Annotated in this window: 46 protein-coding genes, 4 tRNA genes and 1 pseudogene (2 of these 51 cut by a window edge); 13 read left to right on the top strand and 38 right to left on the bottom strand. The window is 46.1% G+C overall.

All coding sequences use genetic code 11. The annotated features are described in order from the left end of the window. The 4 genes from trkH to metE all read right to left on the bottom strand — a co-directional run. Nucleotides 1-898, bottom strand: the 5' portion of a protein-coding gene (gene trkH, locus EKN56_RS01165; RefSeq protein WP_130590138.1) for a Trk system potassium transporter TrkH. It extends 554 nt beyond the left edge of the window; 898 of the gene's 1452 nt are visible here — the first part of the coding sequence; the start codon lies at nucleotides 896-898; its stop codon lies beyond the left edge, outside the window. Between the two features lie 38 nt (nucleotides 899-936). Then, nucleotides 937-1548 (bottom strand): IMPACT family protein, encoded by a 612-nt coding sequence (locus EKN56_RS01160; protein ID WP_130590137.1) that lies wholly within the window; start codon nucleotides 1546-1548, stop codon nucleotides 937-939. Continuing rightward, complete coding sequence (gene pepQ / locus EKN56_RS01155; protein ID WP_130590136.1) at nucleotides 1548-2879, bottom strand: Xaa-Pro dipeptidase; 1332 nt, start codon at nucleotides 2877-2879, stop codon at nucleotides 1548-1550. Before pepQ ends, EKN56_RS01160 begins: the two co-directional genes overlap by 1 nt. A 108-nt stretch (nucleotides 2880-2987) precedes the next feature. Next, the gene (gene metE / locus EKN56_RS01150; RefSeq protein WP_130590135.1) at nucleotides 2988-5264 is read right to left on the bottom strand and encodes a 5-methyltetrahydropteroyltriglutamate--homocysteine S-methyltransferase; all 2277 of its coding nucleotides are present in this window, start codon (nucleotides 5262-5264) and stop codon (nucleotides 2988-2990) included. A 101-nt stretch (nucleotides 5265-5365) separates the two neighbouring features. Here metE and metR point away from each other — a divergent pair, with 101 nt between their 5' ends. Further along, entirely contained in the window at nucleotides 5366-6262 is an 897-nt protein-coding gene (gene metR / locus EKN56_RS01145) for an HTH-type transcriptional regulator MetR (protein WP_130590134.1), read from the top strand. 1 nt (nucleotide 6263) lies between these two features. On the opposite strand, the gene EKN56_RS01140 is transcribed toward metR, so the two are convergent. Next, nucleotides 6264-7139 (bottom strand): carboxylate/amino acid/amine transporter, encoded by an 876-nt coding sequence (locus EKN56_RS01140; protein ID WP_130590133.1) that lies wholly within the window; start codon nucleotides 7137-7139, stop codon nucleotides 6264-6266. Nucleotides 7140-7541: 402 nt separating this feature from the next. On the opposite strand from EKN56_RS01140, the gene EKN56_RS01135 reads away from it, so the two are divergent. Both EKN56_RS01135 and EKN56_RS01130 read left to right on the top strand, forming a co-directional pair. Next, nucleotides 7542-8288, top strand: coding sequence for an SAM-dependent methyltransferase (locus EKN56_RS01135; protein WP_130593549.1), 747 nt, complete (start codon nucleotides 7542-7544; stop codon nucleotides 8286-8288). Between the two features lie 132 nt (nucleotides 8289-8420). Continuing rightward, nucleotides 8421-10703 carry a zinc/cadmium/mercury/lead-transporting ATPase gene (locus tag EKN56_RS01130; RefSeq protein ID WP_130590132.1) on the top strand — a complete coding sequence of 761 codons (2283 nt, stop codon included), beginning with the start codon at nucleotides 8421-8423 and terminating at the stop codon, nucleotides 10701-10703. A 252-nt stretch (nucleotides 10704-10955) separates the two neighbouring features. Here the strand turns inward: EKN56_RS01130 and edd are convergent, their stop codons facing one another. Beyond that, entirely contained in the window at nucleotides 10956-12767 is a 1812-nt protein-coding gene (gene edd, locus EKN56_RS01125; RefSeq protein WP_130590131.1) for a phosphogluconate dehydratase, read from the bottom strand. A gap of 785 nt (nucleotides 12768-13552) precedes the next feature. Here edd and gntR point away from each other — a divergent pair. Then, nucleotides 13553-14548 (top strand): gluconate operon transcriptional repressor GntR, encoded by a 996-nt coding sequence (gene gntR, locus EKN56_RS01120; protein ID WP_130590130.1) that lies wholly within the window; start codon nucleotides 13553-13555, stop codon nucleotides 14546-14548. 6 nt (nucleotides 14549-14554) lie between these two features. On the opposite strand, the gene EKN56_RS01115 is transcribed toward gntR, so the two are convergent. After that, nucleotides 14555-15079 carry a gluconokinase gene (locus EKN56_RS01115; RefSeq protein ID WP_130590129.1) on the bottom strand — a complete coding sequence of 175 codons (525 nt, stop codon included), beginning with the start codon at nucleotides 15077-15079 and terminating at the stop codon, nucleotides 14555-14557. A gap of 255 nt (nucleotides 15080-15334) precedes the next feature. On the opposite strand from EKN56_RS01115, the gene gntT reads away from it, so the two are divergent. Continuing rightward, nucleotides 15335-16669 carry a gluconate transporter gene (gene gntT / locus EKN56_RS01110; RefSeq protein ID WP_130590128.1) on the top strand — a complete coding sequence of 445 codons (1335 nt, stop codon included), beginning with the start codon at nucleotides 15335-15337 and terminating at the stop codon, nucleotides 16667-16669. A gap of 424 nt (nucleotides 16670-17093) precedes the next feature. On the opposite strand, the gene EKN56_RS01105 is transcribed toward gntT, so the two are convergent. From EKN56_RS01105 to recQ, 4 genes and pseudogenes are all read right to left on the bottom strand, one after another. After that, nucleotides 17094-18197 (bottom strand): hypothetical protein, encoded by a 1104-nt coding sequence (locus tag EKN56_RS01105; RefSeq protein WP_130590127.1) that lies wholly within the window; start codon nucleotides 18195-18197, stop codon nucleotides 17094-17096. Nucleotides 18198-18218: 21 nt separating this feature from the next. Further along, a pseudogene (gene rhtC / locus EKN56_RS01100) lies at nucleotides 18219-18851 on the bottom strand (threonine export protein RhtC). A gap of 126 nt (nucleotides 18852-18977) precedes the next feature. Continuing rightward, nucleotides 18978-20099 carry a polysaccharide deacetylase family protein gene (locus EKN56_RS01095; protein WP_130590126.1) on the bottom strand — a complete coding sequence of 374 codons (1122 nt, stop codon included), beginning with the start codon at nucleotides 20097-20099 and terminating at the stop codon, nucleotides 18978-18980. Nucleotides 20100-20109: 10 nt separating this feature from the next. Further along, a complete protein-coding gene (gene recQ, locus EKN56_RS01090) occupies nucleotides 20110-21939 on the bottom strand; it encodes an ATP-dependent DNA helicase RecQ (RefSeq protein WP_130590125.1) in 1830 nt (609 codons plus the stop codon). Nucleotides 21940-22279: 340 nt separating this feature from the next. Here recQ and rarD point away from each other — a divergent pair, with 340 nt between their 5' ends. After that, on the top strand, nucleotides 22280-23167 hold the full coding sequence (rarD, locus tag EKN56_RS01085) for an EamA family transporter RarD (RefSeq protein ID WP_130590124.1): 888 nt from the start codon (nucleotides 22280-22282) through the stop codon (nucleotides 23165-23167). Here rarD and EKN56_RS01080 read toward each other — a convergent pair. The 9 genes from EKN56_RS01080 to lptM all read right to left on the bottom strand — a co-directional run bounded on the left by EKN56_RS01080 (nucleotide 23164) and on the right by lptM (nucleotide 32931). After that, complete coding sequence (locus tag EKN56_RS01080; protein ID WP_130590123.1) at nucleotides 23164-24225, bottom strand: AbrB family transcriptional regulator; 1062 nt, start codon at nucleotides 24223-24225, stop codon at nucleotides 23164-23166. The genes rarD and EKN56_RS01080 overlap by 4 nt on opposite strands. Before the next feature lie 117 nt (nucleotides 24226-24342). Further along, complete coding sequence (gene corA / locus EKN56_RS01075; protein WP_130590122.1) at nucleotides 24343-25293, bottom strand: magnesium/cobalt transporter CorA; 951 nt, start codon at nucleotides 25291-25293, stop codon at nucleotides 24343-24345. Nucleotides 25294-25869: 576 nt separating this feature from the next. Continuing rightward, entirely contained in the window at nucleotides 25870-28032 is a 2163-nt protein-coding gene (uvrD, locus tag EKN56_RS01070; RefSeq protein WP_130590121.1) for a DNA helicase II, read from the bottom strand. A gap of 43 nt (nucleotides 28033-28075) precedes the next feature. Continuing rightward, entirely contained in the window at nucleotides 28076-28792 is a 717-nt protein-coding gene (gene yigB, locus EKN56_RS01065) for a 5-amino-6-(5-phospho-D-ribitylamino)uracil phosphatase YigB (protein WP_130590120.1), read from the bottom strand. Continuing rightward, entirely contained in the window at nucleotides 28792-29718 is a 927-nt protein-coding gene (gene xerC, locus EKN56_RS01060) for a tyrosine recombinase XerC (protein WP_130593548.1), read from the bottom strand. Before xerC ends, yigB begins: the two co-directional genes overlap by 1 nt. Next, the gene (locus EKN56_RS01055) at nucleotides 29715-30431 is read right to left on the bottom strand and encodes a DUF484 domain-containing protein (RefSeq protein ID WP_130590119.1); all 717 of its coding nucleotides are present in this window, start codon (nucleotides 30429-30431) and stop codon (nucleotides 29715-29717) included. The genes xerC and EKN56_RS01055 overlap by 4 nt, the downstream gene beginning before the upstream one ends. Next, entirely contained in the window at nucleotides 30428-31252 is an 825-nt protein-coding gene (gene dapF, locus EKN56_RS01050; protein WP_130590118.1) for a diaminopimelate epimerase, read from the bottom strand. The genes EKN56_RS01055 and dapF overlap by 4 nt, the downstream gene beginning before the upstream one ends. A gap of 116 nt (nucleotides 31253-31368) precedes the next feature. Then, nucleotides 31369-32619: a diaminopimelate decarboxylase gene (gene lysA, locus EKN56_RS01045; RefSeq protein WP_130590117.1), complete on the bottom strand. Its 1251-nt coding sequence runs from the start codon at nucleotides 32617-32619 to the stop codon at nucleotides 31369-31371. Between the two features lie 123 nt (nucleotides 32620-32742). Beyond that, entirely contained in the window at nucleotides 32743-32931 is a 189-nt protein-coding gene (gene lptM, locus EKN56_RS01040) for an LPS translocon maturation chaperone LptM (RefSeq protein WP_130590116.1), read from the bottom strand. Nucleotides 32932-33009: 78 nt separating this feature from the next. Here lptM and cyaY point away from each other — a divergent pair, with 78 nt between their 5' ends. Further along, a complete protein-coding gene (gene cyaY / locus EKN56_RS01035) occupies nucleotides 33010-33333 on the top strand; it encodes an iron donor protein CyaY (RefSeq protein WP_130590115.1) in 324 nt (107 codons plus the stop codon). 116 nt (nucleotides 33334-33449) lie between these two features. On the opposite strand, the gene EKN56_RS01030 is transcribed toward cyaY, so the two are convergent. Then, a complete protein-coding gene (locus EKN56_RS01030) occupies nucleotides 33450-35996 on the bottom strand; it encodes a class I adenylate cyclase (RefSeq protein WP_407656513.1) in 2547 nt (848 codons plus the stop codon). A 365-nt stretch (nucleotides 35997-36361) separates the two neighbouring features. On the opposite strand from EKN56_RS01030, the gene hemC reads away from it, so the two are divergent. From hemC to EKN56_RS01005, 5 genes are all read left to right on the top strand, one after another. Continuing rightward, nucleotides 36362-37294: a hydroxymethylbilane synthase gene (gene hemC / locus EKN56_RS01025; RefSeq protein ID WP_130590113.1), complete on the top strand. Its 933-nt coding sequence runs from the start codon at nucleotides 36362-36364 to the stop codon at nucleotides 37292-37294. Nucleotides 37295-37299: 5 nt separating this feature from the next. Then, nucleotides 37300-38043, top strand: a complete 744-nt coding sequence (gene hemD, locus EKN56_RS01020; protein ID WP_130590112.1) for a uroporphyrinogen-III synthase — start codon at nucleotides 37300-37302, stop codon at nucleotides 38041-38043. A 17-nt stretch (nucleotides 38044-38060) separates the two neighbouring features. Further along, the gene (hemX, locus tag EKN56_RS01015) at nucleotides 38061-39266 is read left to right on the top strand and encodes a uroporphyrinogen-III C-methyltransferase (protein ID WP_130590111.1); all 1206 of its coding nucleotides are present in this window, start codon (nucleotides 38061-38063) and stop codon (nucleotides 39264-39266) included. A 2-nt stretch (nucleotides 39267-39268) separates the two neighbouring features. Continuing rightward, complete coding sequence (gene hemY / locus EKN56_RS01010; RefSeq protein WP_130590110.1) at nucleotides 39269-40450, top strand: protoheme IX biogenesis protein HemY; 1182 nt, start codon at nucleotides 39269-39271, stop codon at nucleotides 40448-40450. Nucleotides 40451-41031: 581 nt separating this feature from the next. Next, entirely contained in the window at nucleotides 41032-41412 is a 381-nt protein-coding gene (locus EKN56_RS01005; RefSeq protein WP_130590109.1) for a DUF1294 domain-containing protein, read from the top strand. 92 nt (nucleotides 41413-41504) lie between these two features. Here the strand turns inward: EKN56_RS01005 and EKN56_RS01000 are convergent. From EKN56_RS01000 to EKN56_RS00985, 4 genes are all read right to left on the bottom strand, one after another. Continuing rightward, a tRNA-Pro gene (locus EKN56_RS01000) sits at nucleotides 41505-41581 on the bottom strand. Between the two features lie 39 nt (nucleotides 41582-41620). Beyond that, nucleotides 41621-41706 (bottom strand) — tRNA-Leu (locus EKN56_RS00995). A 41-nt stretch (nucleotides 41707-41747) separates the two neighbouring features. Next, nucleotides 41748-41823 (bottom strand) — tRNA-His (locus EKN56_RS00990). A gap of 65 nt (nucleotides 41824-41888) precedes the next feature. Further along, nucleotides 41889-41965, bottom strand: a tRNA-Arg gene (locus tag EKN56_RS00985). 364 nt (nucleotides 41966-42329) lie between these two features. Here EKN56_RS00985 and sstT point away from each other — a divergent pair. Next, complete coding sequence (gene sstT / locus EKN56_RS00980) at nucleotides 42330-43583, top strand: serine/threonine transporter SstT (RefSeq protein WP_407656511.1); 1254 nt, start codon at nucleotides 42330-42332, stop codon at nucleotides 43581-43583. 66 nt (nucleotides 43584-43649) lie between these two features. Here sstT and wecG read toward each other — a convergent pair whose 3' ends face one another. The 13 genes from wecG to rho form a co-directional block, all read right to left on the bottom strand. Next, complete coding sequence (gene wecG, locus EKN56_RS00975) at nucleotides 43650-44378, bottom strand: lipopolysaccharide N-acetylmannosaminouronosyltransferase (protein WP_130590108.1); 729 nt, start codon at nucleotides 44376-44378, stop codon at nucleotides 43650-43652. Nucleotides 44379-44387: 9 nt separating this feature from the next. After that, nucleotides 44388-45758, bottom strand: a complete 1371-nt coding sequence (gene wzyE, locus EKN56_RS00970; protein ID WP_130590107.1) for an ECA oligosaccharide polymerase — start codon at nucleotides 45756-45758, stop codon at nucleotides 44388-44390. Further along, nucleotides 45758-46846 (bottom strand): TDP-N-acetylfucosamine:lipid II N-acetylfucosaminyltransferase, encoded by a 1089-nt coding sequence (locus EKN56_RS00965; protein WP_130590106.1) that lies wholly within the window; start codon nucleotides 46844-46846, stop codon nucleotides 45758-45760. Before EKN56_RS00965 ends, wzyE begins: the two co-directional genes overlap by 1 nt. Beyond that, entirely contained in the window at nucleotides 46843-48093 is a 1251-nt protein-coding gene (wzxE, locus tag EKN56_RS00960; RefSeq protein ID WP_130590105.1) for a lipid III flippase WzxE, read from the bottom strand. Before wzxE ends, EKN56_RS00965 begins: the two co-directional genes overlap by 4 nt. A gap of 1 nt (nucleotide 48094) precedes the next feature. Further along, nucleotides 48095-49225 (bottom strand): dTDP-4-amino-4,6-dideoxygalactose transaminase, encoded by a 1131-nt coding sequence (gene rffA / locus EKN56_RS00955; RefSeq protein WP_130590104.1) that lies wholly within the window; start codon nucleotides 49223-49225, stop codon nucleotides 48095-48097. Nucleotides 49226-49267: 42 nt separating this feature from the next. Next, entirely contained in the window at nucleotides 49268-49981 is a 714-nt protein-coding gene (gene rffC / locus EKN56_RS00950) for a dTDP-4-amino-4,6-dideoxy-D-galactose acyltransferase (RefSeq protein WP_130590103.1), read from the bottom strand. After that, on the bottom strand, nucleotides 49959-50840 hold the full coding sequence (gene rfbA, locus EKN56_RS00945) for a glucose-1-phosphate thymidylyltransferase RfbA (RefSeq protein WP_130590102.1): 882 nt from the start codon (nucleotides 50838-50840) through the stop codon (nucleotides 49959-49961). Before rfbA ends, rffC begins: the two co-directional genes overlap by 23 nt. Before the next feature lie 113 nt (nucleotides 50841-50953). Beyond that, nucleotides 50954-52027 (bottom strand): dTDP-glucose 4,6-dehydratase, encoded by a 1074-nt coding sequence (rffG, locus tag EKN56_RS00940; RefSeq protein WP_185955894.1) that lies wholly within the window; start codon nucleotides 52025-52027, stop codon nucleotides 50954-50956. Beyond that, nucleotides 52018-53280, bottom strand: coding sequence for a UDP-N-acetyl-D-mannosamine dehydrogenase (wecC, locus tag EKN56_RS00935; RefSeq protein ID WP_130590100.1), 1263 nt, complete (start codon nucleotides 53278-53280; stop codon nucleotides 52018-52020). The genes rffG and wecC overlap by 10 nt, the downstream gene beginning before the upstream one ends. Further along, on the bottom strand, nucleotides 53277-54407 hold the full coding sequence (wecB, locus tag EKN56_RS00930; protein WP_130590099.1) for a non-hydrolyzing UDP-N-acetylglucosamine 2-epimerase: 1131 nt from the start codon (nucleotides 54405-54407) through the stop codon (nucleotides 53277-53279). Before wecB ends, wecC begins: the two co-directional genes overlap by 4 nt. A gap of 69 nt (nucleotides 54408-54476) precedes the next feature. Then, nucleotides 54477-55517 (bottom strand): ECA polysaccharide chain length modulation protein, encoded by a 1041-nt coding sequence (wzzE, locus tag EKN56_RS00925; protein ID WP_130590098.1) that lies wholly within the window; start codon nucleotides 55515-55517, stop codon nucleotides 54477-54479. Between the two features lie 21 nt (nucleotides 55518-55538). After that, on the bottom strand, nucleotides 55539-56636 hold the full coding sequence (wecA, locus tag EKN56_RS00920) for a UDP-N-acetylglucosamine--undecaprenyl-phosphate N-acetylglucosaminephosphotransferase (protein WP_130590097.1): 1098 nt from the start codon (nucleotides 56634-56636) through the stop codon (nucleotides 55539-55541). Nucleotides 56637-56708: 72 nt separating this feature from the next. Next, a protein-coding gene (gene rho, locus EKN56_RS00915) for a transcription termination factor Rho (protein WP_047782390.1) crosses the window boundary here: on the bottom strand, nucleotides 56709-57671 show its 3' portion. The gene runs 297 nt beyond the window's last position; only the last 963 of its 1260 coding nucleotides appear in the window; its start codon lies off the right edge, out of view; it ends in the stop codon at nucleotides 56709-56711.

Here is a 57671-nt window from a genome sequence, read left to right as displayed (position 1 = left end):
TGCCATACACGTCTTTTCGCCAGAGCATTAAAGTACAGATGACTATCAGAGCGACCTGAAAGAAGAAGTACATTTTAAATTCCGGATCGCGCCAGTACACCTTAACGCTGCGTCCGCTTAATACCGCAAAGTGCAGACCAAAGTTACACCCGGAAATAAACAAGAATACCGCGGTAATATTATTAATTAATGAGCTGTTATAGAACGCCAGGCCGCTTTCATGAGTAGAAAACCCACCGATAGCCACGGTGGAAAAACTGTGCCCAATGGCATCAAAAGGACTCATACCTGCCGCCCAGAGCGACAACGCGCAGGCAATAGTAATTAGCACATAGATAAACCACAGGGTTTTTGCCGTTTCCGCAATTCGCGGTCGCATCTTGCTGTCTTTTAACGGACCGGGAATTTCTGCCCGATAGAGTTGCATACCACCCACGCCCAACAGGGGTAAAATGGCTACGGCTAATACGATGATCCCCATGCCCCCTAACCATTGGAGCATCTGGCGATAGAACAGAATGGCTTTGGGCAAACTATCCAGCCCAACCAGCGTGGTGGCACCCGTGGTGGTTAATCCGGAAAATGATTCAAAGAACGCATTGGTGATACTCATCCCCAGCGATTCGGCAAAAATAAATGGCAATGCCCCAACGCTGCCCAGTACCGTCCAGAACAGTACTACGATCAGAAAGCCCTCCCGGGATTTCAACTCTTTCTTCTGATTACGATTAGGGAACCACAAAAACAGGCCGATAATAATCGCCACGACAAAGGTTTGAGTGAATGCACTACCGGCACCATCGCGATAAATCAGTGCGACGATCCCCGGGACTACCATTAATCCGGAAAAGAGGATAACCAAGAGCCCGACAATACGGGTTATTGTGCGAAAGTGCATTCCGGTTCGACCTTTTTCAATAAAAAACCTGAGAATTATTACGTAACCGGAGACAAAAGCAATGCTCCACGGCTGACATCGCGCAATTTACCTGCAATTTGCTCAATATGTAATGATGGTAATGACAATATTAAACGGATATCGGCACCATAATCGGCACGTACAATCTCCCCACCAGACTGCTGAACTAAAGTTTCTACCATTGCTAATTGCTGATAATCACACACCAGCAAAAATTCTGACTGAGGTATGCGTAGTTGGGTGGGCAGTATCTTCAACGCCTGTTGAACACCGTTACCATAGGCCTTAACCAGACCGCCAGTACCCAACAAAATACCACCATAATAGCGAACCACGACCGCGACCACCTCACCTACGCCGCTTCCCATTAACTGGGCCAACATTGGTTTACCGGCGGTTCCCGATGGTTCTCCATCGTCAGAAAAACCCAGCTGCTGAGAATCATTTGGCGCACCGGCCACAAACGCCCAACAGTGGTGGCGTGCATCCGGATGCTCATCCCTGATTTGCTGTATAAACAGTTTAGCCTTATCGGCACCGTTTACCGGTGCAAGATAAGTAATAAAGCGGCTCTTTTTAATTTCTTCATTAAACGTCACCGCTTCAGCGGGTATTAAATAGGATTCCATCAGGACAGTTTCAAATCTCGCGTCATATTTTCTACCCGATCTTTACGGATCACAACGTTATCCTCAATACGAATACCGCCATACGGCCTGAATTTATCAATACGTAACCAGTTAAAGTTAGGATTGAACTGACTATCTCGCCATGGTGCCAGCAGGGTATCTATAAAATAGAGGCCCGGCTCAATGGTCATCACCATGCCCGGCTCAAGATTGCGCGTGCAGCGTAACGGAGGATGCCTTTCCGGTGCCGAACGATGAGTACCGGTATCATCCTGCATAAATCCGGCAACATCATGAACCTGTAACCCTAACGGATGACCAAGCCCATGAGGGAAGAAAGTGAAACTGATTCCGGTTTCAACGATGTCTTCTTCGCTCATATTCACAATCAGATCGTATTTTTTCAGCAGTTTGGCAACACGTTGATGCATTTGCAGATGATAGTCGACAAAGTTAACACCTACTTTTAACGTAGCGATCAACGCCTGCTGTTCTGCATTCATATCTTTTATCAGTAAATCAAAATCGCTGTCTTTATGTCTGGCATAGGTACGGGTCAGATCGGCGGCATAACCGTTATATTCGGCACCGGCATCAATCAGAAAACTGAAAGATTCCGCTGGGGTAGATTGTTCCAGCTTGGTGTAATGCAACACCGCTGCATGATCGTTCAACGCAATGATATTGTCATAAGGTACGTTAGTATCCCGATGGCCGGTGGCTGTCAGATAAGCCAGATTGATATCGAATTCACTCATATCGGAGTAAAACGCATCCCGGGCGGCTTTATGACCGTTAATTGCTACTTTTTGCGCCTCACGCATACAAAACAGTTCATAGTCAGTTTTGTATGAACGATAGTAATGCAGATAGTCGAGCACCGGTTTAGGGTTAATGTTTTCCCCTGAGATACCCAACCACTCAGCTCTGGCCGGATTTGGGCCGATATAACCGACTTTGTCCCGTTTTGTTGGCAGGAAATGATTAATATCATCCGCTTTTTTCAGCGGCTGAATATCAATATAAGGGGTCCAAAAACTGTTTGGTAAGGGTTCAACGCTGTACCAGTAATCAACCGGAGAGTAGAACCAAAGCTTTGGCGTATTAACGCCATCAACCCAAATCCAGCAATTTTGCACTTCGGTAACCGGAACCCAGGCCTTGAAATGAGGGTTAACTTTAAACGGGTAATCCCTGTCGTCGAGAAATAGTCGAATCAACTCGCCAGAGTGAATAAGCAGAGCGTCGAGCTGATTTCGTTCTAAAACGGCCTGAGTACGTTGCTGTAATACAGAGAGATGCGCCTGGTATAACGATGCCAACTTTTCCATCAGATCACCCTATTAAAGTTATTAATCCGTTTAATTTTATCACAGCTATAAAAAAGGGGCGCTGAATGCGCCCACTGATTTTCCGATTAAGTGATGCAGAATCAACTATTAAAAAGATTCCCGCAGTGAACGGGCTGCCTGCACCATGTTTTCCAGTGACTGTCGGGTCTCTGGCCAGGCGCGGGTTTTTAAGCCGCAATCCGGGTTTACCCACAGGCGTTCCGCAGGAATGCGTTGGGCTGCCCGACGTAATAACGCTTCAATCCATGCCACGCTCGGTACGTTAGGCGAGTGGATATCATATACTCCTGGTCCAATTTCATTTGGATACTCAAATGATTCAAACGCCTCTAACAACTCCATATCAGAACGCGATGTTTCGATGGTAATAACATCCGCATCCAGCGCAGTGATGGAGTCCATAATGTCGTTAAATTCGCAGTAACACATATGAGTATGAATTTGGGTTTCATCCTTCACCGAAGAGGCGTTCAGACGAAATGCTTCCGTAGCCCAGTTCAGATAATCATTCCACTCTGCTTTTTTCAGCGGTAATCCTTCTCTTAGCGCTGGCTCATCAATTTGGATAATACCAATACCTGCCGCTTCCAAATCACTCACTTCATCACGCAGGGCCAAAGCAATTTGTTTAGCAATCACTTCACGGCTGACGTCTTCACGCGGGAATGACCAGCAGAGAATAGTTACCGGACCGGTTAACATCCCCTTTACCGGTTTCTCAGTCAGAGACTGAGCATAGCGAGCCCATTCGACAGTAATAGGTTGCGGACGACTGATATCGCCGATAATAACCGGTGGCTTCACGCAGCGAGAGCCATAACTCTGCACCCAGCCATTTTGTGTAAAGACAAAACCATCCAGATGCTCACCAAAATACTCAACCATGTCATTGCGTTCAGCTTCGCCATGTACCAGTACATCCAGCCCTAAGCGCTCCTGCTCAAGTATGGCCTGTCTGATATGCTCACTGATGCCGGTACGGTATTTACTGCCGTCCAGACGCCCTTGTTTAAAATCGAGGCGTAAGGTGCGGATATCTGCAGTTTGTGGAAATGAACCAATGGTGGTGGTTGGCCACAGCGGTAAATTATATTTTGCCCGTTGCAGCTCGGCACGTTGGGCGTATGGCTGCTGACGTTGGCTATCCTGCGGGCCTATTTTCGCTAAACGCTGCTCCACGGCAGAATTATGAACCCGTGCAGATTTCTGACGCTGGCGAACAGGCGCGCTGTATTCCGCCAGTTTCTGCTGTAACGCACTATCCTCTGCATTATTCAGAGCCTGAGTTAACAAACTAATTTCACTACATTTTTGCAGAGCGAAGGCAAACCAGCTCTTCACTTCCTCATCCAGTCTGGTTTCACGAGCCAGATCGATTGGACTATGCAGTAACGAGCAGGAACCGGAAATCCACCATGCTCTTTGCCCTATCAACGGACGTAATTGTTCAAACCAACGCGATAAGTCCGCCCGCCATACGTTACGGCCATTAATAACACCCAGTGAAAGCAACCAGTCCTGTGGCAGTACCTGATGCAGCTGTTCAATATTATCTTTACCCGCAACCAAATCGACATGCAGCCCCTGTACAGGTAAATGACGAAGGGTTTCTAACTGATGGCTGATGCCGTCGAAATAGGTGGTAAGTAAAATGTTCACCTTTCCGGTTAGTGCCTGATAGGCTGGCTGGTAGGCTTCCAGCCACTGTTTTGGCAAATCCAACACCAGTGCAGGCTCATCAATTTGCACCCACTCGATACCACGCTCTGCCAGTTTAGCCAGAACTTGCTGGTAGACCGGTAAAATATCCTGCAACAGCGTCAGACGATCGAATGATTCGCCTTTTACTTTGCCTAACCACAAATAGCTCAGCGGCCCCAGCAATACGGGTTTAATTCGATGCCCTAAAGCAATAGCTTCATCCACTTCATCAAATAACTGATTCCATGCCAGATGAAAGCGCTGACCGCGAACAAACTCTGGCACCATGTAGTGGTAGTTAGTGTTAAACCATTTGGTCATTTCTGCCGCTACTGCTGGCTTACCGGTTGGTGCACGACCGCGACCAATACGAAATAAGGTATCGATATCAATAGTGCCATCTTCATTATGATGACGATCTGGCACATTACCCAGCAGCAGGCTGGTTGCTAAAACATGATCGTACCAGGCGAAATCCCCCACCGGCAGCAGATCAATTCCGGCATCACGCTGTTGTTGCCAGTGGCGAGCTCTCAGTTCACGCCCGGTTTCTAACAGACTTTGTCTGTCGATATCGCCACTCCAGTAGCGTTCTAATGATTTTTTTAACTCGCGCTCCACGCCAATACGCGGGAAACCTAAAATGTGACTCTGGATACTCATATCAACCTCATTTAGCCGTCTAGATGTTTACACATCCATAATCAACAGGTATGGTGTGATCCACAAGCGCAACTTTTTCATACAGAGAGTGAAAAATATTCATGATCGAATTAAAGCATCTACGAACACTACAGGCTTTACGTCAGAACGGCTCTCTGGCTAACGCAGCAACTCAACTCTATTTAACTCAATCGGCTCTTTCCCATCAGTTGAACGAAATTGAACAGCGTCTTGGGTACCGACTTTATCTGCGTAAAAGCCAACCGATTCGCTTTACGCCACAGGGTGATATCTTGCTGGATCTGGCCGATCGGGTATTACCGCAAATTCAGCAGGCGCTACAAAGTTGCAGCGCTCCTCCTACAAATACGCTTCGTCTGGCTATTGAGTGCCACAGCTGTATTCAGTGGTTAACCCCGGCACTCAATACGTTTCGTCAGATTTATCCTGATGTTCAAATGGATTTCAAAGCGGGCGTGACTTTCGATCCTCAGCCCGAACTGCAGCAAGGCGAATTAGATTTGGTAATGACTTCCGATATTTTGCCCCGCAGTGGTCTGCATTATTCCGCGCTGTTTGATTTTGAGGTTCGTCTGGTACTGGCTCCTGAGCATCCATTAGTACTTCAGCAGCAAATTGCGCCTGAAAGTCTGGCGGACGAAACATTGCTGATCTATCCGGTTCAACGCCAGCGTTTAGACGTCTGGAAACACTTCCTACAGCCGGCAGGTATCTCCCCGGCACTGAAAAGCGTGGATAACACCATGCTGCTAATTCAGATGGTGTCAGCACAAATGGGGATTGCCGCCCTTCCACACTGGGTGGTTGAGAGCGCTGAAAAACAGGGGTTAGTTGTTACGAAACCCTTAGCAGAAGGGTTATGGCGTAGGTTATATGCCGCGGTTCGTGATGGAGAGCAACATCAACCGGCGGTAAAAGCGTTTATTGATATTGCTCACCAGCATGGTGGTAGTCTGCCGTTTGTCAGACTGGCCTGATTCAAGCCGATTTTCTGACCGTCACGGCGTTAGGAACCACCCACCACTTATGTACCAGCAGGGACGCTACAATAATTCCGCCGCCAATAATCAATCTGACCCAGTTAACATCATGTTGCCAGAGAGCGAAGTTCACCAATAGTCCTGCCGGAATAAGCGCATTATTCATAATGGCCAGGGTACCGGCATCCACCTGCGTTGCCCCGTAGTTCCACATAAAAAAGCCCAATCCGGAAGCACCAATACCCAACCAGATCAGAATACCCCACTGTAGATGGGTCGTCGGTAATTTTTCCGGATTACCAAATATAAACCACGCCATCACGGCAACGCACAATGCCCCTAAATAGAACCACGAGAACGCATTTCGCTGTGGCATTGGGTAGACTTCCATCAGCCGCTTATAGCCAACCTGACCAATGGCAAAGCAAATATTCGCTCCCTGAATACAGATTAACCCCAGCCAAAACTGGCTGCTCAACTGGTCATAACGAATGACTGCCGCCCCCGCTACTGCCAGCAATGCACTCAGCAAATACCCCATACGCAGGCGATTACCTGACATCAGATCGTAAATCAACGTCACATAGATAGGGGTTAAAATAGTAAACAGCAAAACTTCCGGAACGCTGAGATAGAGGAAAGATTGATAATAGAACAGATACATTATGCCGAGTTGAAAAGCGCCAACAGTCATATACAGTAGTGCCTGTTTCAAACTGACCTGACGTAATCGCAGGAAAGGTAAGAAGACTAAAAAGGCCAGCGCTACTCGCATTAAAACTGCAAACCAGGTATCCACCTGACCGGATAAATAGACGCCAATTAAACTAAAAGAGAACGCCCACAGGACCGTGGTTGCAATCAATAATGGCATGCTTTATTTACCTTTCTTTGTATCGTTAAAGGGCGCCAAGTATAGATTATCGTTGTTTTTGATACCAAAGATATTTACTTTACAAGTGATTATTATTTGGCCAAACAATATGAATTCAGGTTTATTGGTCAAACACTAAAACTAGAAGTCAGATTACTGACAAACCTAATAAATCAGCAACGGTACATATTTCGACTGTAAAAACACGGCGCTTATATTTGCATCGGTAATAGTTTCTCACTCCCCCCGTCGATTGACTCTCTTAAGAACTATCAAGCTTTGTTCATCAATCTCATAGATCTGTACGTTGGAGTAGTAGCGTAATATTTACAACGCTTGTCCATTACCGCTACTAAGGTTACATTCCAGTGATTGCATTACTTAATAAAAGGAATTTTTGCATTGGATATTCCACGTATCTTTAATATTACCGAAAGTGCTCACCGCATCCATAACCCATTCACACCAGAAAAGTTTGCCACTCTCGGAGCCGCATTGCGGCTGGAACCAGAAACTCGTGTACTTGACCTCGGCAGCGGTTCAGGTGAGATGTTGTGTACCTGGGCGCGGGATTATGGAATCACAGGCGTTGGTATTGATATGAGCCAGCTGTTTTCCGCGCAGGCAAAACACCGCGCTGAAGAACTCGGCGTCGCCGACCGTGTAGAGTTTATTCACAATGACGCCGCCGGCTATGTTACCAGTGAAAAAGTCGATGTAGCTGCCTGCATCGGTGCCACATGGATTGCCGGGGGAGTCGCTGGCACTATCGAGCTTCTGTCGAAAAGCCTTAATTCCGGAGGAATTATCCTGATTGGCGAACCTTACTGGCGCCAGTTACCATCAACGGAAGAGATTGCCAAAGCATGCTTTGCCAGTTCTCTCTCTGACTTTCTCACATTACCAGAACTTCTCGCCTCTTTTGGCGACCTCAATTATGACGTTGTGGAAATGGTTCTGGCCGACCAACAAGGCTGGGATAGGTATGAAGCTGCCAAGTGGCTCACCATGCGCCGCTGGCTCGAAGCAAATCCTAATGACGAAATGGCACAAGAGATTCGAAACATGCTGACTCAGGAGCCAAAACGCTACGCCACCTACACACGTGAATACTTGGGATGGGGTGTATTCGCCCTGATGTTGCGGTGATGTGAGGCTATACCGGGTAGCTAAAACAGTAACGCTGTACAGCCCAAAAAATATTATTTTCACCCATTGACTCTGGAGTAGACTCTAAGGTGTAGAGTAGCTTCATTAAATGATGGGTGAAGGTATATACTTATGAACAATCATAGCCATAACAAAGACATACCATCTGATAAGGTACATGACCATGCTTCATCAGATGAACATCATCACGATCATGACCACCAGCCCGAAAGTTGCTGCAGTCAATCGAGCTGTTGTTCACAAGACAAAACAGAAACCTTAGCCACGCTCTCCACTGGAAGCACTCGTCTGACATGGCAAGTTTTTGGTATGGATTGCCCAAGCTGCGCTAAAAAGGTAGAAACCGCGGTAAGTCAGGTGGCTGGCGTCGAGCATGCCAAAATCCTGTTCGCCACAGAAAAGTTAGTCGTTGATACCAAAGAAGCTCAGGATATTGCACCGCGTATTGAACAGGCCGTCAAAAAGGCAGGCTACTCATTAAGTTCTGATACCCGTGCCACACCGACTGCAAAACCATCGGCCAAACAACAGCGACTAAAAGAGTATGGCCCACCAGCCATTATGGCCGCGTTGATCTTACTCAGTTGGCTTCTGGAGCTGTTTTCACCAACCTACGGTCGTATCGCGTTTACTGTCACTACCATCATCGGACTGATTCCTATTGGTTTACAGGCCATTCGCCTGACCCGTAGCGGAACACCTTTCGCCATAGAAACCCTGATGAGCATTTCCGCCATTGGCGCACTGTTTATTGGTGCAACGGAAGAAGCGGCAATGGTACTAATGCTATTTATGATTGGTGAATTACTGGAGTCATATGCTGCAAACCGTGCTCGTCAGGGGGTATCTGCGTTAATGGCACTGCTGCCGGAAGAGGCTGTCAAACTCAATAGTGATGGAACAAGAGAAGTCGTTACCGCTGCCAGCCTGCGCCCGGGAGATATGATTGAAATCGCCCCCGGAACCCGACTGCCTGTCGATGCCGAATTGCAGGCCACCAGCGCCAGTTTTGATGAAAGTGCACTAACAGGCGAATCTATTCCGGTAGAACGTTTGCGGGGCGAAAAAGTTGCGGCAGGCAGTCTGGCCGTTGACAGCGTAATGCAGTTAAAAGTGCTGTCTGAACCGGGTAATAACGCCATCGACCGAATTCTGACGCTAATTGAAGAAGCCGAAGAGCGCCGGGCACCCATTGAACGATTTATCGATCGCTTCAGTCGCTACTACACCCCAGCCATTATGCTGTTCGCGCTGTTAGTCGTTATTGTTCCACCGCTAATGTTTGCCCAACCATGGGAAACCTGGATTTATCGCGGCCTGACACTGCTGTTAATTGGTTGCCCTTGTGCTCTGGTGATTTCCACTCCGGCGGCAATTACTTCTGCGCTGGCGGCGGCCACTCGTCGGGGAGCATTGATTAAAGGCGGTGCGGCACTTGAACAGTTAGGAACCATCAGCCAAATCGCTTTTGATAAAACCGGTACCCTGACAGAAGGTAAACCAATGGTAACGGATGTCATTCCTGTGAGTGAGATAACCGAAACCCAACTGTTAGGTTTGTCTGCAGCAGTGGAGTCTGGCTCTCACCACCCTCTGGCGCAGGCTATTATTCTCAAAACTGAAGAGAATGGTATCGCCTATACTCAGGCGGAAGATCGCCGGGCCATTGCCGGTGTTGGTGTTCAGGGTAACGTAGATGATGAAATCATCCTGATCAGCTCTCCATCTAAGCTGACACAAAATGAGCTGTCTGCCGAACAGCAACAGCAAATTACTCAATTGGAAGAGCAGGGAAAAACCGTCGTGGTTACTCTTAAAGCCAATCAGGTTATCGGCTTATTAGCGCTGCGCGATACATTACGATCCGATGCCAGACAGGCGCTGGCAGCCTTAAAACAAATTGGCGTTAATGGCGTAATGCTGACGGGTGATAACCCGCGGGCCGCCGCGGCTATCGCCCACGAACTCGATATCGAATATGAGGCCAGCCTGCTGCCTGAAGATAAAGTTACTGCGGTTATTGCCCTGAATAGAGAGCAACCAACCGCCATGGTGGGAGATGGAATTAACGATGCACCGGCGATGAAATCATCCACTATCGGCATAGCCATGAGCGGCGGCACAGATGTGGCGTTAGAAACCGCCGACGCGGCACTAACCCATAACCGACTGATTGGCCTGACAGATATGATTGTACTCTCCCGGGCCACTCGTAAGATTATTCGTCAAAATATCACTATCGCTCTTGGCCTGAAAGCCATCTTCCTGGTCACCAGCCTGATTGGCCTAACCGGCCTGTGGCTGGCCGTTCTGGCAGACTCCGGCGCCACCGCACTGGTTACCGCCAACTCACTGAGATTACTACGGAAGAGAAAGGAAGAGACGGAAGGTTAAAACGCAAAAACAACAAAAGAATTGCTATTTAATTCCGTGCAGTTAACCAAGCTAATCGGAGGGAGACCTTTCCGTTGGGGTCGACTTGGCGTAAGCCAACGAAGCGCCCCTAGGAAAGGTAGGCCCGACGCGCACCAATGCTAAGTGCAGATTGTTTTCCGGCCGAACACCATGCCAATATAGGCACTTCATCATTACGGCCGGAACATCCTCAAATGTTAATTTAAAGAACTTTGATTAATAAAAAACTAATCAGAGTTTAAAACAACTCGCCCCTTCCTCTGCCCCCGAAATCTGCGCTCTCAGCGCCGAAAACAGTTCTCGCCCCATACCTACATAGGAATCAGAAAGATCCGGTTGAATAACTTCACGGCTCGCTAACTCCGCTTCATCTACCAACAGGTTGATTTGTCCGGTGGTGCCATCAACCTGAATCAGGTCACCATCCCGTACTTTCGCCAGTAAACCACCGACGTAAGCTTCAGGGGTAATATGAATGGCTGCCGGAACCTTACCGGAAGCACCGGACAGACGCCCATCCGTCACCAGCGCAACTTTATAACCACGATCCATTAACACACCCAGCGGTGGCATCAATTTATGCAACTCTGGCATACCAATGGCTTTTGGTCCCTGAAAGCGCACCACCACGATACAATCGCGGTCTAATTTGCCGGCATCAAACGCAGCATCAATATCATACTGGCTTTCAAATACCACCGCCGGTGCAGTGATAACCTGACGATCTTCAGGCACCGCTGAGGTTTTCATTACTGCACGTCCTAAATTACCGGACAGCACTTTAGTACCGCCATGCTTAACAAACGGCGCTTCTAATGTGGAGATAACTTCCGGATCCAGTGAGGCATGAGGACCATCACGATAAACCAATTCACCATTCTCAAGAAACGGCTCCTGAGTGTAACGATGCAAACCAAAACCGGCGACCGTATGCACATCTTCATGCAGCAATCCGCCTTTCAACAATTCACGAACCAGCAGCGAAACACCACCGGCAGCCTGAAAATAGTTAATATCGCCCGGACCGTTAGGATAGATCCGACACAGTAATGGAACCACTTCAGACAATTCAGAGAAATCATCCCAGGTAATAGTGATACCCGCTGCCTTCGCCATCGCCACTAAATGCATGGTGTGATTGGTTGAACCACCGGTCGCCAGCAGCGCAACAATACCGTTAACCACCACCTTTTCATCAACCAGACGACCCACCGGCAGATAATCACCGGAAGACTCGGTCATACGCGTTACCTGACGCGCTGCTGCTTCGGTTAATACATCACGTAATGGAATATCCGGATAAACAAAGGAGGAGCCGGGTAAATGCAAGCCCATCACTTCCAAAACCATCTGATTCGAGTTCGCCGTGCCGTAGAAAGTGCAGGTACCCGCAGAGTGATAAGAATTCGCTTCCGATTCCAGCAATGCATCGCGACCTACTTTGCCTTCGGCATACAGTTGACGCACACGTACTTTCTCTTTATTTGAAGCGCCGGTACGCATTGGACCAGCAGGCACAAATACTGACGGTAAATGACCAAATGACATAGCGGCAATAAACAATCCCGGTACGATTTTGTCACAAACCCCCAGGTATAACGCCCCATCAAACATATTGTGAGACAGGCCAATCGCCGCCGACATCGCAATCAAATCACGGCTTAATAGAGAGAGCTCCATACCATCCTGCCCCTGTGTAACACCATCACACATGGCTGGTACGCCACCGGCAACCTGACCCACAGCGCCTACGGCGTGCAGAGCATTCTTGATACGTTCAGGATAATGTTCATACGGCTGATGAGCAGAAAGCATATCGTTGTAAGAAGTAATAATGCCGATATTGCTTTTCACCATATTTTTTAAAGAGGATTTATCATCTGGCGAGCAGGCAGCAAAACCATGAGCAAGATTGCCACAGGAGAGTTGTGAACGGTGTACAGTTTTAGTTTTAGCCGCATCGATTCTGGCCAGATAGCGGGCTCTGTCGGCTTGAGAACGAGCAATGATATTCTGAGTAACGCGTTCAACAGTAGGGTTCATGCGATTTCCTCACTTCCTGTTCAAGTGTATAAATAGTGATATTCAATAAATCACGCTATTACATGACGAAGAGAAATAAGCGGAACACCCAATTAAACGAATAATGCTTATTGCCAATCAATGACCAATAGCGCTATGACTATTAATTTAAATCTTAAATAAGCAGTAAATTATCTGAATAATAGAAAATAAAATATTGCTGCTTATTTAAAATCTAAACAGGCTAACTTCATGACCAGTCACATCAATTTTTCACTGATGAATATCGCTGTTTTTCACCTCGCCATACCCCTTTAGCTACACCACGATATCACTATATACTCAAATGATACCGGTAACAATTCCTTTTTTCCTCTAACTTTACTCGATTCAGCTTAAGCAATGGACTTTTTTGTGACAAAAGTCACATTTATATCAAAGATGTTATCTGTCGGGAAAATCTGGTTTAAGAGAGCGACATGGTATTCAACGAAAAATAATGAATTATCATTTAGCATCAAACAATAGAAACACTTTTATTTAACATTTAGACAGAAAAATATAATCAGATAATAATAAATAGTTTCATTCAAAATAAAAATTAAGCCCACATAAGGTAAATAGTATATTATCCATGTAGTAATAAATTCATGTTATATCGGGAAGTGATAAATAATCTAAACGCACCTGATAATATCGTGAGTAAAGTTATTCATTGATATGCTGAAATCGTTACGGGCATATGCGCCCTGCGTTTTCTTTGTTAAACTAAACCCTTGGCGGTTTACTATTTTAATCAGTTGAAAATGAAGAAAAAAAGACCCGGACTTCAGGATGTAGCTAATCAGGTCGGCGTGACCAAAATGACCATCAGCCGCTATCTGCGCGATCCATCGCAAGTTTCAGCCACACTGCGCGGTAAAATTGCCGTAGCGCTGGATGAATTAGGCTATATTCCAAACCGGGCTCCAGAAATTCTTTCCAACGCCACCAGCAGAGCCATTGGTGTATTACTGCCTTCATTAACCAACCAGGTTTTTGCCGAAGTTTTGCGTGGTATTGAAAGCGTAACAGATTCTCATGGTTACCAAACCATGCTGGCTCACTATGGTTACCGTCCGGAACGCGAAGAAATGCGTTTAACTTCGCTACTTTCTTACAATATCGACGGATTAATCCTTTCTGAACGAACCCACACTGAACGAACACGAAAAATGATCGAGGTGGCAGGTATTCCGGTCATCGAAATTATGGATAGTGCCTCCCCCTGTATCGATCTGGCCGTTGGCTTTAATAACCACGATGCCGCTTACCAGATGACCAGAGAGATCCTGCAAAACGGACATCTGCATACTGTCTACCTTGGTGCCCGACAGGACGAACGTACCGTGATTAAAATGCAGGGGTACGAACAGGCGATGCGTGAGTTTGGTCTGGAGCCCCGCAGCGTATGTACCGATCGCTCGTCATCCTATAGCCTGGGCTGTGAACTGTTAAAAGAAGCATTCCAACGTTACCCCGAAACCGACAGCATATTCTGTACCAACGATGATATCGCCATCGGTGCTGCTTTTGAGTGTCAGCGTCTAGGATTGCGCATTCCGGACGATATGGCAATTGCCGGTTTCCACGGTCATGACATTGGTCAATCAATGGAACCTAAGCTTACCAGCGTATTAACTCCCCGCGAACAAATGGGGCAAGTGGCTGCTGAGAGACTTCTTGCCCGTTTACGGGGAGAGACCGTAACACCCAAAATGCTTGATTTGGGCTTTAAGATACTGCACGGAGGCAGTATCTGATAACGATTAACGGAATTTAACGCCCGCCTGACGCAGCGCTTCGGTACCACGATTAACCACTTCATCGAAGTCAGCGTCAATATCGATACATAATACGTCCGGCTCATCAGCACCGGGTTCTTCCAGCGCGTCGAACTGAGTTTTTAACAGTTCAGTCGGCATATAGTGACCAGCACGTGCCTTCAGACGCTCAAGAATCACATCAAAGCTGCCTTTCATATAAAGAAATAGCATCTCCGGATTTCCTTCACGCAATTTATCGCGATAGCGGCGTTTTAGTGCGGAACAGACAATGATGCCAACTTCGTTTTTATGACGCAGGCTGTATACCGCATCATTTAAACGTTCTAACCATGGTGCGCGATCTTCATCATTCAGAGGATTACCGCTGGCCATTTTTTGGATATTGGCTTTTGGATGCAGATCGTCTCCATCAATGAATTTGGCACCTAACTTTCTGGCTACTGCCGCACCAACGCTGGACTTACCGCAGCCTGACACACCCATAAGAATTATGCTTTGTCCTGTCATAAGTTTGATCTCTATCTCAAAATGAACATTTAGCCCTTCACTATAGTTCCCTATGCTACCACGTTACCGGTATCATGATACCGGTAACAAACAAAGATGTGATAAATATCACAAATAGAAAGCAAAGCAATAATTACAAATATTGCAGACAAAAAATAGAAATATGACGCCATCTTCTGGAAAAAAGTCATATTCCTATACTAACCTAAAATAGTCACAGTTAGGTTTATACGGTACATACATCGGAGAATTATTATGCCATTAGTGATCGTAGTCATTGGCGTAGCCCTACTACTGCTACTGATGATCCGTTGCAAGTTGAACGGTTTCATTTCACTGATACTGGTTTCGCTGGTCGTTGGCCTGGCGCTGGGTTACACAACCCAGGGTGCGTTCAACGTTAACGGCGTTATCGTTTCAATTAAAAATGGTGTCGGCGGGACGCTGGGAAGTTTAGCTTTAATCATGGGCTTTGGTGCCATGTTAGGCAAATTACTGGCAGACTGTGGCGGCGCTCAACGCATCGCAACTACCCTGATTGCAAAATTTGGTAGAGAGCGGATTCAGTGGGCTATCGTACTGACAGGTTTCGTTGTTGGCTTCGCGCTGTTCTACGAAGTCGGCTTCGTGCTGTTATTACCTTTAGTCTTCACTATCGCAGCATCAGCGCGTATTCCTCTTCTGTTCATTGGTGTACCAATGGCGGCAGCGTTATCCGTAACTCATGCACTGTTACCACCGCACCCGGGTCCAACGGCAATTGCCATTCTGTTTAAAGCAGATATGGGTAAAACTCTGCTGTTTGGTACATTAATCGCCATCCCTACCGTTATTCTGGCAGGTCCGGTTTATGCTCGTTTCCTGAAAAGCATTGATAAGCCGGTTCCGGAAGGTCTGCATAACCCGAAAGTGTTCACCGAAAGCGAAATGCCAAGCTTTGGCGTTAGCGTGGCAACCACATTAGTACCGGTTATTTTAATGGCTGGTCGTGCTGTTGCTGAAATGACACTGCCAAAAGGCCATGCGGTTCTGCCTTACGCCGAATTCCTTGGCGATCCGGTAATGGCAACCATGATTGCCGTGTTAATTGCTATCTTCACCTTTGGTCTGAACCGTGGTCGTTCAATGGATCAGATTATGGATACTATTGGTGACTCCATCAAAATCATTGCCATGATGCTGATGATCATCGGTGGTGGCGGTGCCTTCAAACAGATTCTGGTTGATGGTGGTGTCGCTAAATATATCGAAACCCTGATGGCTGGCAGCACCCTGTCTCCACTGTTAATGGGTTGGGCAATTGCCGCAGCGCTGCGTTTAGCACTGGGTTCAGCAACCGTCGCGGCAATGACCGCTGGTGGTATCGTTGCACCTCTGCTAACCATCTCTGGCGTGAGCCCGGAACTGATGGTACTGGCCGTTGGTTCTGGTAGCGTAATCTTCTCTCACGTAAACGATCCTGGTTTCTGGCTGTTTAAAGAGTACTTCAACCTGACTATCGCTGAAACGCTGAAGTCATGGTCAGTACTGGAAACAATCATCTCCGTGTGTGGCCTGATTGGCTGTCTGCTTCTGAGCTCTGTTATCTGATTCAGATTGATCATTATCTGAATGCTAAAAAGCCGGTCTGGATAACAGACCGGCTTTTTTAATTGCTGACAACGTTTGATAGTTCAGTTTAGTCCCTTAACATAGCCAATCGTTGGGAGGGACGGGTGTTGGGGTCGACTTGGCGTAAGCCAACGACAAACAGGCAAAGCCTGTTTGAACAGCGCTCGCGCTGGCCCGTCAGGGTGAAACACCGCAAGGTGTTTCATAACTGCCCCTAACCCGGCCAGACCCAACGCGCTCTGCAACTAAGTATAAATGGTCTTCCGGCCGAGCACGAAGTTGATATGAGCAACATCGTTTTTACGGCCGGAATACTCACAGGTGCTGGTTGATTAGGTTGTCAACAGTCTCAAAGTCAGTCAGGATAACAGACCGGTTTTTTTAATTGCTGCTAGTGATACAGTTATACGTTAAAAACAACTGCCGACAGCCAGATAAGCCCTTTAACATCTTCTGCGGCGGCAACGGAACGCAAGAAACGATCCGCAGGCGTCACGCGATTCACCCGGGCATCCGCATATTTCATCAGATCAATCTCACCCTGCAACGGCATCATAACGCCGCGTTTCGCCCGTTGAGTTAATACTGTAGAGGTGCCTTTATGGCTCCATGAATAATCTGGAAAAGAGCCCGCACCATAGCGATCCAAAATGATATGCCCTATTTCATGGGCCGCTGTCATTTTAAAATTTAACTCACAGAAGCGATTCAAGTTAGTCTGGTCGGTAATATGCTTAGCGTAGAATCCCTGATTATAAAAGATTCTGCGAAACCCTTTCAGGCTGGTAGAACGCCCAAAACGTTCAGACAAAGAACCAATCAATTTGAAATCAGGCATAGCCGGTTTAGTATGCCAATCGGCTACTACGGTTACATTAAATAGCCCCTGCTCCGTCTGAATGCCATTACCAATGTCACCAGCCCGATGACCATTTCGGGACCAGTAAAGCTCAACACCTTCACCAGCCATCGCGGCCAACGTTAAATAATCCGGGCAGGAAAAATCACTCACCCGCCCTCTGGAGCCACCATCGGAGAAACTGAGGCGCATCAGTACATCAACCTGACGGTTTATTCGGTCAACTCGTACATCTACCCAATCAACATGACGGGCTTTTCCCTTAAATGGGTATTCAACGATAAAATGTTCACCGGCATGGAAAGCTACTAACCGCAGGCAAAGGTCAGAACGCTTGAGAGTTTGTGTATCCATTATTCCGGCATCACTATAACCATCCCAGAACCAGAGATGACAACCAGACGAGCGGAAATGGTGAGTATCTTGTTCCTGATATATCAATTGGTCGCCAGACATAATCTCTAACGACAAAGAGTCAGCAACAGTGCCATTGTTTTCAATACAGAAACCCACTTTCTCTTCGCCAGTTGCATGGGCCTGGGAGAAAGCAGGGATATTTAAAGGAGTAATAACCTGAGGATTAACAAGCCTGATGCGATAATTCAGTAACTCAGCCAAACTATCTTCCTGCGTAGTTAACGTATGCATCAGGTGAGTGCCACACTGAAATCAGTAAAAGCGAGAGGTGATCAGGTGTAATCCAAAACCGGCAAACAGTGCCCCTGCAACACCATCAATCCACTTAGCTGCGCGTTGATAACCACGGCGCATCACCGGTAGTGCGAAAATAAAGGCAACCAGAGTAAACCAAATCAGGGTTTCCACTGCGATAAGGGCAAACAATCCCCAGCGTGTACTGCTGGCAATGTCATCACCCACAAACACGGAAAACACGCTACCGAAATAGATCAGCACTTTAGGGTTGGAGAGATTAGTAAATAATCCACGCAGGAAAGCGTGACTATTGTGCTAAACGCCTTCTGATTCATCAGAAACATCATGCAACTGTGGCTGAGGTTTGCTCAATGCAGATCGTAACAGACAAAAACCCATCCAACACAGATAAGCACCACCGCAGATAACAATCAGACTATGCAGCCAGGCCATCTGCTGCAGCAAAATATGAAGCCCTAACAGCGCAACAGCCGCCCAAACCATAACACCACTCATAATACCGATTGCGGCATACATAGCCTCACGTCGCGAACGGCTAACGGCCGTTTGCGACACGAAAAAAAAGTCGGGTCCCGGTGAGGCCAGCGCCACCAACTGGACCACCGCAACAGTTAAAAATAACGTCATGGAAGTTCTCTTTAATCTTCAGAAAAATGGGATATTGGAATAACGAAATATAGCAGCCGTGACCATTAGCTCACGGCTATTAGCTAATTTATTGTACTCTTCCACACGAAAGATAACAGTCTGGCTTTATTGAATTTTCGTCATCTCACCACGACGGCAATCTTGCCAGGTAACGCCTGCATCACGCATCAGGGTATACAGGTAATCAACCGAAGCAGGGGCTTTAGTATGCACGTCATGGAAAAGAATAATGCCTTTTCGCCAGAGCAACATTAATGTAAGAACGCGGTCGCTGGCCTGCTGTGTATTAACTTTTTGACTCCAGTCCTGAGAATCAATATTCCATAGCACCACCGGAATCCGGTATTCACGGAAAAAAGCCCCACTGTCAGCCCGACGCTGGCCATAAGGCGGACGAAAGCTGGATACATAGCTGTCGGGAATAGCTTTACTAATCAGATTTAGACTTTCCAGCACCGAATTTTGCCAATCAGCCCAACTGGCATGCGATTTATGCTGCCAACCGTGAGAGCCGACACATTGCCCCTGATATAAATCCATCAGCTGCTCTTTTGACTGCTGTTGTAAACGGCGCTGGAAGCTTTCTCCCAAAACGAAGAAATAGGCATGTAGTTGATGCTGGTTAAGGGTATCTATGAGCCGATCGGTGCTACCGTTCTCCGGGCTGGGGCCATCATCAAACGTCAAAACGAACTGGCGGTCGGCAAAATTCTCTCCCGTCACTTCATTATCAGAGAAAGTCGAAATCTCACTGCTGGTTTTAGGGAACAGTGCAGCCAGCCGAAGTTGCTCCACCACATAGGTGCGGTGAAAGGCCAGTCTTACAGGTGATACATTAGCCTTTTGAACTATCTGACGAAACTCGTCAACACTTAACGCCTTTACAACGCGTCTTTCCATACCTTGTGCAGAAGAGATATTAGCTAGCTGGTAATTTTTAGTCAGGCGCAGCCAAAAGTGCTGGCGCACCTTCTCCATCGATTTAATATCAATGCGCTTGGCGGGCAAGGCCAGCTTTTCTGGCAATTGTGATTCTGGAACGGATTCGCTTTCCAGCAGTGCTTTAGCAAACGCTAAAATCTCTAACTGGGAGGCTTTGTCAAAGCTGGCGCTGTCGGTAATCTCTGTATCAGATAATTGGCTGCGATCGATAACGGCCATCGACTGAGGTCCTGCCGCCATCAGGTTAAAACTGATTAACCCGATGAGTAAAATAAGTTTTTTCATGCAAACACCTTTAATCAGGACTGACTAAATGATCGCGGATTAACGTCAGGAAGGCTTGACCAAAACGCTCTAACTTGCGGTAACCGACACCGTTAACTGACAACAACTCACTTTCACGAGTTGGTTGTTGCTCCGCCATTTCCAGTAATGTTGCATCGTTAAATACCACATAGGGCGGAATATTCTCTTCATCAGCAATAGATTTGCGCAGCTTACGTAATTTAGCAAATAGCTTACGGTCGTAATTTCCGGCAAAGCTCTTGGTGGCCGCACTGCTGCGTGATTTGAGATTAAGCAGCCTTGGTACCGCCAGTTGCAATGGATGCTCTCCACGCAAAACAGGACGAGCGGCTTCGGTCAATTGAAGCGCAGAGAACTGAGCAATATTTTGTGTCAGAAGACCCAAATGGATCAACTGACGCAATACGCTAATCCAGTGTTCGTGGCTCTGATCTTTACCAATACCATATACCGGCAGCTTATCATGGCCGAACTCGCGAATTCGGGTATTGTTCGCACCACGCAAAATTTCCGCAATATAGCCAACACCAAAGCGTTGACCAACCCGATAAACACAGGAAAGGGCTTTCTGTGCATCCACTAAGCCATCATATTGCTTCGGTGGATCAAGGCAAATATCGCAGTTACCACAGGGCTGTTGTTTGCTTTCGCCAAAATAATTAAGCAACACCAAGCGGCGACAGGTTTGCGCTTCAGCAAAAGCATTCATCGCATTCAGCTTATGGCGTTCAATATCCTGCAATTCACCCTGCGGTTTTTCATCCAGACAGCGACGCAGCCAGGCCATATCTGCCGGATCATAAAACAGTACCGCTTCCGCCGGTAAGCCATCACGACCTGCCCGCCCCGTTTCCTGATAGTAAGATTCAATATTGCGGGGAATATCAAAATGCACCACAAAACGCACGTTGGGCTTATTGATGCCCATACCAAAGGCCACCGTCGCTACCACGATTTGTAAATCATCACGCTGGAAGGCTTCCTGCACTCGTTCCCGGCTATCGTTATCCATACCGGCATGATAAGCCGCAACGCTAAGTCCTTTCGCCTTCAGCCTGTCGGCGGCATCTTCCACTTTTTTACGGCTATTGCAGTAAATGATGCCGCTTTTACCGCGCTGATCCTGAACGAAACGTTGTAGCTGATCGGTTGGTTTAAATTTTTCTATCAGGGTATAGCGGATATTAGGGCGATCAAAGCTGCTGATATGAATCAGAGGATCGCGCAAATCTAACAGGCGAATAATATCCTGACGCGTGGTTTCATCCGCCGTGGCAGTCAGGGCGATAAATGGCAGATCGGGGAAATGCTGTCGAATAGAGCCAAGCGCGCGGTATTCAGGACGGAAATCGTGCCCCCATTGAGAAATACAGTGGGCTTCATCAACCGCCAGCAGCGTTGGATTCCAGCCGCTAAGCTGCTCAAGGAAGTTATCCATCATCAGCCGCTCAGGGGCAACATACAGCAGCTTGATTTGCCCGGTACGGCAGGCAGAAATCACTTCATATTGCTGTTCACGCGTTTGACTGGAGTTAAGGCAACCAGCAGCAACACCATTGGCGTGGAGTTGATCGACCTGGTCTTTCATCAGGGAAATCAGTGGAGACACCACCAATGTCATACCGTCCAGCAACAGCGCCGGTAACTGATAACAGAGTGATTTACCACCGCCGGTTGGCATCACAACCAGACAGTCACGACCAGACACCGCTTCGCGAACAATCTCCTGCTGCCCGGGACGAAACTGATGATAGCCAAAGGTGTCACGTAATACCTGTGCGGCTAAAGGTTCTGTATTAATAACAACCGCAGTTGACACCTTAATCCCCTGTTACTTTTATTGGGGGGTATTTTAGGCTCATTCATACCGTTTGTCGTCCCTCGAAAAGGGAAAAGGGCAGATAACTGATAAAAGGCAGAGTATCCCGCAATCTTTAATGCAAACAGGCTCTTTTCCTGCAAATTCTTCGATCTTTATCCCTATAAATCGAAGGGGTATCATCGATAGAGTGCGTATTATCCCGCCCGATATTAATTGAGTATTTCCCGGTATTTAAAACCTGTTTATCCTATAACTTGTGTTAATTTCAGACATAAAGAAGCATTAAAATGAAGTACACTGGCAAATTCTATTTTGAGTGTTCAGTACAAGGTATTTCATGGAATCGCAGCAGACTCGTCAGGGTGTTTTATTCGCTTTAGCCGCTTACTTTATCTGGGGTATTGCTCCAGCCTACTTTAAGCTAATCGATTATGTACCTGCCAATGAGATACTGACACATCGAATTATCTGGTCATTTTTCTTTATGATATTGCTGATTAGCGTTAGTCGGCAGTGGAATACCGTACGTGCGGCCTGTCGCAATAAAACCAAATTACTGTTACTGGCAGTTAGTGCAATATTAATTGGTAGTAACTGGCTGACATTTATCTGGGCGGTGAATAATCATCATATGCTGGAAGCCAGCATGGGATATTTTATTAACCCATTGGTCAATGTGTTACTTGGCATGTTATTTCTTAGTGAACGTTTTCGTCGGATGCAGTGGGTTGCGGTAGCGCTGGCCTTTAGCGGCGTCGCCATCCAGCTCTGGCAGTTTGGTTCTATTCCTTATATCAGCCTGATACTGGCTTTTACTTTTGGTCTGTATGCGTTGGTACGTAAAAAAATTGGCGTCGATTCACAGACCGGCATGTTAATTGAGACACTGTGGCTACTGCCAATCGCAGCGTTCTATCTGTTCTTTATTGCCGATACCCCAACCAGTCACCTGGGCCAGAATACCATGTCGCTGAATTTACTGTTGGTTGCAGCTGGTGTCGTCACTACCGTTCCACTGCTGTTCTTTACCGCTGCCGCAACTAAATTGCGCCTGTCTACTCTGGGCTTTTTCCAGTACATCGGCCCAACCATGATGTTCGTACTGGCAACGGTATTTTATGGTGAAACCATTGGTAAAGAGAAACTGATTACATTCGGTTTTATTTGGGCGGCACTGATTATCTTCGTGTTTGATGCCCTGTATTATCAACGCAAACTACGTTAACTTTCAGCCTTTCTCGGCGCATGGCGGGAGATAAATTTCGCCATCGCCGGGCCGGTCATCAAAATACTGAATAGTCTCAGAGTTTGCATCGCCATGACAAAAGACATATCCACCCCGCTCCCGGCAGCAATGATTGCCACGGTATCTAATCCCCCCGGGCTGGTTGCCAGATAGGCGGTCAGAAAATCCATATCCAATACTTTGGTCAATGCCAGCGCCATTAATGCACACAGTGACATCAGCGCCAGTATCGAGATAACAATTTGCGGCAGCGTTCTCAACGCCAGCAGAAAAACTGCCCGATTAAAACGTAAGCCAACGCTCCAGCCGATAAAGGCATATGCCATTGCCAGCAGCCATTCTGGTAGCTGAATGGTTAACACATCACCCGCATGCAACCCTGCGCCAATCAACATCGGAAACAACATAGTACCCGACGGAAAGCGCAGACGACGCCCTAACCAACCGGCAATAATAGCCAGAGCCAGCGTCGCGACAAAATCCCAGCCCAGCGGAGGAAACCATATCAGCTCCTGCACAACACTCTGTGCCTCTCCTCCCATAGCAATACGAACCACCAGCGCCGCCGAACCAGCGACAAACAGCACCCGCAGGTATTGCATAAAAGCCACCAAGCGCACATCTGCACCATACTCTTCCGACATAGCAACCATCGCCGCCGCACCGCCCGGTGATGATCCCCAGGCTCCGGTGGTACCCGGCAGGTTACTAAAACGAACCAGCAGCCAGCCTGACATACCACTGGCAAACAGCGTGGCCAACAGAATAGAAAGAACAATGGGCCAGTTTGCCGCCAGCGAGACCAAAATGGATGAAGAGAGATTTTGAGCAATCATGCAGCCAAGAATGGCCTGAGAAGAGATAAAGAAACGGTTATCAATGCGTACTGTTGCACCAAAGAGGCTCATGGTTACGCCAACCACCATCGGCCCAAGTAACATCGCTGCAGGGATGTGAAAATGCAACATCACCAGCGATAACAACAGAGAAAGAGTTAACAATATGACCCATTGGAAAATGGGAGAGCGTTCTGCCACGGTTACATATCCTGATAGCTAGCGCAGCGGAGACAGAGCCAACAAGGAAGTTACCGCTGATTGATATAAAATAAGTATATAACAATCAGACGGTAAATCTTTGATGGAAACGGGGTATCAGAGCCAATTACGGCGCTTAAAGTAGAGATAAGGCGCTAACGCCGCACACACCATCAGACCAATTGCCGCCGGATAACCCAATGACCAGTCCAACTCAGGCATAAACTTAAAGTTCATACCGTAGCTTGATGCCACCAGCGTTGGCGGCAGGAATACTACCGATACCACCGAGAATATCTTAATAATGCGGCTTTGTTCGATATTGATAAAGCCCATCGCTGCCTGCATCAGGAAGTTAACCTTCTGAAACAGGGATTCATTGTGAGGCAGCAGAGATTCAATATCGCGTAACACTTCACGCGCCTGATCCAACTGATTACTTGGTAACCGTGCTTTACGCACCAGGAAATTTAATGCCCGCTGGCTATCCATCAAACACAGACGTACTTTCCAGCCGGTATCTTCCAGCTCGGCTAGTGTGGACAGCGCTTCGTCATAGCCATCACCAGGATGCCCTTCCATAATAATTCGGCTCAGAGCTTCCAGATCGCTGTAAATATTTTCGATTTCATCGGCTAACTGTTCAATTTTAGTTTCGAACAGATCTAACAGCAGCTCATACGCGTTACCATCGATCATCGCCCGATTACGGGCACGCATCCGATAAAGGCGGAATGCGGGCAGATCGCGCTCACGTAGCGTAAACAAACGACCGTCACGAATGGTAAATGCCACGGTGGCGTTGCCGCCGCGGTCTTCGGCATCTTCGTAATAAAAGAAGGAGTGAATGTGCAGGCCATCTTCATCTTCGAAGAAACGAGCCGATGCCTCAATGTCGTCCAGTTCCGGACGCGTTGCCAGTGACTGACCCAGCTCTTCCTGAACGCGTTCCCGTTCTTCATCCTCTGGTTCCACCAGATCGACCCATACAGACGAGGCCAGATTATCGCCCTCGTCCAACTCTAAACGAGACAAGCGGCAATGATTTAATTGAAATGCGCTTAGCATAGCGTCATCCCTCTTTTACAGTGGAGATACAGACAACGCATTGAACAATCTGACATGCTGGCAAAAGCCATATTAATCAGACCTAGACTAGATCCAGCTCATTAGCGACGGGATAATATAGAGGTCGCTGACAACCACGAAGGCTATCAGCAAATAGGGATAGCCTTAGAAGTTGAACTTAATTAAAAGATCATTGAGCCAGTATCGACTGGGAATGTCCAAAGCTGTTGCCCCCATAGGAAAATAGTGCGCGCATGTTACGCCTTCGGGAAAAACTCTGTCAACCATTGGAAAGTATTTATTGTTTATTTTCGCACCGAAAATAGCAGGTATAACAGCCACAGCCAGCTTTTCATCTATTAATTCATTATTTTTTCTGGATTTTATAGTTTAAACCAAGCTCTGAATTCAAAAGAAAAGCTCAACCGGTGGGAACAACGAAAGAAGGGCGATTTTATGACTAAAAACATCAGGGTAATGGGGAATCAGCAACACAAGATCCATATGCCAATAAGTTAATGGCTATTCTAACAGGGTAATCGTCGGGCCTCGCCCGACGTTCTCAAAATCAGATAACTACAGAATGTCTAACCTGGCATAAGAGGCCACCAGCCACTTAATACCTTCGCCCTGAAATGCAATTTGCAGTCGGGCATGTTCACCACTGCCCTCAAGGTTGATGATAGTGCCTTCACCAAACTTAGGATGACGAACCCGTTGGCCCAGCTTATAACCGCTATCATTCTGACTTATTGGTGTACCCATTCGGCTGTGGCTTACCGGACGCGATACGCTGGCTCGCAGGCGAACCTCTTCAATACAATCTTCCGGCAGCTCACCCACAAAACGGGATGGGCGGTGATAAACCTCTTTACCATATAAACGGCGGGTTTCTGCATAGGTCAGGGTTAGCTTCTGCATGGCGCGCGTGACACCAACATAGGCCAGACGGCGTTCTTCCTCCAGCCTGCCACCTTCATCCAACGACATTTGGCTGGGGAACATTCCCTCTTCCATACCGACGATAAAGACCTGAAGGAACTCCAGACCTTTAGCTGAGTGCAGAGTCATTAACTGTACCGCATCCTGATAGGCATCTGCCTGTCCTTCTCCCGCTTCCAGCGCAGCATGGGACAAAAATGCCTGTAGCGGCGTCAAATCCATATCTTCATCCTGAAAGCTGAACTGGCGAGTTGCCGTCACCAGTTCTTCCAGGTTTTCTACACGAGCCTGGCCCTTTTCGCCTTTTTCCTGCTCATACATCTGACGCAGGCCCGAATCGCGGATAACTCGATCGGTTTGTACATGCAGAGGCAATTCGCTGGTTTCGCGGCCCAAGGCTTCAATTAATTCAATAAAACGCTGAATGGCTCCGGCAGCCCGACCGGCCAGTACCTTTTCCTGTAGTAAAGCAATAGATGCCTGCCATAGCGTAACCTGACGGTCACGGGCGGCATGACGGATAACATCCAGCGAACGATCGCCAATGCCGCGCGTTGGGGTGTTTACCACCCGCTCAAATGCAGCATCATCATTTTGATTAGCGATTAACCGCAGATAAGCCAGAGAGTCTTTAATTTCCTGACGTTCAAAGAATCGCATGCCGCCGTATATCCGATAGGGCATCGATGCCTGTATTAGCGCCTCTTCCAACACCCGCGATTGGGCGTTACTACGATACAGGATGGCACAATCAGTTAAAGCACCGCCGCTGTCCTGAAATGCTTTAATACGGCTGACCACAAAACGCGCTTCATCCAGTTCATTAAATGCACAGTAAAGGGAGATCGGTTCGCCTTGTTCGCCATCAGTCCACAGCTCTTTACCCAAGCGACCATCATTATTGGCAATCAGGGCGTTAGCCGCTTTCAGTATATTGCTGGTTGAACGATAGTTTTGTTCCAGACGAACGGTTTGCGCCCCCGGAAAATCATCCAGAAAGCGTTGAATATTCTCTACCTGTGCACCACGCCAGCCATAAATCGACTGATCGTCGTCACCAACAATCATCACTTTAGCGCTGTCACCCGCCAACATACGTATCCATGCGTATTGAATACGGTTGGTATCCTGAAATTCGTCCACCAGAATATTAGTGAAACGCTCACGATAATGATTCAGGATTTGAGGCTTGTGCAGCCATAGTTCATGAGCACGTAACAGAATCTCGGCAAAATCTACCAGGCCGGCCCGATCGCAGGCTTCCTGATACGCCTGATAAATACGCAGCCAGGTTCCTTCCGTTACATTGCCATAAGTATCAATATGCTGTGGGCGCAAACCATCATCTTTTTTATTATTGATGTACCACATGGCCTGACGTGGGACCCACTGCTTCTCATCCAGATTCATCGCCCGGATAATTCGCTTTAATAATCGCAGTTGATCTTCGCTATCCAGAATCTGGAAATCCTGCGGCAAATTAGCCTCAAGATGATGTGCCCGTAAAAGGCGATGTGCGAGACCGTGGAAGGTTCCAATCCACATGCCACCCTGACTAGTCCCTATCAGCTGTTCGATACGATGGCGCATCTCTGCGGCGGCTTTATTGGTAAAGGTTACCGCCATGATGGAATAAGGAGAACAATGCTCAACAGACAGCAACCAGGCAATACGATGCACTAATACACGAGTTTTCCCACTACCTGCTCCGGCAAGCACCAACATATTGGTACGGGGAGCGGCGATAGCTTCGCGCTGTTTATCATTTAAGTTTTCTAGCAGGTAGGAAACGTCCATTATTAGGCCATATACTGTTAATTTATACAGATGAATGGATAGATTATATCAATCGACACAATGATTCCAACCGGGAAATTTCAATATGGGGTAATAAACAGCCGGTTGGTTCATGCATAATGTTTCTTTCACGATCGTTAATCCAGCATGCCTGAAGGCCATGGCGTATTGCTCCGGCAACATCAGTAATCAGATCATCGCCAACATGCAGAATAGTTTCTGGCGCCAGTTTAAGCTGTTGGGCGGCATTCAAATACATATCGCCAAACGGCTTCGCCCGACCATCCGGCCCGGCACGTAACACCAGTTTAAAATAGTCACTCAGACCGAACATGTGCGGATTAGCATTACCGTTGGTGACGGCCACCAGTGGATAGTGTGTCGCCAACAGGCTCAATGTGGTGTGAGTAGATTGCGGCACATCAATACGGCTACGCCAGTAGCTGAAATGCTCCATGGTGAGTTCGGCCCCTTGTCGGGCATCATTATCGCTGTAGCCATGAACCTGCAAGGTGGTCTCAAACGCCCGACGACGCCATTCGCTGACATCGTGATAGATATCAGGCTCCTGCTCCAACAGTTGGTGACGGATTCGATTAAATCCCTCACGGCTTAAGTTAGCAACCTGAGGAAACTGTTGTTGCATAAAGCTAACCACTTCACGTTCAGTACGCTCAATAACCGGGCGATTATCATACAGCGTATCATCAAGATCGAAGGTCAGTGCTTTGACAGGCCCCAGCGGTCGATAAAAATGCATCAGGATTTCCCTCTCTTGGCGCGTGGATGAGCAGCATCGTACACCGAGCTCAAATGCTGAAAATCCAAATGGGTATAGATTTGGGTTGTGGAGAGGTTAGCATGTCCCAGCAGCTCTTGCACGGCCCGCAGGTCTCCGCTGGACTCTAACATATGGGTAGCAAAAGAGTGCCGCAGTTTATGGGGATGCACATGGCTGTTTACCCCCTGCTTAACCCCCCACTCGGCGAAACGCTTCTCCACATTGCGGGCTGAAATTCGGTTGCCATGTTTTGAGACAAACAGCGCATCATCATCTGGTGCATAAAACTCACGCATGGGTAACCAGCGATTCAACCAGGTTACCGCCATTCTGCCGATAGGCAATTTACGTTCTTTACTGCCTTTTCCTACCACCCGGATTTCACCCGAGTCCAGATTCACCTGGCGGCAATCCAAACCAACCAATTCAGACAAACGCAAACCCGCGCCATACATTAACTCCAACATGGTGCGATCTCTGACCGCCAGAGGATCGTTTAAATCGATATCCAGCAGATGATTCACTTCATCCACATCCATGTTTTTCGGTAGGTGGCGACCCTTACGCGGTGTTGAGATCCCTTTTGCCGGATTAGCCGTGATTTGTCCCTGACCAATCATCCAGTCCAGAAAACTGCGCAGAGCAGAGAGCCTAAGTGCCAGACTGGCTGATTCCAGACCGGAACGTTTGCTACGCGTGACCAGCATTCTTACGCCAGCGGCATCCAGTTTAGTCCAGTCCATTAGTCCAATATCAACCAGCAAAGCAATAAGCGCTGCCAGCTGCCGCTGATAGCTTTTCAGAGTATAAGGACTGAGTTGACGTTCAACCCGCAGGTAACGCAGAAAACTATCAACGGGATTCTGTAAGGATGGGCAGTTCAGGTCGTAGTGGTGTTCTGTCATACCGGCTCTATCCATCGGGATAGCAATCCGGGCAGAATCAGGCTGAGTTGATCGAGTATCAATGTGCCCATCCCCTGCTGATAATGCTGAGGGTCACGGCTGGTAAATATCACCATACCTAAATCACCTCTTTTTCCTAACAGGGATAACGCAACAGACCCAACCATTTTAGCCTCAGGCATTAATAACAAAATTTCCGGACTATTCAGTGGACCTAAATATTGATTACGGTTGCCCAGTCGCTGAATACGCATTGGTTCGAATGACTGACGCGGCAGGGAGAGATGTGTGAAATCTGAAGGCGCGCCCAGATGCCATTTCTCATTAAACAGGCGAATGGTGGCGTCAACCAGCCCCAGAGAACGAGCCCATTGCCGTAAGCGGTCTAATAGATCTTGCAGGCTATCCGCCTGTACCAACTGGCATTGCAGGTTAATCAGCCGGGTAAACAGAATCTCATTGGTGGTTGCCTGCTCCATCAGTAACGTAATCTCTTCTTCTAACTGCTCAATATGATTACGCTGGCGGCCCATTTGCCATTCAACTAATGAGATACTGTCTCTCACCGGGTGAGGAACCCGCATTTGTTCAATTTGTCGAGCATTACGAATAAAAAAATCAGGATTATTCAGCAGATACTGACTAACCATGTCATCGGTCAGGCTGACTGGTTGAATCTCCGAAGTTGATCCCTTTTTTTTACGTTGGCTCATAAGTGAATAAACCCATCATAAACATGTGAGGCAGGCCCTACCATGTACAGTGGATGTCCCGGACCTTTCCAGCTTATTTGTAAACTGCCTCCGGGAAGTTCAACTTTCACATTATCATCCAGCACGCCCTGCATAATACCCACGGCAACAGCAGCACAAGCACCGCTACCACAGGCTTGAGTTTCACCTGCTCCGCGCTCATAAACTCTCAGACGAATGCTTCCGCGATTGATGACCTGCATAAAGCCAATATTGGCTCTCTCAGGAAAGCGTTCATGACTTTCTAACAGCGGCCCCAGCTCTTCCACATTCGCGGTTTCTACATTATCTACCTGTAAAACACAGTGTGGGTTACCCATCGACACTACACCGCACAGCACCGTATGTTCAGCTGCACGAAAAATGTAGGTTTTCTCCATTTTAGCCGCACGGAAAGGCACATGTGAGGGATCAAAATCGGGTTCACCCATGTTAACGGTAACCAGATCGTCTTCACTGACAGAGAGCGTCATACGACCATTTTGTGTACTGACCCGAATATCCCGCTTATTGGTCAATCCTTTCAGACGAACAAAACGAGCAAAACAGCGGGCACCATTACCGCATTGTGCAACTTCACTGCCATCAGCATTAAATATCCGGTAATGAAAATCTAAATCAGGATCGTAGGGTGCCTCAACCACCAAGAGCTGGTCAAAGCCGACACCATAGTGGCGATCGGCCAGACGGCGAATCAGCTCCGGTGAAAAATAGACGTTCTGTGTCACCGCATCGACAACCATAAAATCATTGCCCAAGCCATGCATTTTAGAGAATTGCATTTCATACCCCACTTTCGACGACCTTATATATTACTGATTTATCGCCAGTTAAATTCTCGTCTTGCCGGGCCAGCTATTCTGAAGCTGTGAAACCAGAAAACGTACATCCTGATATATTATTTCACCAAATGCTCACCGCGCCACAAATCTTCAAAATTCTCTCGCTCACGCACCACATGAGCCTGTGCACCATCAACCATGATTTCTGCCGGACGACAGCGAGTATTGTAGTTTGAGCTCATAGTGAAACCATAGGCTCCAGCACTACGCACCGCCAGTAAATCACCTTGATTCAGCGTTAATTCACGATTTTTACCCAGAAAATCACTGGTTTCACATACCGGTCCGACAACATCATAGGTCTGACGCTGACCCGTTGGTTTTTCAATAACCGGAATGATCTTCATCCATGCTTCATATAAAGCAGGGCGAATCAGGTCATTCATACCCGCATCAACAATGGCGAAATGGTGATCGTCCTGATCTTTCAGGTACTCTACTGTGGTCAACATAATACCGGCATTGGCGGCAATCGCCCGTCCTGGTTCAAAGCAAAGCTCCAAACCTTCGCGCCCTTTCAGCTTTTGCAGTAAGGCAGCCGCGTACTCTTTCGGCTCTGGTGGTGTTTCATCGTCATAGCGTACGCCCAATCCACCGCCCAGATCCAGATGATGGATCTCAATTCCATCCTCTTTAAGCTGGTCCAGTAAAACCAATAATCGGTCAGTCGCGTCAAGGAAAGGCGAAAGCTCTGTGAGCTGAGAACCAATATGGCAATCGACACCTCTGACCGCAATATTTGGCATCTCGTTAGCTAAGCGGTAAACCTCACGCGCTTTTTGATAGCTGATACCAAACTTATTCTCTTTTAACCCGGTAGAGATATAAGGGTGAGTTTTAGCATCCACATCCGGATTAATACGCAACGAAATAGGCGCTTTCACCCCCATTTCACCCGCAATCTGATTGATACGGTGTAATTCAGGAATAGATTCCACGTTAAAACAACGGATACCCACTTCCAGCGCCCGACGAATTTCAGTCTCTGACTTAGCCACACCGGAAAATACAATTTTAGCCGGATCGCCACCAGCAGCCAGAACGCGCTCCAGTTCACCCTGTGAAACAATGTCAAAACCTGAGCCTAAACGTGCCAAAACATTCAGAAATGCCAGGTTGCTGTTGGCCTTAATTGCATAACAAATCAGATGAGGATGACCGGATAACGCATCATTAAATGCATGCCAGTGGCGCTCAATCGTCGCCCGAGAATAGATATAAAGAGGTGTACCAAAACGAGCGGCCAACTCTGCCACCGGTACATCTTCGGCAAATAATTGCCCGTCTTTGTAATTAAAGTAATCCATAGTGTCTGCCTAATCTGTTTTTTATGCTGTGTTTATCTGATACAACCGAAATACTCTGAATGTCCGCATCACGTCCCCTGCCGGTTACGTGATAAAAATAAATTTTAGCGGATAAACAAATGATCACTCTTTGGTCGCTTTATCACCCTGAGCATTATTTTCTGTTTGTGCAGGTTGTGATTGCGTCGGTTTTAGCGGAGACTCCTTCTTAGGCGGCTCGTCCGTTGGCATATATAAAGGCCCTTTCAAGCCGCAGCCAGCAAGCCAAAAGGTTGTCAGTACTAAGAGTGAGCAACGAAAAAATGTATTCATTAAAATAAGCCTGTGATTCATTTTGTTTAGCCCTCTATAATCGCAGCTAGATCACGAAAAGCAATAGGAATTCTGATTATGAATGATACTGAGTTTCATCAACTGGCAGAAAAATTGATGCATAACATCGAAGAGGCCATTGATAGCATCGATAGCGATGCCGATATTGATTATGAAATCAATGGTGGGGTGATGTCACTCTCTTTTGAGAATGGCACTAAAATTATCATTAACAAACAAGAGCCTATGCATCAAGTCTGGCTGGCAACCAAAAGCGGTGGATACCATTTTGACTACCGTGATGGTCAATGGTTTTGCGATCGCAGCGGGCAGGAGTTTTTCTCTGTGCTGTCAGAAGCCTGTACCGAACAGGCGGGTGAAGAGGTTTATTTGCGGGATTAATTTTTCGCAAATCAGGTGATTCAATTCAATATTAGACAATATTCCGGTCATAGCATCGTTGCGCAGAAGTGATTTACGCGCCGGCCGGAAAACTCTACATACTCGAGATCAGTAAATCAGAAGGTATGACTAAGAAGAATATCTTTTTTAGTGATCGGCACTGATGGCGCACTCAGCGGTGAAATTGAATTGCTGTTGAAAGGGATAATTCGCGCTTCACCCTCTGACTGAACAATCTGATAAAACTGCGGCAAGTTAAAATTGACCGAACCCGAACCATAAGTAAAACGTTCATGGGAAGAGGCGTAAAAACGGCTAACGTCGCATACCAACTCTTCAATACACCCCTGGCAGTTTAGATAGACTTCAACCCGATTTAGCTCATCCAGAATATAGATATTGAATCCCTTATCTGTATCTTCAAAGAAGAACTGGATAATCCCCTCGCTGGCAGAACCATCAATAATTTCGGGTAAATGTTCCTGACCTGCTTTTAGCTGAACCGGAATGCCGTTCAGCTTATTGTTGGAAATCGCACCATAAAACTCAACAGCATTTTCCAGCTTCTGCACTGAAACGCTCAGACGCTCAAAGAATAAACCCCAGGTTTGTCCTGCAAGGCGCAGTGCTTTAAAACGATTTGAATCCTGACGGGTACTGGATAAACGCAGGCTAATACATTCTGACACCAACTGTTGCAGGCGCGTCTGAATTAATCCACGCAGATGCTGGCTATAACAGAAGACGTCGACTGATTCAGGCGGCAGCGCATCCTGATGCATCTTACCCAGAATTGTTTTTAGCGCTTCAATCACCGCCTGACTGCCGCTGAAATGCAGAGTACGAACCTCATTCCATGAGTTGCGATACAGTAAATCTACGCTGCCAATCAGACACTGTTCCTGATTACCGAAACTGAATACATCCAATTTACCGAGGTCAAACGGTGGAGTATCTTGCTGCAACAGGGATTCTGTCGGGTCATTTTCCAGATTAACAATCAGTGCCAGATGTCGAATTTCACAAGGACTGTATAGCGCTTTTGGCGTAGGCGCCGGTACTCTTAATGGAAAATGTTTAGCAATATCAGCAACAAATACCTGCAGCTTTTCATCGCTGCAATACTGACTATTTTTAACATGCAGACGCGTATCCGGCGTCAACAACCCATTAAAATAGCTCCAGGCCACCAGTTTGCTCAGGTAGCGATTATATTCCAATGGCTGATGGCCAATAATAGAATCAACCTGTGGCGCCTGATTATACAGATACCATCCGGCACGATTTGCCCGGTCAATGGGTACCTGGATAAACGTGAGGTTTTTTTCTGACAGGTCTGGTGATATTTGTGGGTTTACTAACGTGACTTTGCCCGGTAAAGCTTCAAAAGCGGCATATAACTTACGGGTTAGTACGCCAATATCTTGTGGGCTGGCACTAACGCTTAAATTATTACGGCGGGCGAAACGAATCAGATTACGGTAGCTTTGCATCAGCGCATCCAGCAGCTCATTATGAGCATCGCGGACGCGTTCAATTTTCCAGTTGGCGCGATTGTCTAAAATCTGCATTCGCTCCGTATCCCAGCCCCAATCACGAGTTAACTGACTGAGAATTTCCCGCCGCCAGTTGCCCTGAGCCGGAATAGTATCTGTAGATTCAGACAGACGTTCACAAACCTTCATATAAAAACAGCGGCGAACCAGATCCAGACGGGCATCATCACCAATCGCCTGTAAATAGGTGGTCACTCTTTCCAGCATCATGTAATAGGCGTCCAGACTGAAAGAATCCAGCTCACCATTATGCAGACGCTGTTTAATCTCTATTGCCAACAGTTGTGACTGTGGGTATTGCCATGAATAGGTTTCAAGCAGCAAGGTTTTCAACACTGCTTTATAAGGCGAATCGATACTTTTATACAATTGCCACAGGCTGGCACCAAAATACTCTTCCGCAGAAAGCGAACCTAAACCACCCAGATCTATCCACTCATCGCGCTGTAGCGTCCCGTCGGCAAATAGTGCTGAAACATACTCTTCATAATTCATCTCCTGTTCATCGGGAACCACGTTCCATAAAACAGGCTTACCGGCTAAACGTACGGCACTACGATAAAATTCATCTAACAGCAGAATATGCAGGGTTGAACCACAGTCTTCATTATCCAGCTTACCGCTCTGATTTTGGCGAAAGCGGTTTTCATCAATCAAAAAGAAGTTAACTTCCACACCCAGTGAGGCAGCCCACTGTTCCAGCAGCAAGCATTTCGCCTGCAAAATAGTGCGTTCATTACCGTTCAGCCATGACTGATGACAGATCCAGATATCCAGATCGGAAAACTGACTTTGGCCAACCGAAGAAGTACTTCCCATGCTGTAAACACCCGTAATAGGCAGTGCCTGAGTAGCATGTTGATTAAGAGGAATATCGGTACTCTGACAGAAGTTCGTCAAATACTGTGTTTGGGCTTCATTAGGAACATAGGCGCAGATACCGTTAGGTACGATACCATCCTGATAACCAGGCATTTTGGGGTGGTGATAATGCAAAAAAACGGGCAGCAGCATGTAAACCTGCTGGAAAGCAGATCCCATATTCGCCATAGTCCGATCGATACGTAATTGATTTAACGTATCCAATCGCTGCTTTAATAGAGTCATATTAAGATGCAAGACGATTTGCCTGATTGATTCCCAAGATTGTTAAAGGAACTGCATTCTGGTTGCTCGTCCATTTAGCAAATACAATCGTTCATTGATTGCCAGAAACGTGATCAATTTAACACCTTGTGAGGTAGGCGTAAAGGTATTGCCCCCTTTCCTCACCGCTTCCCACACTATTTTGTTCACAATTCAATACAACATTCGAGGTAGATATCAGACCTTCCTGCTGAATAATAAATAATTTCAGCAAAAAGCATCGAGACTTCATTTTATTTCAAATGTTGATAATTATTATGCTGCGCTGACACCCAAGGCCCCAACTGGTAGAATGAGACGACATAATAAAAAGGTAATGATAAAGCATGTCTACTAACACTATTCGCATTGCGACTCGTCAAAGCCCACTGGCGCTATGGCAAGCACACTACGTCCGGGATCGTTTATTAGCTTTCCACCCAAACCTGACGGTTGAACTGGTGACCATGGTAACCCGCGGCGATATCATTCTGGATACGCCTCTGGCTAAAGTAGGTGGCAAGGGGCTATTTGTAAAAGAGCTGGAAATCGCCATGCTGGAAGGACGTGCTGATATTGCCGTTCATTCAATGAAAGATGTGCCTGTCGCTTTTCCGGAAGGTTTAGGTTTAGTCACTATTTGTGAACGCGAAGACCCGCGTGATGCTTTTGTCTCTAACCGTTTTAATTCACTGGATGATTTACCTGCCGGCAGCATTGTCGGAACTTCAAGCCTGCGTCGCCAGTGCCAACTACGTGCCCGTCGTCCTGATTTGGTCATCACGGATCTGCGCGGTAATGTTGGTACTCGCCTGAGTAAATTGGATAATGGCCAATATGACGCCATTATTCTGGCCGCTGCGGGCTTAAAACGTTTGAAGCTGGAACAACGTATCAGTAACTTTATGACACCAGAAGAGTCTTTACCGGCGGTAGGCCAGGGTGCGGTAGGTATCGAGTGCCGACTGAACGACCAAAGAACCCGTGAATTGTTAGCGCCACTAAATGATGCTGCAACAGAAACTCGGGTGACGGCTGAACGAGCCATGAATGCCCGTCTGGAAGGCGGATGTCAGGTACCGATTGGCAGTTATGCCGAGCTGGAGGGCGATGAACTTTGGCTCCGTGCTCTGGTTGGCGCACCCGATGGCAGTATAATGATTCGCGCGGAATGTCGCGGCCCTGCATCTGATGCTGAAAAAATGGGTATTGCTCTGGCTGAAGAATTACTCAGTCAGGGAGCAGATGAAATTCTGCAACGCGTCTATCAGGATAGTTAGTCCTGATGACCATACTGGTTACTCGCCCCTCTCCTGCCGGTGAAGAGTTGGTTGAACAACTCATTGCGCAGGGGATTAGTGCCTGTCATACCCCATTGATTAGCTTTGCCCCTGGTGACGAACTTAAAAACCTACCTGATTATTTGAATAATTTGCGTCAGGATGACTTACTGATCGTCGCTTCCCAACATGCGGTATATTACGCACGGGACAAATTACTCGAAGGATGCCATATCTGGCCTGATAATATAGATTATTTGGCTATTGGCGAGAAAACCGCCGGGGAACTTGAAAAAGTGATAAACCGCCCGGTAGCTCGTCCTGAAGGTCGCGAAATCAGTGAGCAACTGCTAAAATTACCCCAATTACAGCATGTTGCCGGTAAAAGAGTGTTGATTTTGCGTGGAAACGGCGGGAGGCCCTTTCTGGCAGAACAACTTCAAAAACGGGGAGCTGAAGTAACGTTTTGTGAATGTTATCAACGCCACCCGATACCTTATGATGGCGAAAAACTTTACCATCATTGGCAGCAGATGAACGTTAACACGCTGGTAATTACCAGTGGAGAAATGTTACAACAGCTGTACGAATTGGTTCCTGAACGCTATCGTAGCTGGTTACTTAGTTGCCAATTACTGGTAGTCAGTGAACGACTTGCTGCTCTGGCCAATACATTAGGCTGGATGCATTGCCAAATTGCAGATAATGCAGATAACGATGCGCTATTGCGTGCGCTACAACAAATTTAACTACGGGATGTGCCAAGATGACGGATTCAACGACCCCATCAGCACCAGTTGAGCAAGAGAACGTGTCAGCTGAAAAAGAAACAAATACTCAAACGCCAAAAGTCAGGCAAGGTAGCCGGTCTGGTGTTGCATTAGGAGCGATTGCTATCGCTTTAGTCATTGCGCTTGGCGGTGGTCTTTATTACCACGGTCATCAATGGGCTGCATCCCAGCAGGCAACAATACAGCAGTTACAGGCTCAAATTGATTCACTGAAAACCGGCCAATCGAAAGAAGATGGTCAGCTGTTAGCATCACAAAATGAGTTTACTCAACAGCTGAAAAATACCGAGAACCAGATAGCTGAGCAAAACAATAAGCTGAATGCTCAAATATCAACTCTCCAGGATCTACAGAATAAGGTCACGACTATCGCTTCCAGCGATAGCAAAATATGGCATCTGTCTGAAGCTGATTTCCTGGTCAAAATGGCTGCTCGTAAGCTATGGATTGAGCAAGATGCGGCAACAGCAATTAATATGCTAAAAAGCGCAGATAAATCACTATCTGAATTTAATGACCCAAGCTTAAGTGAAGTTCGTCAGGCGATTATTCAGGATATCAATTCTATTTCAGCGGTAAGTCAGATCGATTTTGACGGTATTGCTTTGAGATTAAATGAGCTCTCTGACCAAGTGATGAACCTACCATCTGCCAGTACCGACTGGGATAACGCGCCACTGGATAAGAGCAGTACCGAAGTGAGCGGTGAGCTGAAAGACTGGCGTCAAAACTTGAAAAACAGCTGGCATAACTTTATGTCAGAATTCATTACTATTCGTGCCCGCGATGTTCCGGCGAATGAACTAACCAGCCCGCTGTTAACGCCGGATCAGGATACCTATCTGAGAGAAAACTTACGCTTAAAATTGCTGATTGCAGCCAGAGCGGTTTCTCGCCATCAAAGCGAAATCTATCAGCAATCTCTGGACAGCGTTTCCACCTGGGTTCGTGCCTACTTCGATCCGGATCACTCATCAACCAAAGCATTTATAAGCCAGCTTGATGAGCTCACTCAGCAATCCATTAATCTGGATATGCCTAAGGAACTGAAAAGCTTGTCGCTATTGGATGCCGTAACGAGAAAACGTACTCGTGATATCGCACCGCCAGCACCGGTTTCAGCTCCAGCGGCGGCACCTGCACCAGAATCAGCCCATCCATCCAGTAATCAGGAGGGTTAAACATGCTGCGTTTACTCTTTCTATTATTGATACTGGTTGCAGGCATAGCGGCAGGTCCAATGCTGGCTGGTCATCAGGGCGCAGTAATGATCCAAACGGATAATTACGACATTAAAATGAGCGTAACTGGTCTTGCTATCCTTATCGCATTACTGTTTATCGTTCTGTTCTGTCTCGAGTGGGTACTACGCCGCATTTTTCATACCAGTGCACGTACTAAAGGCTGGTTTGTTGGTCGTAAAAGTACTCGTGCTCGCAAACAAACCCGAGCGGCAATGCTTAAGCTAACCGAAGGGGATTTTTCTCAGGTTGAGAAGTTACTTACCCGTAACGCTGACCATGCAGAACAGCCCGTGGTGAACTATTTGCTGGCGGCTGAAGCTGCACAGCAAAATGGTGATACTCAGCGTGTGAATGACTATCTGAGCCGTGCTGCAGAGCTGGCAGATACCGACCAGCTTCCGGTTGATATTACCCGCATCCGCATTCAGTTGGCACAAGGCGAATATCACGCTGCACGTCACGGTATCGATCAGTTACTTAATGATGCACCTCGCCATCCGGAAGTGTTGCGTCTGGCACAGCAGGCCTACTTAAAAACCGGTGGTTATGCCTCCTTACTGGAAATCATTCCTTCCATTGAGAAAGCCAAGCTTTACGACGAAGATACGCTGGAAACCTTACGCCTTGATACTTACATCGGCTTAATGAATCAAGCCATGTCTGAAGGCGGTAGCGAAGGGCTGAAATTATGGTGGAAAAACCAGCCGCGTAAAGTGCGTAATAACCAAACGCTCCAGGTTGAACTGGCTTCCCATTTCATCGACTGTGATGATAATGAGCAAGCACAAAAGATTATTCTGGACGGATTAAAACATCAATATGATGAAAGACTGATTCTGTTAATTCAGAAGCTGGAATCCGGTAATCCGGACCCGCTGGAAAAAGAGTTAAAAATGCAGATTCAGGAACACGGCGCAACGCCTCTGCTAAACAGCACATTGGGTCAACTGCTAATGAAGCACGGTGAGTGGGAACAAGCCAGCGTAGTGCTAAAACAAGCGATTGAGCAACATCCTGACGCTAAAGACTATGCATTACTGGCGGATGCGCTGGATAAGCTAAATCATACTCAGGAAGCCGCACAAATACGTCGTCAGGGGTTAGCACTATCCCTGAAGTAAGAATGATTAGATCATTGTGAAACGGGCCCATAATTTGGGCCCGTTTTTATTTTTGCCCCTGATATGCCGGGTTTAACGATCGGGCCATAAATTTCAGACAAAAAAACACTTGCCTATAAGGGCAAGTGTGAGAAAAAAATCAGGTCAAAGGACAACATGGTGGTGTCTCACTCAACGTTATGTCTAATGTTTGATGACAATGTCATCATAAGGCTAGACGATAGACACCATTACTCGGCTCTGCATCATTCATTGGATTATGAAGAGGTCCTTAAACCAACTATCATAAAAAGGAGAATGAGCATCTACATACAGGATATTGCACTTATCATGCCAACTTTTATTAGTTCAGATTAAAACAAGCAATGATTTTATATCCAATTGATTAATAATGAATTATTTTTATTATCTCTTTTTGCTACTATTTTTATATTTCTTGTATACGGCGTAAAACACATGAACAAGACGTCTCTTTTTAGAGACAGCTAATATCCGATATATATTTCTTTTTAATAATCAATACATTAAATGTCTTTAAGTAACGACAAAGTAAAGAAAAAACAGACGGGATCAGCGACAGTATGAATTCACGGACAAATACCAACAAAAAATACCGAGCCTTTAGTTTTACTATTCTACTGGTGATTATTCTGTTTTTTTCTGCCATCACTCTGGCATTTTGGCTTGACTGGTTACCACCAGAGATGGTGATTTTATATGCCACATTAAGCCTGATAACTTTTCTGTTTTATGGCAAAGATAAATCTGCCGCAAAAAAGCATACCTGGCGTATCAAAGAAAGTACCTTGTTATGGTTGGGTGTAATCGGTGGATGGCCGGGTGCCCTGATAGCGCAACAATTATTTCGCCACAAGTCGAGCAAGAAGTCATTTCAATGGATGTTCTGGCTTACCGTTATCATTAACTGTGCAATATTAATTTGGTGGCTAAGAAGCCGCTAAAATCGACAGGATAAACAGAGGGGTGGCCAATCAACCACTTTATTAAAACGCAGATAAAGAAAAACCCCGCAATGTGCGGGGTTCTCAAAATTTGGTCGGCGAGAGAGGATTCGAACCTCCGACCCACTGGTCCCAAACCAGTTGCGCTACCAAGCTGCGCTACTCGCCGAATCAGGTACTGCTTTTTATTTGTTATTTTAAATTCGTGTGGTGCGAAGAGAGGGACTTGAACCCTCACGTCCGAAGGACACTAACACCTGAAGCTAGCGCGTCTACCAATTCCGCCACCTTCGCAATAACACAAAAATCTAAAACTTACTACATCAACAAATTAATGGGGTGGCTAATGGGACTTGAACCCACGACAACTGGAATCACAATCCAGGGCTCTACCAACTGAGCTATAGCCACCATAAATTCTTTGCTCAACCCGGTATCCAAACCTTGGACATTAATCACGCCCTGCGCACTGTTTATGGCGCGCCCGACAGGATTCGAACCTGAGACCTCTGCCTCCGGAGGGCAGCGCTCTATCCAGCTGAGCTACGGGCGCGCAGTGCGCCGTTGCGGTGAGGATAGTACGGATTTAGAACCCATCTGTCTAGCCCTTTTTTCAGGAATTTTTCTAATTGCTCACTTCATCAACGATTCGACTACTTTTTTATCACAAAACAAGGGTAAAACATATTTTACTCATAATAAATTTATCTTTATTACCATTTTTTGCTTCCAGAATTGCTCAACCTCTTTTAAAGTCAGAGTTAGCGAATGAGAAATACATTCGCACACTAATAAAAGCAAACACAGATTTCCGATGAGTTAAACATCACCACATCAGGTGACGGTGTTTTATTGCTACAAAAATCAATCGGAAAAACAGGCTTAGGAAATAATATCTATTTTAGGGACCAACCACAGTGAGTAACATAAAAAAGCCATTTGGCTTTCTACGCGGTAGCCTCGTTACCCAAATATTAATAGGCATGTTCGCCGGCATCATTCTGGCATTCGTATCACCAAGTGGCGCTCAGGCCGCTGGTCTTTTAGGTAATTTGTTCGTCAGTGCACTGAAGTCCGTTGCACCTATTCTGGTTTTTATTTTGGTTGCCTCTTCTATAGCCAACCATAAGAAAGGCCAGAAAACCAATATGCGGCCTATCGTGATGCTGTATCTGATCGGTACTTTTGCTGCTGCATTAATTGCTGTTCTGGGCAGTTTCTTATTTCCTTCAAAACTGCTTTTAGCAACCACCAATGCGGCACTGAGCCCTCCGGGTAGCGTAATTGAAGTTCTCCATGCAGTTCTGTTTAAAATGGTCGATAACCCTGTCAGAGCCCTTATGGAAGCAAACTATATTGGTCTTCTGGTTTGGGGTATCGCGTTAGGTGTGGCTTTACGTCATGCATCTGATACCACCAAAACGGTAGTTAGCGATCTCTCTTACGGCATTACCTTTATTGTGCGTCTGGTAATTCGTTTCGCACCTATTGGTATCTTTGGTTTAGTCTCCGCGACACTGTCAGACCCGGAAACTGGCTTCTCTGCATTTCGTGGTTATGCCCATCTACTGACCGTATTAATCGGCTGTATGGCGGTGGTGGCGCTGGTACTTAACCCACTCATTGCATTTATTATCACGCGTCAAAACCCATATCCATTGGTGTTTACCTGTCTGCGTGACAGCGGTATTCCTGCCTTCTTCACCCGTAGTTCAGCGGCAAACATTCCAGTCAATATGACGCTGTGTAAGAAGCTGAAACTCAAAGAAGAAACCTATTCCGTCGCCGTTCCTCTTGGTACCGCTATCAATATGGCAGGGGCCGCTGTGACTATCACAGTATTAACCTTAGCAGCGGTGTACACTTTAGATATCGCTGTTGATATCCCTACCGCATTACTACTCAGTGTTATTGCCTCAGTTTGTGCCTGTGGTGCATCAGGCGTTGCCGGTGGCTCGTTATTGCTGATTCCGGTTGCTTGTAGCATGTTCGGTATCCCAAATGAGATTGCTATGCAGGTTGTTGCTGTAGGATTTATCATTGGGGTGCTGCAAGACTCAGTAGAAACCGCAATTAACTCATCAACTGACGTGGTATTTATCGCGGCGGTCTGCAAAGCTGAAGAGCAAAAAGAAGCGGCTATGGCAGCCTCGGCAATAAAAGAAAGTTAATTATTGGTTGCATTTAAACAATAAAAAAAGCCCGTCAGGGCTTTTTTTATTAGGATGATTTATCAACTAGAGGCGATTAGTGTAGTGATAGGCTACATACTTAAGCAGCTTGAACTGCCGACGCCAGCGGGTTGGTTGTGCCAATAAGCGATATAACCACTCCAGTCCCATATTCTGCCAGGCTTTTGGCGCTCGCTTAACGTGCCCGGTAAATACGTCATAGGTTCCACCAACCCCCATATATAACGCATCAGAATAGATCTTACGGCAATCACGCATAAACATCTCTTGCTTTGGCGATCCCATAGCAACAGTCACAAATCTGGCTCCACTGGCACGAATGCGTTCAAACAAAGCCTCACGATCTTCCGGTTTGAAATACCCATCCTGACTACCAACAATATTCACATTCCACTGACTATTTAGTTTTTGCTCAACCTCTGCCAATATTTCTGGTTTCCCCCCCACCAGAAATACTGGTACTCCCTGTTTTCCAGCCTGTTCCATTAACGCTTCCCAGAGATCGGCACCAGCGATACGCTGTACATCAGCATCCGGATATTTACGACGAATGGAACGTACAATGCTGATTCCATCAGCATATTTATACTCAGCCGCATCAATCAATTCACGCAAAGGCTTATCCTGCTCTGCAGTCATTACCTTCTCGGCATTGATCGCAACCAACGTTCCGGTTTTCATATCGCTATCGTCAAACAGATAGTCGACAAACTGAGCCATGTTGCGAAAGCCCCATATATCAATACCGCGAATACTATATTTAGCAATATTCACACTACTCTCCTAACCTGCTTTCACATTATCAATGTTTACCTGTCCGGAAGACAGAGAACGGCGGACTCGCTGGCGTATCATGCCGCAGGCGTCAAAAACCCAATACAGCAGCTTCGCAATAATCAGACACAGTCCAAATATCAGAGCAAAGAAAACAACTCGGGAAACAAAGGAATCTAAACCTTCCCGAGCTAATACGATAATGTTAAAAACCGCACCAAAGCAGAATGCCTGCATAATCGCGCCTTTATAGCGATTGGTTTCGGTTCGTCCCTTCTCATACACCCAGTCAAACCATTTAATAATCAAACCAACCAGTACCGCTCCAAGAGGGATAAACCATACCCCCCCCATCACCACCAGAGAGCCTATCAGGGTTGGTGATATTGCCAGACCGGCATGATAGTCCAGCACTTCCCAGGTAAAGTAATTGGCCGTATTCACAACCAAATTAGGTCTGTCAGGCCATAGCCAACCGGGAATAAATACATAGAAATCACGAACAATGGGAGCCAAGCCCTGAAACTCTATCTTGTCGTAATTTTGCAACAATAGCGCCAGATTCTCCCATGGGGAGAAGGTATCCCGGGTGAGATACAGGAAGGTATAGAATGCCTCTGCGCCAGACACATTCATGCCATAACGCTTTAATGCCAGCCAGAACATACCCACGACACCAGCAACGCCTGCCATAACCAACATCCACAACGTGATGTGTCCACGAGCAATGCCAATAAACAAGAACAGGGAGAAAGCAATCAGGATATTGGCCCGCGTTCCTCCTACAACCACATACGTCAGAATTCCAAATGCGACGGTACTAATCAAAAACAAAAACCAGCTGCGGGTATTTTCTTTCAGGAAATAGACAACCAACATGGCGGGAATAAAGAAATAGAAAAAGCGTTTTAACGCAACGCCAGAAACATCACTGGAAAATATCTGGCTATATTTCTCTAATTTAAACAGTAAAAAGCCATTTTGCAGGAAAAATATTCCAACGGTGATAATCGCGACTAAAGCTAACAGCATCCAGGTTAGATTAGTTTCAACACGATTCATATTAAACAGTGCTGGACGGGGCTTATCACTCGGTTTTAATAATCGGGTTTTATAACAAACATAGTAAATGGCATAAAAACAGGTCGCCGAAAGTAACGCATTAAGTAATGAATCGACTTCAACTACTTGTACATCAAACTGAAAAACCAACAAGCAGGTTAACGGGAAACCAAAATAGAACGTTAATAAATAAAGCAGTGAAAATAATACGTTAAAATTAAAACGTACTTTCCTGAACTCTTTATAAGTTAAGGTCAGAATGAATATCAGTGATATCAGGTAAACAACAAACAAACCACCAAACTGTGCAGGTTCCATTATTTTACCTCTCCGGCAGCCACAACAAGCGCCTGCTTCCATCCACTAATATAGTTAGGATTAAAAAAGGCGATATGGCTTTTATCCAGTGTAGTGATTTTTTCCTGAATCTCCCGAACCCTTTCCACATCTATCTTATCACCATAGAACAAAAATGGGACTTTCTGCTCCTGAAGGTCATTCCAGAACGGATTATTACGGCTCACAACAAAAGGCACTCCGCTTTGGATCAGCAAACAAAGCGTACCAATTCCCTGCTGACGATTAAAAATGAAATAACCTAAATCACAGCCAGAAAGAATAGATAAATATTCATCAAAAGGAATTTGCTCAGTCAGCAACGTTACCTGGCCCTGAGGAAATAACTCCACGGCTTTAACGCTAATCTCTGAAATATAGCTATGGTTATTCGCCGGATAGCCCAGTGGAATAATAATGTTAACCAAATCTTTATCAAATTGGCGATGAATTTCCTGTAATACCTCAATATGGCGGTTAGTACGATCGCCAGAATTACCCACCAATATTGTTAACGTCTTCTTGTGGCTCTTATTAATTAGTGTTGGTTGATAAGCTGGGTCCATTCGGGTTGGAAAATAGAGCAATGAACAGGGTGTATCAGGATGTTGTTGTTGGTAATAGATCAAATCACCCCGGGTAGCGAAAACATGTCCTACTTTTCCCTGAGCAACACGACGTAACCGATAAAACAGACGAAACTTCCAACTGGTGGAGTCTTCATATAAATCAGCGCCCCAAATGTGCCAACTAACACGTTTAGGATTAAGTTTATTAAATAGCAGAGCAAGCCACAATTTGGCATTAAACTGGCCATGAAATAAAAAGCGTGCGTCTGCATCCACTTTAGCCCGCACAATCACGGCCTGAGCCAGCGATGCTTTATCATCATAGCCTTCAATGTTTAGCTGGCTAAATGACTCAAATGACGACGTGTCCTTTGCCGCAACCATAAAGTGTTTAACATACTCATGGGGCACCTGTGTTGATAAAACGTCGTTAAAGAAACGCAGCACCGTTAAATTATGGTGAGGTATATCAGAACCCAATATATGAATCAAAGTCGTCATGATCGTCTACGATAGATAAAGAAAACGCAGCTACAAAGTACAAAATAGATGATATAGGTAGCCATATAAGATTGGGCTGCACCCACGGCACCATTTTGCGGTATCAACCAATGTGAAAAACCGGTTAGTAAAGCAAACTGACTCACTTCCGTCAGGATATAAAACCGCAATGATGCCTTAGCAATCACTAAATAGCCAAAAACATACGATCCTACTTTTAATACATCACCCACTAACTGCCAGGCAAACAAATCACGCATTGCGACAAACTGGCTGGAAAATAGCAGCCAAATGGCAAAATCCCGCAATAACCAAACGCTAAAACTAACGATAGCCACAACGGGTAACACAAAACGCAGCGAGCGTAAAATTTCTCGTGAAATGTCAGACTTATTGGTCAAACGAGAAAGGGTGGGTAGTAGATAAACGGTAAACGAAGCGGTAATAAACTGTAGATAAGCATCGGAAATACTACTGACACCCTGCCAAATACCAACATCATCCCAGCTGTAGTGCTCTGCCAGTAAATTTCGCATCATCACATAGGCAACAGGTAACGTTACTGAAGTAATCAATGCCATGATGGTAAATTTGCCCAGACTGCCAGCCAGAGCCTTATCCCACATTGGTTTTAAATAGCCGAAAGGAACGGTTTTTCTGCGCCACAAAATAAGACCAGCAGGAATAACGACCAGTGCAGGAACCAGCGCTAAACCAGCTAAGGCACCTTGATAACCACCCAGATAGTAACAAACCAGATATCCAACTACGCCAAACAGGCTACCACCAATAACACCGAGTGCATTACCTACCGCATCACGATAACCTTTTAAAACGGCCAAAAAGAAGTTAGCGTAGGCAATTCCCATCTGAATGAATGCAACCGATCTCACTACATTCTGGTACTCAGCATGACCAAATAAGCCTACACTGATAGGTCCGGCAAACAGTAAAAAGATAACTGCCAGCAGAGTAGAAAAACCTAACACAATACTGGCGGATGTTCCCAGTGCTTTACGCAACTGTTCAGGTTCTTGCTGATATTGAGCTACATAACGCGTAATACCATTAAATATCCCGGCACCCGATAGCACACCCAATACGGTAATTAACTGGCGGAAGTTACCTGCCTGTCCTACACCGCTGGGGCCAAAAGAGACGGCCAACAATTTAACGATCAATAACCCCACGCCGATTTTAATCAGCGTGGAGGCAGCAGTCCAAATTGATGCTTTTGCCAGAGACATATCAGGCGAAATAACTCAGAATGGTATTGATTACAGTACGTTGAGTAATGTCTGTCATGTTAAAGAATAATGGTAAACGAACCAGACGATCGCTCTCTTTAGTGGTATAGCGATCTTCACCGTGGAATTCACCATACTTTTCGCCAGCAGGACAAGCGTGCAGAGGAATATAGTGGAATACCGCCATAATCTCCGCTTCTTTCAGATAGCTGATAAAACGAGTGCGGTCTTCTACATCATTCAGCTTAATATAAAACATATGCGCATTTTGCTGGCAGTTTGCTGGAATCGTTGGCAGTTCAATTCTTCCCTGCGCAGCTAAAGCTTTAAATGCATCATAATAGTTATGCCATAGTTGCAGGCGACGCTGATTAATCGGATCTGCAGCTTCAAGCTGCCCCCACAGGTATGCAGCCTGCAAGTCCGCCATCAGATAACTGGAGCCAATATCACGCCAGGTATATTTATCTACCTGACCACGGAAAAATTGGCTACGGTTAGTTCCTTTTTCACGAATGATTTCCGCCCGTTCGATCAGTGCAGGATCGTTGATTAACGTTGCCCCACCTTCACCACCCGCCGTATAGTTTTTCGTTTCATGGAAGCTAAAACAACCGATATGACCAATTGTGCCTAACGCTTTGCCCTTATAGGTGGACATCACCCCCTGTGCTGCATCTTCTACCACATACAGCTTATATTTTTTCGCTAAAGCCATAATGGTATCCATTTCACATGCCACACCAGCATAATGAACTGGAACAATCGCACGGGTATTTTCCGTAATTGCAGCTTCAATTTTAGTTTCATCAATATTCATAGTGTCCGGACGGACATCTACAAATACCGCTTTAGCACCACGCAGTACAAACGCGTTAGCTGTTGAAACAAAAGTAAAACTTGGCATGATAACTTCATCACCCGGTTTAATATCCAGCAATAACGCAGCCATCTCTAATGAAGCCGTGCAAGATGGCGTCAACAATACTTTATGGCTACCAAAGTGCTGCTCCATCCATTGCTGACAGCGACGGGTAAAACCACCATCACCACATAACTTACCGCTGCCCATTGCGGCTTTCATATATTCGAGTTCTGTACCAACAACAGGAGGAGCGTTAAAAGGAATCATTTTTTCACCTGAGTAATTTGTTAAATAGACATCTGTAAATAGTTATCTGTATAACCAATATGCCGTGCTATTGATGGAAGCACCGCTACGAATATAAAGACGCAAAGCTGCAAGATTTCCCATCTGAGTAGCAACACAGAGATGATTCAATTTTCGTGCCACACACCAACTTTTAGCTACCTTCATCAGCTCAATACCTACACCTTTATTGCTACAGTCAGGCCAAACGGCTAACAGGCCTACGCGGCCCTGACTATTCCCAATATCGCGTAAAGTCACAAAACCTTGGGGATTACCGTCTTTGTCCTCAAGTATCAGACAACTATGGTCAAAAGTTCCTAATACGGCTTTTTCCACCCATAAGGCATAGAAACGGCCACTATCGCTATTCTGATACCATGGCGCACGAAATCTACTCAAGTGGAAGACATTTGATGCTACCGCTCGTAATGCGGGTATATCCTGCTCTGTAGCCAGCCGGCAGGAAAATAGTAAATCTGGTGAACTGTCAGCTACAGTATCAAGCGATACCATAAAATCCACTTCACCTTCAACCAAGTGAAAATCTAATGAGCTTAAAGTATCTATCCAGTCTCCACGAGATGCAGGTACCTTTGCCTGAACCAATTGGAAACCAGACAACGCTTGCATATTCAATGGCGTAGCTGTCGAGCCATTAAAATTCAGCTTAGCCGTGGAGAGTGAAAAAAATTCACTCTCCCACTCAAGAGACTCAATATTGGCGAGGACGGACATTGAGTAAATCCTGCAAATATTTTCCATAGCCGGTTTTTGCCAGAAGTTTAGCGGTTTTTAGCACGCTCTCATCATCTAACCAACCATTGCGCCAGGCAATCTCTTCCAGGCAAGCTATTTTGAATCCTTGTCGCTTCTCTACCGTTTGCACAAAGGTGCTAGCTTCAATCAGACTATCGTGAGTTCCTGTATCTAACCATGCAAACCCACGACCAAGCAACTCAACATTCAGCTCGCCTTGCTCAAGATACATCTGATTAATACTGGTAATTTCCAGTTCACCACGAGGGGATGGTTTAACCTGCTTAGCCAATTCTACCACTTGATTATCGTAGAAATAGAGTCCGGTCACCGCCCAGGTTGACTTTGGTTTAAGTGGTTTTTCTTCAATAGACAGTGCCCGGAAATTATCATCAAACTCCACAACACCAAAACGTTCCGGGTCCATTACCTGATAACCGAAAACACTTGCTCCCTGGTCACGGGCAACAACACTGCGCAGTTTTGAGCTAAAGCTTTGGCCAAAAAAGATGTTATCTCCTAAAACCAGGCAACAGGAATCACCATTAATAAACTCTTCACCAATCAGAAATGCCTGTGCTAAACCATCAGGGCTAGGCTGAGCGGCGTAACTAAGTTTAATGCCAAACTCTTCACCTGAGCCCAATAGCCGCTGAAATGACGGCAAATCTTCTGGGGTAGAAATAATCAAAATATCCCGAATACCAGCCAGCATCAGCACGGAAAGCGGGTAATAAATCATTGGTTTATCATAAATAGGGAGCAGCTGTTTGGATACACCGCGCGTAATTGGATACAGTCGGGTACCTGAACCACCTGCAAGAATAATACCTTTCATTGGCTTCACCATTTCCCTGGCGCTTGCATTAAGAGGAGGCCGGGGATATCACTTAAACAGAATCTAATGATTGGGGCCCTGCTTTAGAACCCCAGGTTATTTTGTCAGCAGAACTATGATTTCAAACCAATGCGTTCTCTGGCATAACTTCCATCCTGGACTCGCTGCCACCACGCTTGGTTCGTCAGATACCAGGAGACTGTCTTACGAATACCTGATTCAAAGGTTTCCAGCGGCTTCCAGTTCAATTCTCGCTCAATTTTACTGGCATCGATGGCATAGCGCATATCATGGCCGGGGCGATCCGTTACATAGGTAATCAGATCCTCATATTTAGCCACACCGTCAGGTTTTGATGGTGCTAACTCTTCCAATAACTGGCAAATAGTGCGCACAACTTCAATATTTTTGCGCTCATTATGACCACCAATATTGTAGGTTTCACCAACAACACCTTCAGTGACGACCTTATATAAAGCCCTTGCATGGTCCTCAACAAATAACCAGTCCCTGACCTGAGCGCCATTACCATAAACCGGTAATGCTTTCCCTTCTAATGCATTCAAAATGATCAGAGGAATGAGTTTCTCAGGAAAATGATATGGTCCATAGTTATTAGAACAGTTAGTCACGATAGTTGGGAAGCCATAGGTACGTAGCCAGGCTCTGACCAAATGATCACTAGAGGCTTTAGACGCTGAATAAGGACTGCTTGGCGCATAAGGCGTTGTTTCAGTAAACAAGTCCGTAGTCCCATGTAAATCACCATACACTTCATCAGTAGAGATATGATGAAAGCGAAATGCTTGCTTCAGTGCAGTATCTAACCCCATCCAATAGTGACGGGCTGCTTCCAGCAGTGTATAAGTTCCAACAATATTGGTTTCAATAAACGCTGCCGGACCATCAATAGAGCGATCGACATGACTCTCTGCTGCCAGATGCATCACTAAGTCTGGCTGATACTGAGTAAAAAGACGATCCAGCGCAGATCTGTCACAAATATCAACTTGCTCAAAAGAGTAGCGGCCACTGTCAGACACTTCCACCAATGAGTCGAGATTTCCGGCATAAGTCAGTTTATCAACCACCAATACGCTATCTTTGGTATCCTGAATAATGTGTCTCACTACCGCAGAACCAATAAAACCGGCCCCGCCAGTGACTAAAATCTTTCTCAACGCCATACCCCTTTAGTGTCGATAACCCACTGTTGTTTAACTTGTTCAGAACTAATTGCCTTAAACTGACGATGGTCAACCAGCATAACCAAAACATCTGCTTCAGCCAGTGCTTCTCCGGTCTCCGTTAAACGAGCTTTTTCAGCCAGCACTTTTGGTAGCTCATGAACGTTTGGCTCAACGGCCAACGTTACCCCCGCATGCCAGTCAGCAATCATGTGGGTGATTTCCAACGCAGGGCTCTCTCTCAGATCGTCAATATCTGGTTTAAATGCCAGACCAAAGCAAGCAATTTTAATTTCTGAGGCACGCTTACCGGTAGCAGTCAGGCAATCCGCTACTGCAGATTTCACTTTGTCCAGTACCCAATAAGGTTTGCCATCATTCACTTCACGAGCAATACGAATCAAACGTGCGTCCTGAGGGTTTTGCGCCACAATAAACCATGGATCGACAGCAATACAATGACCGCCAACACCAGGTCCTGGTTGCAAAATATTAACCCGAGGATGACGATTAGCCAGGCGAATCAGCTCCCATACGTTAATTCCCTGATGGTCACAAATTAGTGACAGCTCGTTAGCAAAAGCAATATTGACATCGCGGAAGCTGTTCTCGGTTAATTTACACATTTCAGCTGTACGTGAGTTGGTAATAACACACTCACCTTTCAGGAAAATTTTATATAGTGCGCTGGCACGATCCGAACAGCGAGGGGTCATACCGCCCACGACCCGATCGTTTTGAATCAGTTCTACCATCACTTTCCCGGGTAATACACGCTCAGGACAGTAAGCGATATTAATATCAGCCTGCTCGCCAGCCTGTTGAGGGAAAGTAAGATCGGGACGAGCTGCTGCCAGCCAGGCAGCCATCTGCTCAGTGGCACCAACAGGAGAGGTCGACTCCAGAATAACCAAGTCACCTTTTTTCAGTACCGGAGCAATAGATCTGGCAGCGGCTTCCACATACACCATATCTGGCTCATGATCGCCTTTAAACGGTGTTGGAACAGCAATCAAAAATGCATCTGCAGCTAAAGGTTTGGTAACCGCCTGTAAACAACCCGCCTCAACGGCTTCTTTAACCACTTTATCTAAATCAGGTTCAACAATATGAATCGCACCGCGGTTAATGGTATCTACCGCATGCTGATTAATATCTACGCCAATAACCTTTTTTTTACGCGACGCAAAAGCGGCAGCAGTAGGCAAACCAATATAGCCAAGACCGATTACTGAAATTGTTTCAAAACTCATAGCTTCACCTGATTATTTTTTAAAGCATCGAGAATACGCTGACAGGCTTTTCCGTCACCGTAAGGATTATGTGCCCGACTCATTAAGTGATATTCATTTTCATCCGTTAACAGCCGGCTCACCTCTTCTAAAATCAATGCAATATTTGTACCAACTAATCTAACTGTCCCTGCGGAAACCGCTTCCGGACGCTCTGTCGTTTTACGCATAACCAGAACTGGCTTGCCTAAAGAAGGAGCCTCTTCCTGGATACCGCCAGAATCAGTCAAAATTAGGTAAGCGTGATCCATTAAATAAACAAACGGTAAATAATCCTGAGGTTCAATCAAGATCACATTATCAATATGGCTCAGGATACGCTTAACCGGCTCTCTGACATTTGGATTAAGATGTACCGGATAAACTACCTGCACATCCGGATGTGTACGGGCAATATCAGCCAGTGCACTACAAATCCGTTCAAAACCGTCACCAAAACTTTCCCGACGATGGCCGGTGACTAAAATGATTTTTTTGTCCTGCTGCAGGAAGGAATAACGTTGTTCCATCTCCTGTTTTAACCGGGCATCATTATGAATACGGTTACGTACCCAAAACAGCGCATCAATTACCGTATTACCTGTAACAAAAATACGGCTGTCAGGTATCGCTTCTGTTAATAAGTTTTGTTTTGAGGTTTCTGTCGGAGAAAAATGATACATGGCCAGATGGCCCGTCAATTTTCGGTTTCCTTCTTCTGGCCATGGAGAATAGAGATCCCCAGTACGCAACCCGGCTTCAACGTGTCCAACAGGGATACGCTGATAAAATGCAGCTAAACTGGTAGCAAGAGTTGTAGTGGTATCGCCATGAACCAAGACCACATCTGGTTTAAACTCTTCTAAAACCGGCTTTAACCCTTCAAGAATACGGCAGGTAATTTCTGTCAAACCTTGTCCCGGCCGCATAATATCCAGATCGTAATCAGGTTTTATATTAAATAGCTTAAGTACCTGATCCAACATCTCCCGATGTTGAGCCGTCACACAGACTTTCGACTCAAAATAGTCATCATCGGCCAATGCGTGCACTAATGGCGCCATTTTAATTGCTTCAGGTCTCGTGCCAAAAACAGTTAACACTTTCACAGAGCTATCTCTTTAGGTCAGTTATCACGGCAGTTATGCCATTAAGGTGCCCGAAGGCACCTATCCTTATCATATTTCTTGTTTACGTCTGCGAGTCAGAGCAATACCGGCACCAACCAAAGCCCCCACTCCTCCCCACATAATCAGCAGGAACAGACGGCGAGGCTTATCACGGGTAATTGGATCTTCCGGCGTACGTAAATAGCGATATGCTTTAAACTGGTTATCCAGTTTTGCTCCATCATTCAGAGAAGAAAGCACTGCACGATCGTGATCATAATCATTCTCAAAATCAGGACCATTTGCCTGTAATGCCTCGTAGCGAGCCTGAAGCATTGGCTTACCTAGTAAAAACAGCTCAGAATTAGGTAATTGATCGGCAGGAACATCAGTTTGAGAGCGGGTAATTCCCTGTTGCTGAGCAATCGTTAGCGCCTGTTGCAAACGTTTTAATTCTCTCTGGTACACCGCATTCGCCATTTTTTCCTGACGCTGAACCTGACGGGCCAGAGAGGTTTGACGCACTGACCAGGTACCTTGTAATTCAGCATTCAAGCTCGCGACTGCACGCTGATTAGCAAAATTAATATATTGGCGCAGCAGTTGGTTTGCATCGCTTGGGGTTTCTGCTGTTAATTTAACACTATCGTTTACGCCTTTTTTGTCGTCTTTAGGAGTAAAAACAATATTGTTAATCAACTCATCCAGCACTACGGCATCTGCACGCACATCACCTGATTGACGCTGCTTATAATAATCAGACTGTAACCAGAAATCACGGCGGGTATCATAAGAAGAGAGCTGCATGATAAATTCGCGGTAAACATCTTCCGTAATTGGTGTTTCTGCCACTGCGGCATTATTGCTACTGGTTCGAATAAGTCCGCGCAGAAACTGCTCTTGCGAATAATAACCGCCGAGCATGCTGACTGTCGGTTTATCAGTAATTGCAGTTGTACTCCACTCCTGTTTGACTACATAAGAGTAGCCTAAAGCAATCGCTGCAAAAATAATGGCAATGCCAACAATCCATATTTTGCCATACCATAATGAATAACACAGACTACGAATATCTAATTCATTATCAACTGACTGGATCTCTGATTTCATGTCTAAGACAAAAGCCTCTGGTTAGGAAATTCGCTGATTTTCATGAGTTCGCCGCATACGGCGCTTCGTGCGTTTAATAAAACGAGCCACACGCCAGGCATGCTTAATACAAAAGCCATACAATACAAATACTAGTAAGAACAGTACCAACATCATCCATTCAGAGATAAAAAAGACATGCTCTCCAACAACACCTATTGCTGCCAATAGTGCAGCCGCCAACGTAATCAACACAAACGCCTGACGAGAGGTAAAACCAGCGCGCATAATAAGATGGTGAATGTGCTGTCTATCTGCAGCAAATGGACTCATACCTTTACGTAACCGACGGTACATAATGGCAATCATATCAATCAGAGGTATTGCGATAACCCACAATGCAGTCACTGGGTTCATTGGATGGCCGACACCCTGAGTACTCTGCAACAGAATCCAGATAACGGTAAAACCAATTAATGTACTACCCGCATCACCCATAAACACTTTATAACGTTTACCAAACGCACCAAGATTGAGTAATAGATAAGGGATAATCGCGACAATAATAGCAAAGCACCAATAGCCTAAAAATGCCTGACCATCAATGACTAATAAAATACCTAAGGCACCAAAAGTGACACATCCTAATCCACCCAATAGGCCATCAATGCCATCAACCATATTGAAAGCATTAATTGCTGCCCACACGGCAAACAGCGTAACCACATAACCTACCGGGCCAAGCACCAGTTCCCATGGACCTAAAATAAATCCAAGACTATGAAGATACAGGCCGGCAAAAACCATCATTGCAATAGCTACCAGTGCCTGTACTGTTGCTCTGAACTTCACGCTAATATCAAAACGATCGTCAACAGCACCAACTAGAACCAAAATCCCGGCACAGATAAGATAAATGCCGGGTTGCTCAATCTCATTCCAGTTAAGGAAAAGATACAGGCAAATCCCGGCATAAACAGAAATACCACCAACTAATGGAATAACACCTTGGTGGCGTTTCCGATAATTTGGTTTATCTACTAAGCCAATGCTTTTGGCTATTTTGCGAGCAATAAATAGAAAAGCCAGAGAGAACAAAAAGACGATAACAAGATCGCCACTCATACTGAGTAAATTCACGATTAACGGCTCTCGATAAAGTTTATGAGTATCAGAATATTACTCTAATACTCATAACTATTTAACTGATTATTATGAACGCTTCATCATATCAAAGAATTCATCATTAGTTTTCGTCATCGCTAACTTATTGATGAGGAATTCCATTGCATCAATCTCTCCCATAGGGTGAATAATTCTGCGCAGGATCCACATTTTCTGTAATTCTTCTGATGTTGTCAGTAATTCTTCTTTACGGGTACCAGAACGGTTGTAATCAATGGCCGGGAACACACGCTTTTCTGCAATCTTGCGAGACAGGTGTAATTCCATGTTACCAGTACCTTTAAACTCTTCGTAGATAACTTCATCCATTTTAGAGCCAGTATCCACCAGTGCTGTAGCAATAATGGTCAGACTACCGCCTTCTTCCACATTACGAGCAGCGCCAAAGAAACGTTTTGGACGATGCAGGGCATTCGCATCCACACCACCGGTCAATACTTTACCTGAAGCCGGTACAACTGTGTTATATGCGCGAGCCAAACGGGTAATAGAGTCAAGCAGAATGATAACGTCTTTTTTATGTTCAACCAGACGCTTAGCTTTTTCGATAACCATTTCAGCAACCTGGACATGGCGAGACGCCGGCTCATCAAAGGTTGAAGCCACAACTTCACCTTTTACCAGACGTTGCATCTCGGTAACTTCTTCCGGACGTTCATCTATCAGTAAAACCATCAGCACACAGTCAGGATGGTTATAAGCAATGCTCTGTGCGATGTTTTGCAGCAGCATTGTCTTACCCGCTTTTGGCGGCGCAACAATCAAACCTCGCTGACCACGGCCAATCGGAGAAGCAAGATCCAGAACGCGAGCGGTTAAATCTTCAGTAGAACCATTACCACGCTCCATTCGCAGACGAGAGTTAGCATGTAATGGTGTTAAGTTTTCAAACAGAATCTTATTGCGGGCGTTTTCTGGCTTATCGTAGTTAACTTCATTAACTTTCAGTAATGCAAAATAACGTTCACCTTCTTTCGGTGGACGAATTTT

Source organism: Limnobaculum zhutongyuii (assembly GCF_004295645.1).
In the GTDB taxonomy this organism is placed as follows: Bacteria; Pseudomonadota; Gammaproteobacteria; order Enterobacterales; family Enterobacteriaceae; genus Limnobaculum; species Limnobaculum zhutongyuii.
The sequence above is the reverse complement of the archived record's forward strand: the minus strand, read 5'-3'. Positions and strand labels throughout refer to the sequence as shown.

Bases quoted from the DNA above. Each gene is read 5' to 3' on its own strand.
- hemX (WP_130590111.1), top strand. From the start codon at position 38,061: ATGACGGATTCAACGACCCCATCAGCACCAGTTGAGCAAGAGAACGTG.
- hemD (WP_130590112.1), top strand. From the start codon at position 37,300: ATGACCATACTGGTTACTCGCCCCTCTCCTGCCGGTGAAGAGTTGGTT.
- uvrD (WP_130590121.1), bottom strand. From the start codon at position 28,032: ATGGACGTTTCCTACCTGCTAGAAAACTTAAATGATAAACAGCGCGAA.
- wecC (WP_130590100.1), bottom strand. From the start codon at position 53,280: ATGAGTTTTGAAACAATTTCAGTAATCGGTCTTGGCTATATTGGTTTG.
- xerC (WP_130593548.1), bottom strand. From the start codon at position 29,718: ATGACAGAACACCACTACGACCTGAACTGCCCATCCTTACAGAATCCC.
- cyaY (WP_130590115.1), top strand. From the start codon at position 33,010: ATGAATGATACTGAGTTTCATCAACTGGCAGAAAAATTGATGCATAAC.
- pepQ (WP_130590136.1), bottom strand. From the start codon at position 2,879: ATGGAAAAGTTGGCATCGTTATACCAGGCGCATCTCTCTGTATTACAG.
- wzzE (WP_130590098.1), bottom strand. From the start codon at position 55,517: ATGAAATCAGAGATCCAGTCAGTTGATAATGAATTAGATATTCGTAGT.
- gntT (WP_130590128.1), top strand. From the start codon at position 15,335: ATGCCATTAGTGATCGTAGTCATTGGCGTAGCCCTACTACTGCTACTG.
- lysA (WP_130590117.1), bottom strand. From the start codon at position 32,619: ATGGATTACTTTAATTACAAAGACGGGCAATTATTTGCCGAAGATGTA.
- gntR (WP_130590130.1), top strand. From the start codon at position 13,553: ATGAAGAAAAAAAGACCCGGACTTCAGGATGTAGCTAATCAGGTCGGC.
- EKN56_RS01115 (WP_130590129.1), bottom strand. From the start codon at position 15,079: ATGACAGGACAAAGCATAATTCTTATGGGTGTGTCAGGCTGCGGTAAG.
- wzxE (WP_130590105.1), bottom strand. From the start codon at position 48,093: ATGTCTCTGGCAAAAGCATCAATTTGGACTGCTGCCTCCACGCTGATT.
- EKN56_RS01005 (WP_130590109.1), top strand. From the start codon at position 41,032: ATGAATTCACGGACAAATACCAACAAAAAATACCGAGCCTTTAGTTTT.
- yigB (WP_130590120.1), bottom strand. From the start codon at position 28,792: ATGCATTTTTATCGACCGCTGGGGCCTGTCAAAGCACTGACCTTCGAT.
- rffA (WP_130590104.1), bottom strand. From the start codon at position 49,225: ATGATTCCTTTTAACGCTCCTCCTGTTGTTGGTACAGAACTCGAATAT.
- EKN56_RS01030 (WP_407656513.1), bottom strand. From the start codon at position 35,996: ATGACTCTATTAAAGCAGCGATTGGATACGTTAAATCAATTACGTATC.
- metE (WP_130590135.1), bottom strand. From the start codon at position 5,264: ATGAGTATCCAGAGTCACATTTTAGGTTTCCCGCGTATTGGCGTGGAG.
- metR (WP_130590134.1), top strand. From the start codon at position 5,366: ATGATCGAATTAAAGCATCTACGAACACTACAGGCTTTACGTCAGAAC.
- lptM (WP_130590116.1), bottom strand. From the start codon at position 32,931: ATGAATACATTTTTTCGTTGCTCACTCTTAGTACTGACAACCTTTTGG.
- EKN56_RS00965 (WP_130590106.1), bottom strand. From the start codon at position 46,846: ATGACGACTTTGATTCATATATTGGGTTCTGATATACCTCACCATAAT.
- EKN56_RS01055 (WP_130590119.1), bottom strand. From the start codon at position 30,431: ATGAGCCAACGTAAAAAAAAGGGATCAACTTCGGAGATTCAACCAGTC.
- EKN56_RS01140 (WP_130590133.1), bottom strand. From the start codon at position 7,139: ATGCCATTATTGATTGCAACCACGGTCCTGTGGGCGTTCTCTTTTAGT.
- wzyE (WP_130590107.1), bottom strand. From the start codon at position 45,758: ATGGAACCTGCACAGTTTGGTGGTTTGTTTGTTGTTTACCTGATATCA.
- hemY (WP_130590110.1), top strand. From the start codon at position 39,269: ATGCTGCGTTTACTCTTTCTATTATTGATACTGGTTGCAGGCATAGCG.
- rffG (WP_185955894.1), bottom strand. From the start codon at position 52,027: ATGGCGTTGAGAAAGATTTTAGTCACTGGCGGGGCCGGTTTTATTGGT.
- EKN56_RS01095 (WP_130590126.1), bottom strand. From the start codon at position 20,099: ATGAAAAAACTTATTTTACTCATCGGGTTAATCAGTTTTAACCTGATG.
- edd (WP_130590131.1), bottom strand. From the start codon at position 12,767: ATGAACCCTACTGTTGAACGCGTTACTCAGAATATCATTGCTCGTTCT.
- hemC (WP_130590113.1), top strand. From the start codon at position 36,362: ATGTCTACTAACACTATTCGCATTGCGACTCGTCAAAGCCCACTGGCG.
- rfbA (WP_130590102.1), bottom strand. From the start codon at position 50,840: ATGAAAGGTATTATTCTTGCAGGTGGTTCAGGTACCCGACTGTATCCA.
- dapF (WP_130590118.1), bottom strand. From the start codon at position 31,252: ATGCAATTCTCTAAAATGCATGGCTTGGGCAATGATTTTATGGTTGTC.
- rarD (WP_130590124.1), top strand. From the start codon at position 22,280: ATGGAATCGCAGCAGACTCGTCAGGGTGTTTTATTCGCTTTAGCCGCT.
- rffC (WP_130590103.1), bottom strand. From the start codon at position 49,981: ATGTCCGTCCTCGCCAATATTGAGTCTCTTGAGTGGGAGAGTGAATTT.
- EKN56_RS01130 (WP_130590132.1), top strand. From the start codon at position 8,421: ATGAACAATCATAGCCATAACAAAGACATACCATCTGATAAGGTACAT.
- corA (WP_130590122.1), bottom strand. From the start codon at position 25,293: ATGCTAAGCGCATTTCAATTAAATCATTGCCGCTTGTCTCGTTTAGAG.
- EKN56_RS01160 (WP_130590137.1), bottom strand. From the start codon at position 1,548: ATGGAATCCTATTTAATACCCGCTGAAGCGGTGACGTTTAATGAAGAA.
- EKN56_RS01105 (WP_130590127.1), bottom strand. From the start codon at position 18,197: ATGCATACGTTAACTACGCAGGAAGATAGTTTGGCTGAGTTACTGAAT.